At 61.2% G+C, this 57,671-nt stretch carries 49 protein-coding genes and 1 tRNA gene (1 of these 50 cut by a window edge); 21 read left to right on the top strand and 29 right to left on the bottom strand.

Features of this window, described 5'->3' with window-relative positions:
* A protein-coding gene (locus tag OXI69_17315) for a hypothetical protein (GenBank protein MDE2667904.1) crosses the window boundary here: on the bottom strand, positions 1-132 show its 5' portion. 60 nt of this gene lie to the left of the window's left edge; the window shows 132 of its 192 coding nt (coding positions 1-132); it begins with the start codon at positions 130-132; the stop codon falls past the left edge of the window.
* A 32-nt stretch (positions 133-164) separates the two neighbouring features.
* On the opposite strand from OXI69_17315, the gene OXI69_17310 reads away from it, so the two are divergent.
* A complete protein-coding gene (locus tag OXI69_17310) occupies positions 165-743 on the top strand; it encodes a CoA pyrophosphatase (GenBank protein MDE2667903.1) in 579 nt (192 codons plus the stop codon).
* Between the two features lie 20 nt (positions 744-763).
* Here the strand turns inward: OXI69_17310 and OXI69_17305 are convergent, their stop codons facing one another.
* The 10 genes from OXI69_17305 to OXI69_17260 all read right to left on the bottom strand — a co-directional run bounded on the left by OXI69_17305 (position 764) and on the right by OXI69_17260 (position 12,668).
* A complete protein-coding gene (locus OXI69_17305) occupies positions 764-1,762 on the bottom strand; it encodes an NAD(P)-dependent glycerol-3-phosphate dehydrogenase (protein ID MDE2667902.1) in 999 nt (332 codons plus the stop codon).
* 93 nt (positions 1,763-1,855) lie between these two features.
* Positions 1,856-3,091, bottom strand: coding sequence for a competence/damage-inducible protein A (locus OXI69_17300; protein ID MDE2667901.1), 1,236 nt, complete (start codon positions 3,089-3,091; stop codon positions 1,856-1,858).
* A 65-nt stretch (positions 3,092-3,156) separates the two neighbouring features.
* Positions 3,157-4,164: a gluconolaconase gene (locus OXI69_17295; protein ID MDE2667900.1), complete on the bottom strand. Its 1,008-nt coding sequence runs from the start codon at positions 4,162-4,164 to the stop codon at positions 3,157-3,159.
* A gap of 17 nt (positions 4,165-4,181) precedes the next feature.
* The gene (locus OXI69_17290) at positions 4,182-4,700 is read right to left on the bottom strand and encodes a phosphatidylglycerophosphatase A (protein MDE2667899.1); all 519 of its coding nucleotides are present in this window, start codon (positions 4,698-4,700) and stop codon (positions 4,182-4,184) included.
* Complete coding sequence (gene yacG / locus OXI69_17285) at positions 4,701-4,880, bottom strand: DNA gyrase inhibitor YacG (GenBank protein MDE2667898.1); 180 nt, start codon at positions 4,878-4,880, stop codon at positions 4,701-4,703.
* A 65-nt stretch (positions 4,881-4,945) separates the two neighbouring features.
* Positions 4,946-6,268 (bottom strand): 30S ribosomal protein S12 methylthiotransferase RimO, encoded by a 1,323-nt coding sequence (rimO, locus tag OXI69_17280; GenBank protein ID MDE2667897.1) that lies wholly within the window; start codon positions 6,266-6,268, stop codon positions 4,946-4,948.
* A 197-nt stretch (positions 6,269-6,465) separates the two neighbouring features.
* Positions 6,466-7,584, bottom strand: coding sequence for an ATP-NAD kinase family protein (locus OXI69_17275; GenBank protein MDE2667896.1), 1,119 nt, complete (start codon positions 7,582-7,584; stop codon positions 6,466-6,468).
* Between the two features lie 677 nt (positions 7,585-8,261).
* Entirely contained in the window at positions 8,262-9,839 is a 1,578-nt protein-coding gene (gene gcvPB, locus OXI69_17270; protein ID MDE2667895.1) for an aminomethyl-transferring glycine dehydrogenase subunit GcvPB, read from the bottom strand.
* A gap of 34 nt (positions 9,840-9,873) precedes the next feature.
* Positions 9,874-11,283, bottom strand: coding sequence for an aminomethyl-transferring glycine dehydrogenase subunit GcvPA (gene gcvPA / locus OXI69_17265; protein ID MDE2667894.1), 1,410 nt, complete (start codon positions 11,281-11,283; stop codon positions 9,874-9,876).
* A gap of 53 nt (positions 11,284-11,336) precedes the next feature.
* Positions 11,337-12,668 (bottom strand): ArgE/DapE family deacylase, encoded by a 1,332-nt coding sequence (locus OXI69_17260; GenBank protein MDE2667893.1) that lies wholly within the window; start codon positions 12,666-12,668, stop codon positions 11,337-11,339.
* A 481-nt stretch (positions 12,669-13,149) separates the two neighbouring features.
* On the opposite strand from OXI69_17260, the gene OXI69_17255 reads away from it, so the two are divergent.
* Positions 13,150-14,226: a glycosyltransferase family 9 protein gene (locus OXI69_17255; protein MDE2667892.1), complete on the top strand. Its 1,077-nt coding sequence runs from the start codon at positions 13,150-13,152 to the stop codon at positions 14,224-14,226.
* 375 nt (positions 14,227-14,601) lie between these two features.
* On the opposite strand, the gene menC is transcribed toward OXI69_17255, so the two are convergent.
* Positions 14,602-15,711, bottom strand: coding sequence for an o-succinylbenzoate synthase (gene menC / locus OXI69_17250; GenBank protein MDE2667891.1), 1,110 nt, complete (start codon positions 15,709-15,711; stop codon positions 14,602-14,604).
* A complete protein-coding gene (locus OXI69_17245) occupies positions 15,708-16,844 on the bottom strand; it encodes a M20 family metallopeptidase (protein ID MDE2667890.1) in 1,137 nt (378 codons plus the stop codon). Before OXI69_17245 ends, menC begins: the two co-directional genes overlap by 4 nt.
* A gap of 389 nt (positions 16,845-17,233) precedes the next feature.
* On the opposite strand from OXI69_17245, the gene OXI69_17240 reads away from it, so the two are divergent.
* The 8 genes from OXI69_17240 to OXI69_17205 all read left to right on the top strand — a co-directional run bounded on the left by OXI69_17240 (position 17,234) and on the right by OXI69_17205 (position 31,475).
* On the top strand, positions 17,234-18,628 hold the full coding sequence (locus OXI69_17240) for a DUF839 domain-containing protein (GenBank protein ID MDE2667889.1): 1,395 nt from the start codon (positions 17,234-17,236) through the stop codon (positions 18,626-18,628).
* Between the two features lie 790 nt (positions 18,629-19,418).
* Positions 19,419-22,253: a serine hydrolase gene (locus OXI69_17235; protein MDE2667888.1), complete on the top strand. Its 2,835-nt coding sequence runs from the start codon at positions 19,419-19,421 to the stop codon at positions 22,251-22,253.
* Entirely contained in the window at positions 22,250-23,419 is a 1,170-nt protein-coding gene (gene nagA / locus OXI69_17230) for an N-acetylglucosamine-6-phosphate deacetylase (protein MDE2667887.1), read from the top strand. Before OXI69_17235 ends, nagA begins: the two co-directional genes overlap by 4 nt.
* On the top strand, positions 23,412-24,680 hold the full coding sequence (murA, locus tag OXI69_17225) for a UDP-N-acetylglucosamine 1-carboxyvinyltransferase (protein ID MDE2667886.1): 1,269 nt from the start codon (positions 23,412-23,414) through the stop codon (positions 24,678-24,680). Before nagA ends, murA begins: the two co-directional genes overlap by 8 nt.
* 85 nt (positions 24,681-24,765) lie before the next feature.
* Positions 24,766-25,260: a hypothetical protein gene (locus tag OXI69_17220; protein ID MDE2667885.1), complete on the top strand. Its 495-nt coding sequence runs from the start codon at positions 24,766-24,768 to the stop codon at positions 25,258-25,260.
* A gap of 700 nt (positions 25,261-25,960) precedes the next feature.
* Positions 25,961-28,300, top strand: a complete 2,340-nt coding sequence (locus OXI69_17215; GenBank protein ID MDE2667884.1) for a TonB-dependent receptor — start codon at positions 25,961-25,963, stop codon at positions 28,298-28,300.
* Between the two features lie 106 nt (positions 28,301-28,406).
* The gene (locus OXI69_17210; GenBank protein ID MDE2667883.1) at positions 28,407-30,728 is read left to right on the top strand and encodes a TonB-dependent receptor; all 2,322 of its coding nucleotides are present in this window, start codon (positions 28,407-28,409) and stop codon (positions 30,726-30,728) included.
* Positions 30,729-30,842: 114 nt separating this feature from the next.
* Complete coding sequence (locus OXI69_17205; protein MDE2667882.1) at positions 30,843-31,475, top strand: hypothetical protein; 633 nt, start codon at positions 30,843-30,845, stop codon at positions 31,473-31,475.
* A 108-nt stretch (positions 31,476-31,583) separates the two neighbouring features.
* Here OXI69_17205 and OXI69_17200 read toward each other — a convergent pair whose 3' ends face one another.
* Positions 31,584-32,936, bottom strand: coding sequence for an SAF domain-containing protein (locus tag OXI69_17200; protein ID MDE2667881.1), 1,353 nt, complete (start codon positions 32,934-32,936; stop codon positions 31,584-31,586).
* A gap of 332 nt (positions 32,937-33,268) precedes the next feature.
* Positions 33,269-34,336: a sialidase family protein gene (locus tag OXI69_17195; GenBank protein ID MDE2667880.1), complete on the bottom strand. Its 1,068-nt coding sequence runs from the start codon at positions 34,334-34,336 to the stop codon at positions 33,269-33,271.
* Between the two features lie 315 nt (positions 34,337-34,651).
* On the opposite strand from OXI69_17195, the gene OXI69_17190 reads away from it, so the two are divergent.
* Positions 34,652-37,492 (top strand): PSD1 and planctomycete cytochrome C domain-containing protein, encoded by a 2,841-nt coding sequence (locus tag OXI69_17190; protein MDE2667879.1) that lies wholly within the window; start codon positions 34,652-34,654, stop codon positions 37,490-37,492.
* A 14-nt stretch (positions 37,493-37,506) separates the two neighbouring features.
* Positions 37,507-38,940 (top strand): DUF1501 domain-containing protein, encoded by a 1,434-nt coding sequence (locus tag OXI69_17185; GenBank protein MDE2667878.1) that lies wholly within the window; start codon positions 37,507-37,509, stop codon positions 38,938-38,940.
* A 20-nt stretch (positions 38,941-38,960) separates the two neighbouring features.
* Here the strand turns inward: OXI69_17185 and OXI69_17180 are convergent, their stop codons facing one another.
* The 8 genes from OXI69_17180 to OXI69_17145 all read right to left on the bottom strand — a co-directional run bounded on the left by OXI69_17180 (position 38,961) and on the right by OXI69_17145 (position 44,868).
* On the bottom strand, positions 38,961-39,506 hold the full coding sequence (locus tag OXI69_17180) for a hypothetical protein (GenBank protein ID MDE2667877.1): 546 nt from the start codon (positions 39,504-39,506) through the stop codon (positions 38,961-38,963).
* Positions 39,507-39,522: 16 nt separating this feature from the next.
* Entirely contained in the window at positions 39,523-40,047 is a 525-nt protein-coding gene (locus OXI69_17175) for a hypothetical protein (GenBank protein MDE2667876.1), read from the bottom strand.
* Between the two features lie 145 nt (positions 40,048-40,192).
* Positions 40,193-40,774 (bottom strand): hypothetical protein, encoded by a 582-nt coding sequence (locus OXI69_17170; protein ID MDE2667875.1) that lies wholly within the window; start codon positions 40,772-40,774, stop codon positions 40,193-40,195.
* Between the two features lie 508 nt (positions 40,775-41,282).
* Positions 41,283-41,759, bottom strand: coding sequence for a PH domain-containing protein (locus tag OXI69_17165; protein ID MDE2667874.1), 477 nt, complete (start codon positions 41,757-41,759; stop codon positions 41,283-41,285).
* 12 nt (positions 41,760-41,771) lie between these two features.
* Positions 41,772-41,860 (bottom strand) — tRNA-Leu (locus tag OXI69_17160).
* A gap of 413 nt (positions 41,861-42,273) precedes the next feature.
* Complete coding sequence (locus tag OXI69_17155; GenBank protein ID MDE2667873.1) at positions 42,274-43,272, bottom strand: DUF4157 domain-containing protein; 999 nt, start codon at positions 43,270-43,272, stop codon at positions 42,274-42,276.
* A gap of 23 nt (positions 43,273-43,295) precedes the next feature.
* Positions 43,296-44,291, bottom strand: coding sequence for a ketoacyl-ACP synthase III (locus tag OXI69_17150; protein ID MDE2667872.1), 996 nt, complete (start codon positions 44,289-44,291; stop codon positions 43,296-43,298).
* A 79-nt stretch (positions 44,292-44,370) separates the two neighbouring features.
* Positions 44,371-44,868, bottom strand: coding sequence for a DinB family protein (locus OXI69_17145; GenBank protein ID MDE2667871.1), 498 nt, complete (start codon positions 44,866-44,868; stop codon positions 44,371-44,373).
* 161 nt (positions 44,869-45,029) lie between these two features.
* On the opposite strand from OXI69_17145, the gene OXI69_17140 reads away from it, so the two are divergent.
* The 3 genes from OXI69_17140 to OXI69_17130 all read left to right on the top strand — a co-directional run bounded on the left by OXI69_17140 (position 45,030) and on the right by OXI69_17130 (position 47,066).
* Entirely contained in the window at positions 45,030-45,197 is a 168-nt protein-coding gene (locus OXI69_17140; protein ID MDE2667870.1) for a hypothetical protein, read from the top strand.
* Positions 45,198-45,300: 103 nt separating this feature from the next.
* A complete protein-coding gene (locus OXI69_17135; protein ID MDE2667869.1) occupies positions 45,301-46,017 on the top strand; it encodes a tetratricopeptide repeat protein in 717 nt (238 codons plus the stop codon).
* Positions 46,017-47,066, top strand: coding sequence for a deoxyguanosinetriphosphate triphosphohydrolase (locus tag OXI69_17130; protein ID MDE2667868.1), 1,050 nt, complete (start codon positions 46,017-46,019; stop codon positions 47,064-47,066). Before OXI69_17135 ends, OXI69_17130 begins: the two co-directional genes overlap by 1 nt.
* Positions 47,067-47,159: 93 nt before the next feature.
* On the opposite strand, the gene OXI69_17125 is transcribed toward OXI69_17130, so the two are convergent.
* The 6 genes from OXI69_17125 to nrdR all read right to left on the bottom strand — a co-directional run bounded on the left by OXI69_17125 (position 47,160) and on the right by nrdR (position 52,474).
* On the bottom strand, positions 47,160-47,780 hold the full coding sequence (locus OXI69_17125) for a hypothetical protein (GenBank protein ID MDE2667867.1): 621 nt from the start codon (positions 47,778-47,780) through the stop codon (positions 47,160-47,162).
* A 23-nt stretch (positions 47,781-47,803) separates the two neighbouring features.
* On the bottom strand, positions 47,804-48,592 hold the full coding sequence (gene lepB, locus OXI69_17120; GenBank protein MDE2667866.1) for a signal peptidase I: 789 nt from the start codon (positions 48,590-48,592) through the stop codon (positions 47,804-47,806).
* Positions 48,589-49,299 (bottom strand): ribonuclease III, encoded by a 711-nt coding sequence (gene rnc, locus OXI69_17115; GenBank protein ID MDE2667865.1) that lies wholly within the window; start codon positions 49,297-49,299, stop codon positions 48,589-48,591. Before rnc ends, lepB begins: the two co-directional genes overlap by 4 nt.
* Positions 49,300-49,317: 18 nt before the next feature.
* Positions 49,318-50,757, bottom strand: a complete 1,440-nt coding sequence (locus tag OXI69_17110) for a hypothetical protein (GenBank protein MDE2667864.1) — start codon at positions 50,755-50,757, stop codon at positions 49,318-49,320.
* A gap of 75 nt (positions 50,758-50,832) precedes the next feature.
* On the bottom strand, positions 50,833-51,873 hold the full coding sequence (thiL, locus tag OXI69_17105; GenBank protein MDE2667863.1) for a thiamine-phosphate kinase: 1,041 nt from the start codon (positions 51,871-51,873) through the stop codon (positions 50,833-50,835).
* 136 nt (positions 51,874-52,009) lie between these two features.
* Positions 52,010-52,474, bottom strand: coding sequence for a transcriptional regulator NrdR (gene nrdR / locus OXI69_17100; GenBank protein ID MDE2667862.1), 465 nt, complete (start codon positions 52,472-52,474; stop codon positions 52,010-52,012).
* 446 nt (positions 52,475-52,920) lie between these two features.
* Between nrdR and OXI69_17095 the strand changes: the two genes are divergently transcribed.
* The 6 genes from OXI69_17095 to OXI69_17070 all read left to right on the top strand — a co-directional run bounded on the left by OXI69_17095 (position 52,921) and on the right by OXI69_17070 (position 57,533).
* Positions 52,921-53,505, top strand: a complete 585-nt coding sequence (locus OXI69_17095; protein MDE2667861.1) for a sigma-70 family RNA polymerase sigma factor — start codon at positions 52,921-52,923, stop codon at positions 53,503-53,505.
* Positions 53,506-53,576: 71 nt separating this feature from the next.
* Positions 53,577-54,266: a zf-HC2 domain-containing protein gene (locus tag OXI69_17090; GenBank protein MDE2667860.1), complete on the top strand. Its 690-nt coding sequence runs from the start codon at positions 53,577-53,579 to the stop codon at positions 54,264-54,266.
* A gap of 33 nt (positions 54,267-54,299) precedes the next feature.
* The gene (locus tag OXI69_17085; GenBank protein MDE2667859.1) at positions 54,300-55,166 is read left to right on the top strand and encodes a DUF4097 family beta strand repeat-containing protein; all 867 of its coding nucleotides are present in this window, start codon (positions 54,300-54,302) and stop codon (positions 55,164-55,166) included.
* A 72-nt stretch (positions 55,167-55,238) separates the two neighbouring features.
* The gene (locus OXI69_17080) at positions 55,239-55,781 is read left to right on the top strand and encodes a shikimate kinase (protein MDE2667858.1); all 543 of its coding nucleotides are present in this window, start codon (positions 55,239-55,241) and stop codon (positions 55,779-55,781) included.
* On the top strand, positions 55,771-56,607 hold the full coding sequence (locus OXI69_17075) for a hypothetical protein (protein MDE2667857.1): 837 nt from the start codon (positions 55,771-55,773) through the stop codon (positions 56,605-56,607). The genes OXI69_17080 and OXI69_17075 overlap by 11 nt, the downstream gene beginning before the upstream one ends.
* 113 nt (positions 56,608-56,720) lie before the next feature.
* Positions 56,721-57,533 carry a M28 family peptidase gene (locus tag OXI69_17070; protein ID MDE2667856.1) on the top strand — a complete coding sequence of 271 codons (813 nt, stop codon included), beginning with the start codon at positions 56,721-56,723 and terminating at the stop codon, positions 57,531-57,533.
* Positions 57,534-57,671: the final 138 nt, after the last annotated feature.

The following is a 57,671-nucleotide window of genomic DNA, read 5'->3' as shown; positions in this document are numbered from 1 at the left end:
CAGGCCGCGCTTGTAGCCGGAATCTTTAAGGTCGGCCCGATTTCTGCCGCCCCCCGGCATCCTCACCGTCCCGCCCCCCGGCATCCTCAAGTTGACCGGCTTGCGGCCATTCATTAAGATGCTGGCCCGCATATCAGTTTCTCTCCGGCAACGTTTTTCAGCATATGGCGCGAACAGCGGTCCAAATTGCCTCTCAACTGGCTGCCAGGGTGCCTCACAAGCTTAGCGGGCGCCATTCCGGGCGAGCGGCAGTGCTGATACCGATCCTGAAACAGGAAGACACCTTGCATTTCCTGCTTACACAGCGGACTGAAACGGTGGAAACCCACAAGGGGCAGATCTCCTTTCCTGGAGGAATGCGGGACTCGGAGGAGGAGCCCCTGGTTCAGACGGCGCTGAGAGAAACACGAGAGGAAATCGGGTTGCCGGAGTCGCAAATTCGGATCCTGGGACAGTTCGACGACTACCTGTCCTCCACCGACCTGATTGTCACTCCATTTGCCGGCTGGGTCTCGCCACCGCTGGAGCTGAACCCCAACCCGGAAGAGGTCGAAGAAATCCTGGAGGTCCCCTGGAGCCTCTTTCGCGATCCCGGCTTGTGCAGAACCGAGACCCTTCGGCGACTGGGCCGGGACATCCTGGTCTACCACTACGATTTTCAAGGTCGAGACGTCTGGGGGCTGACGGCCCGGATCATCCGCGACTTCCTGCATCTCATCGATGAGTCCCCGTCTCGAAGTTGAGGCTGCAGTTCCGGCCGGCCTCATTCCTCCTTCAGCCGTCTTCCCATCAAGTCTCTCACGGCCTCCCCCGGATTCTTTCGGTGGTGAAGCATCAGGTTCACCTGCTCGGTTATGGGCATTTCCAATCCGTAACGGGCTGCCAGCTCCAAGGTGGCCCCGGTCGCTGGAATTCCTTCCGCCACCGTCCTCATTCCCGCCGTGATATCGGCCAACTCGTGTCCCTTTCCCAATTGGAAGCCGACGCGGCGATTGCGACTGAGCTCGCCATGGCAGGTCAGTACCAGGTCCCCCAGGCCGGCAAGTCCGGCCATGGTCTCACTTCGACCGCCGCAGGCCACAACCAACCGCGTCATTTCCACCAAACCGCGTGTCACCACCGCCGCGACCGCATTGCAACCCAATCCCATACCGGCACATACTCCTGCGGCGATGGCGATCACGTTCTTGACCGCCCCACCCAGCTCGACGCCGATGATATCGGTATTGGTGTAGAAACGAAGCGAGGGACCGGAGAATTCGGTTTGCACGACCCGGTTGACGGTTGGATCGGGTCCCGCCACCACGATGGCCGTCGGATCGCCCCGAGCTACCTCCCTGGCGAAGGTGGGACCGGAGATCGCCGCCATTCGCGGCCGAAAACGGGTTGAGACAACAGCCTCCATCACCTCCGACATGCGCTGCAGGCTGGTGCTTTCAAGCCCCTTGGTGGCGCTCACCAGGATCACCTCGGGACGCAGGTATGGAAGCATCTCCTGGTAGATCCGGCGGCAACAGTTGGCCGGGAGGGCCGTCACCACGATTTCGGCCCCTTCCAGGCCAAAGTCGAGAGAATCGGTGGCGACCACCGGGTCCGGGATCGAAAAACCGCTGAGGTAGAGAGGGTTGCACCGCCTCTCGTTGATGGCGGACACCAACTCCGACTCATAGACCCAGAGTCGAATCCGGTGTCCCATTCCGGATAGAGCAATGGAAAGAGCCGTCCCCCAACCTCCTCCGCCTATGATCGCCACCCGTTTCATGGTTCTGGCCTCTGCTTGCCGTTCAACACTGCAGACCACGCTCGGGCAGCACTTCCCGGTTGCCGGACTATACCGCCCCGGAGTTCGTGGCGGTCACAGCAACCTGCGCCGCACCATGTCCAGAGCCGTCTGGGAGGCCCAGAAACGGATCCTCTCTCGATCACCGCTGAATCGAAACTCCCGATGCTCAACCTGGTTTCCCATGGCCAGGGCCAGATGGACCAGTCCTACCGGTTTTTCCTCGCTGCCGCCGGAAGGGCCGGCCACACCCGTCACTCCAATACCGATGCTGGCTCCCATCCGTTCACGAATGCCCTCTGCCAAACTCTTGGCCACCTCTGCGCTGACGGCGCCGCTCATCTCCAACAGCAGTGGCGGCATGCCGGTAAACTCCACTTTGGATTGGTTGCTGTAACAGGTGACCCCGCCCATAAAATACCTGGAGCTGCCGGGAACCCGTGTGATTCTCTCGGCAATCAGCCCACCGGTGCAGCTCTCAGCCACGGCCAGCGTCTCCTCCTTCCTGAGAAGGCACTCACCCACGACCTGTTCCAGGCCCTGGTCGCCCGTGGAAAAGATGACGTCTCCCAACGTTACCTGGATCGGATCGGCCACTTTGTCTACCAGGGCCTCGGCTTCCTGCAGCGACTTTGCGCGGCCGGTCAGGTGAATCTGTATTTCTCCCTTGCCGGACAAAATGGTGGTCACCGGATTCTTGTAGGCCGTATAGATCGGAGCGATCTGTTCGTCGAGTTGGGACTCCGTCATTCCGGTCGATCTCAACACCCGCGTAAACAGATGAAATCCTTTCGACCGCTGGCTGAGCAACGGCAGGCAGGACTCTTCAAAGATCGCCTTCATTTCCGAAGGCACTCCCGGGAGCAGAACGATGACCACCTCCCCTTTTTCCAGCCAGAGGCCCGGAGCCGTCCCCAGCCGGTTATCGAGGATCCGAGCCCCCACGGGAACCAAGGCCTGGCGGGCATTGTTGCCCGGCATCTCCAGCCCCCTGCCCCGGAAGCGATCCCGGATGGTCTGAAGAATGTCATGCTGCAGCACCATCTGCCTTCGCAGCACGCGAGCGAACACCTTCCTGGTAATGTCGTCTTCCGTCGGTCCCAGTCCACCGGTCGCAATCACCAGCGGAGACCGCTCCACCGCCGACCTCACCACCTGCTCCAAGCGGGTTTCCTGGTCTCCGGCAACCACCTTGAGATCCACTTCAATGCCGATGGAGTTGAGTTGTCGGGTCAGGTAGAGGGAATTGGAGTCCACCCGGTGTGGAGTCAGCAGCTCCGACCCAATAGCGATGATTTCGGCGGTTTCCATAGGACGGGGGAGGGATCGGGCGGCCAAGAGGGGAGCAGGGGGTTGCCGAATACACCTCGCCCGTGTCAGGGCAGAGGCTTACCCTCGACTCCGACGTGAATTCGATAGATGGAACTGGTGGTGGCAAGATACATGTCCTGCCCATATCCGAATGTCAAGCCGATGAGGTTGGAGCCGCTGATGGCCAGCCTGGCCTCTGCATCGGGATTGATCCTCACCACACCCCGCCGGCCTGCCATCGAGGCCGCCACGTAGAGGTTGCCCTCCGCGTCAAAGGCCATTCCCTGAGGCCTGCCCAATCCGGTAAAGAACACCTCAACCTCGCCGCTGGAGGTGACCTTGTAGACATGGTCGCAGGTAGAAGCGGTCGGTCCCGTCACAAAGAGGCTGCCGGCGTGATCGAAGGCGAGGTGATAGGCCGACACACTGGGCTCGAGAGTTGCAAAAACGAAGATCTCACGCTTTCTGTCGATCTTGAAGATGGTGCCGCTGCGGTCGCCGACGTAAAGGTTGTCTTCGCGATCAAAGACGATATCGGTGGCTACCCCCATTCCCTTGGCATAGATCGAGGTCTCTCCCTGACTGGAAACTCTGAAGATATTCCCGTCATGGCGGCTGGAAACAAACAGCTCGTCCCTGCTGTTGAGAGCCAGGCCGGTCGGATTGACGATCTCGGCGCCCAGGGGTTCGACAACCCCGGTCCGGCTGATCCTGAAGATGGAGTTGGGAACCTTCTCACCCTTGCGACCGCTCAGGGTGGAAAAGAGGTTGCCACCCGAATCCAGGACCGGATTGGCCACCGGGTGCAAATTGTCAGTCACCGGATCGGCCACTTCACAGGCGACGTGATTGCTTTCCTGTCCGTCAATGGCAATCCACAATTCCCCGCTGCGGGCATCCGATGGGACCTGCGCCACAATCAGATCGGAGGCTGCCGAAACCAGGTGGCCGGACGACCGCTGGATCCTCACATCGGGCCGCAAGTAGGACTTCAATTCCAAGCCACTGCAGCGAACAAATATTTCCCCTCCGGGAAGGGCTGCTGCAGGTAGCAGATCCAGAATTCTAATCATGGGTCAGATCGAAAGGATTATGCCAGCGAGAGCCAATAGCGATCAATCAGCACCAGCAACAAGGAGGCGTAAAAACCGGCGGCCAAATCGTCGAGGACGATTCCGAATCCCAGGGGAACTCTCTCCAGGGACCTTATCGGGAAGGGCTTGGCGATGTCGAAGAAGCGAAAGAACAAAAAACCGAGTAATAGCAGGGTGAGCCGGGGGTTCCTGAAGATCAGGCCGAACGTCAATAACTGACCCACGATCTCATCGATGACGACTTGAGGTGGATCCCGCTTGCCCAGGACTGCTTCCGCCCGGGAACCCGCCCAGATGCCTACGGCGCCAATAACCGCCACCACCAGCCAATTGACGAAGACCCGTTGTCCCCCCAGGAGCTGCCAACGGGAGAGGAGCAGGATCAGTAGAATGCCGACAAAGGAACCGACCGTGCCCGGTGCTATCGGACAATAGCCGACACCGAATCCGGTGGCAATGACCAGCGCCAATCGGTCCTTGATGCCTGATGGTCTGGTGACTGTCGGAGCCCCCATTTATTCTTCGGCCGGTGCTTCTTCAGCTTCGTCGATTTCGGGCGTATTCTCCACCGGAACCGTGTAGCGGTTCGTTGCCCAGTTTCCCAAGTCACGCGTTTGGCAACGCTCACTGCAAAAGGGTCGGTAGGCGTTCCCTTTCCACCGAACCGGCCTCTTGCACATGGGGCACTTCGTCATCGCGCACACCTCCCGAGGCAAAAGGGAGCACCCGCCCGTGCCCGACACTGGCAATGCACCACGAGTTATACCAATCGGCCCACCAGATCATAGTTCATGGCCTGGGTAATTTCAACGTTGCCAAACTCTCCCGAATCGGGCGGTGCAGCCTCCAGGTCATTGATCAAAACCACGCCATCGATTCTGGGGGCTTGAGACTCCAGCCGGCCTTGCCAGAGGAGGTCGCTCTCGGCCGACTTCCCTTCGACGAGCACGGGTTGACGCTTCCCCACCATGCTCCGGTTCTTCCGCCGGGAGATCTTGGCCTGGATTCCCATCAACCGCCTGCGGCGTTTTTCGATCAGTGCCGGCGGCACCTTTCCATCCAGGTGATAGCTGCCGGCCTCTTCCTCGTCCGAATAGGTGAAAGCACCCAGTCGATCGAACTGGATCGTCTCCACGAAGCGGCACAACTCGGCAAATTCCTCTTCGGTCTCACCGGGGTAACCCACGATCATGGAGGTCCGCAAGGTAATTCCCGGAACCCTTTCCCGAACCCGATCCAGGAGCCGGGACAGGCTGGAACTGTTGCCCCCCCGCTTCATCGATCTCAAAACCCTCTCGCTGGCGTGCTGGAGCGGCATGTCCAGGTACCGGCAGATCTTTTCCTCCTCCCGCATGGCCGCCAGCACATCCTCTCCGAGCTGCGAGGGGAACGCGTAAAGGAAGCGAATCCAGTGGATCCCTTCCACCTTGGTCAGTTCCCTCAGCAGCCGGGACAGCCCCTGCTTCATACCCAGGTCGATCCCGTAATGGGTAGTCTCCTGAGAGATCAGCACGATCTCCTTGACCCCGCCGTCAGCCAGAAATCGGGCTTCCTTCAGGATGGAAGCCATCGGGCGGCTGCGATGGGCTCCGCGAATTCTGGGGATGACGCAAAAGGAACAGGGGCGATCACAACCCTCGGCGACTTTGATGTAGGCCGTATAGCCGGGAGTCGTCAGCAGCCGGGGCGTGTTTTCGTCGTACAGGTAGTACCGGTTATCGATTGTGGGCGGGATTCGTCCTTCGCAGAGGTCGATAATGGACTCCAACTGGGTCGTTCCCAGAACTGCGTCCACCTCGGGAATCTCCGTTTGGATCTCCTCCCTGTAGCGTTCCACCAGGCAGCCGGTAACCACCAGGCGCGAACACTGGCCGCTGTTCTTGAATTCCGCCATCTCCAGGATGGTGTCCACGCTCTCCTGCTTGGCCTTGTCGATGAAGCCGCAAGTGTTGACTACGATCACGTCCGCCCGTTCGGCCTGGGCCGTGATCTCGTACCCTCTTCGGCGCAGCAGCCCCAGCATGATCTCGCTGTCGACCAGGTTTTTTTCGCAGCCCAGGCTAACCAGGCCTATCTTCTTCATCGTAGAACTCTGGGAACGAGTTTGGCGGGAATGACCCGGCCGAGACTGCCGGGAGCCGACAGATTCCGTGAGGCGGCCCGGGGACCCTGCATGGGCCGCGGTGATCCCGAAGCCGCCTGCCATTCTAGCACTTACCGCCAAATCGGCAAGGGGCCTCCGCCCACCGACTCTCCATGGGCCGGTGGGTTATCGACGGACTATCCATGGCCTACCTTGTAGATGACGTAGTCCTCATATCCCGTGGTGACGCGGAGGTAACCGCTCAACTCCCGATTCAGAGCTTCGTCACCGGTGTCAACCAATAGCGGTCTCCCCCCCAGGGAAGCCAGCTTCTCCTTGGTAGCAACCACCAACAGGCCTTGCCTGCCCACCTGCCTGAGCAGGGTCGGACCGATTTGCTGATTTCCCCGCCCCAGAATATAGCCTTGCCCTCCTATGACGGTAATCACGATTCTGACCCGACGCCCCGCGGTCAGCTCCAGCAGCCGCCGCTCGGAGACATCCCGGGCCACCAGGCGGCGGTTGCAGACGACGTCCACCCCCAGCAGCGTGCCGGGCAGGCCCAGTCTCTCCGTTATGGCTCGAGTGGTCGTCCCGGGTCCGATCACAAAAACCTCCGATTCCTGCATGCAACCGACGACCTCCTCCGCCATCCCGGCCAGCTCCTGAGCCTCCGACACCGCTCCTCCCGCCTTCATCCTTTGGACATAGCGGTCTTCCACGGGGACCCGCAGATAGCCGTAGAGCCTGGCTTCGACAACGCCATGACGATAGGACTCCTCGTCAATGTCCATGACCTCACCCTCTCGAACACGCCTCAACCCGCCCTCCAGAAACCGGCGGGCCACTTCCCCGGCGTCCCTGGGTGTGACGGCGTAGACCGCCGAATGGATCTTGACTCCGGCTGGAATTCCCAGGGCCACCAGGCGGCTGCCAACGGCCCTGCAGACATTCCGGGCGGTGCCGTCCCCACCCGCGAACAGCAGCAGGTCCACCTCTCTGTCCAACAACTGCCCGGCGGCCCGTTCCGTGTCTTCCCAGGTGGTTTCCCGTCCCTGTGTGGAACTCAGGATCAGGGGATCGAGTCCGGCACGACGACAGATGTCCTCTCCCATTTCCCCCGGACAGGTGATCCATTGCAGCGCATCCCTCGATTCGGAAAGGGCGGCCAGCGCCTGGCCGCCCCGCTGTGGAGATTCAGGAGTCGCGCCCAGCTCTCGGGCCAGGCGCAGGACTTCAGGGCCATCGCTGCCCTTGAGCCCCACCTTGCCTCCCATCCCGGCGACGGGATTGACAATCAGGCCCACGCTCTTCATCGGCGATCACCGCACATGGCTCTTACCACCTCTAAAAAACTCATACAACCTATCTATAAATCAACGTCCTAAATGCTGAATAGTAATGGTTTACATATAAGTTCCGTCCCTGCCCTGCCGGTCAGCTCACACGAGGAAGCGACTGCCGATGGTGTTGGAGACGCACCACGAATTGAAACACAATCTGATGGACCACCTTAACTGCGACGACGTCACGGAATGAAGCCCACCCGGGAGCGCGGGCGTCCCGCCCGCACAAGTCCTGGCACAGCCTCGACTTCCGGCTCCACTCGGGTCGACCGGCAACGGCGCCGGGACTCTGCTTCGGCCCAGCCCATGCCGTTCCCGCCGGCAGGGTAGACGGGTGCCCCTTGCAGAGAAACTGAGTGGCAGGCAACGGGAGTGCATGCGGGCGGGACGCCCGCGCTCCCGGGTGGGCCTCCTCCCATCACTCCTGCTCCTCGAGGGGGCACGCGCTGGCTTGCCGGGCCGCAGCCCTGCCCATGCGGCAGAGACATCTCGCTTCGTGGTCCTTGGTAGCTCCTCGCGGATCCCTTTTTTTGGTCCAGGTCAGTTATCTGCTGTGCCGACCTGGTTTGCGCCTGGAACGCACAGGCTCGGGTGCCCCTGATCGCATTGAGAATTGCGAGGGGTTTGCAAACATCCTGAACCGCCGATTACACCTGGGGGTCGGCGGTAGCGGTGCGCTTTTTCCTCTGGTACTGGCGCCAGGTGACGGCGATTCTCTCGGGTTCGTCGATGCCGGGCGAGGGAACTTTGTGGACTACGGAGTTGTGGGGAGCGTTCTTGACGAATTGGGGATCCTGGTAGGCCTCCCGGGAAATCTGCCGCAGTACGGCGATGTACTCGTCGAGATCGTCCTTGGAATAGGACTCGCAGGGTTCCAGGGTAAACGGCTCCGGCACGATCCAGGGAGGATGGCTCATCCAGTAGTGCTGCAGACCGAAGTCGGCCATTCTTCGCATCACGTCTTCGGTGCCGACGCCGGTGTCCTGCTTCAGCTTGTCCCAGGAGTAGCGAACCTGCTCCAGCCGGCGTTTTCCCTGAGCATACTGAATGACCACCCCCGGAATTTCACTCAGCTTCTTGAGCAGGTAGTTGTTGTTGAGCACCGAGCACTCGGCGACTTCCCGCAACCCGTCGGCGCCGTGCTGCATGATCCAGGCGTAGGCCCGCAGAATCGTGGGCGCGTTTCCGAAAAAGCAGCGCACCCTGCCGATACTGTCGGGCCGATCGTATTCCAGATGGTATCCGGTTCCGTCGAATGTCACCCGGGGGACCGGCAGAAACCGACCCAATTCCCCGACCACTCCGACGGCCCCGGTGGAATGTCCCATGCAGGCGTGGGGAGAGGAAAAGGTCTTGTGGATATTGAAGTGGCAGAGATCGAACCCGGCTTCCCTGGCTCGGGTAATGCCCAGGATTCCGTTGGCGTTGGCCTGGTCGTAGGCGCAGAGGGCTCCCACCCGGTGGGCCGCCTTGACGTATTCATCGATCCTGGGGTTGTAAATTCCGGTGTCCTCCGGGTTGGTAACGAAAATCCCGGCCGTACGCTCGGACAGAGCCGCCTTCATGGCTTCCAGGTCGGGATATCCGCGTTGGTCGGGCATGAGGGTGATCACCTTGTATCCGGCGGTGGCCGGACTGGCGGCGTCGCAGGGGTGAGAGAACAACGTGGTAATAATCTCCGATCTCTTCTCATCCCCCCTGGCCTCGTGCCAGGCCCGAACCATGCAGGCATTGGCGTAGACACCCTGGGCGCCGCCGCCCGGTTGGAAACTGAAATGGTCCAGACCCGATATCTCCTTGAGGAACTCTTCCAACCGGAAGTAAACCTCCAGAATGCCCTGCATGGTGTCCTCGTCCTGAAGGGGATGAATATCCCTGAGGCCCGGGTTCCCCACCAGTTGTTCGTGAACCTTGGGGCTGTACTTCATGGTACAGGTCCCCTCGCTGGCATCGACGGTCATGTCCGCGCCCATGGTCTCCTGGGAAAGTCGCAGGAAGTGTCGCAGGGTGCGAACCTGGCTGACTTCGGGCAGTGCGGCCGGCTTTTCTCTCCTGAGGTTTGCCGGGATCCTGGAAACCCCGTCTCCGATCTCGGCCTCTATTTCCCGTTCAACCCTGGGGACGAGGATTCCGCGCTCGCCCGGGACGCTCATCTCGCAGATGATCTCCTCATCCCACCTCGCCTGATGGAACTTGCGCAACAGCGTCGATTGGTTCCTGCCCATTGAATCGTCTCCCGGGACAACCGGTCGGTGATGCTCAGCCTTGCCCTGCAACAGCCTCCAGGGCCGTGACCAGCCGGTCGATGTCCTCCTTGGTCATGATTTCGGTGACGCAGTAGAGAGCGCTTTGCCCCAATTCCGGGAATTCCCCGGAGAGGTCCCTGCCGCCAAGGATCCGGTGCTCCAGCAGGGACTTGTTGACCTGCTCCACGCTTTGCCCGGTGTCTCCAAAACTCACGACGAATTCCTTGAAGAAGGGTGTGGGAAAGAGCACCTTGACGCCTTGGATCCCCGCGATGCGCTTGGCGGCATACTGGGCCCTCTGCATGATGACCTGACCCAGCTCCTGCATCCCCCTGGGACCCAACAGAGCCAGATAGACTCCCGCCGTGATGGCCCACAACCCGGTGGTGGTGCCGGTATACTCCTTGCCCTTTTCGCGGGAACCGTAGGAGGTCCTCTCGAATAGCACCTCGCCAAAGCCATACTCCCCTTCGCGAACGGTTTCGGTAAGACCGAACATCAGGTCCTTGAATTCGGCGACATATCTCATGTCGTCATGGGTGGCGATGAAGCCTCCCTGCCCACCGCCGCAGAGCAGATGCATGCCCAGGGGATGAAAATCTCCGCAGGCGAAGGTGGCGCCGTAGTTTGCGGGAGGGGCCATCACGCCCAGGGAGATGGGATCGGTGTAGACCACCAATTCGGCGCCGTGGGCTTTGACCATGCGGCCGATCTCCTCGGCCCGGGTCTCGATCACACCCAGGTATCCGGGATTTTCGATCGCCACCGCCGCCGTGTGGTCCGACAGCTTGGATCTCAGGTCGCGGATATCCACCAGGCCGGTCGCCGGGTCCAACTGGATGAGACTCACTTCGAGCGCGGAGTCCCCGCCCCCCTTGAGATAGTTCCTGATGATGGACAGGGTCTCTTCGCCCATGGATCTGGGCAGCAGGACCCGAGGGCGCCCGGTGATGCGGGAGGCCATGCGCAGAGAGGTGGCGGCTGCCTGAGGTCCGTCATAGAGGGGACAGCTCAGGACATCCATCTCCAGCAGGTCTCCCATCAGGCTGGCGTACTCGAAGAACGCCTGCCACTTGCCGTGATCGGCATAGGACTCCCCCACGTAAGCCGTGAGGAACTCGGCGCGGTTGTTGATCTCATCGCACACCGCCGGAACGTAGTGCTGAGCACAGCCGGCTCCCAGGAAACTGAGGTACTCCGAACAGTTCCGGTTTTTCCGCAGCAACTGCTCCACGTGCCTCTTGATGGAAGCTTCGTCCAGTATGGGTTCAGGCAGGTTCAGGGGGCCCTTGAACCGCAAATGGCTCGGGATCTCGGCGTACAGCTCCTCGATACTGCCGGCGCCGATCTCCTCCAGCATCCGCGCCTTGATCTCAGGGACCGAGTTGGGAATATAGGGGTAAACAACGGGGTCGTTGCTCATTGGCGCTCCCTTGGACCGGGCTGACCGCAAGATTCCGGACAGCGCCGGCAGTTCTACGCACTCACTTCACACCAATCCATGGCCAGCAAGGCATAGGCCTTGGTGGCCACCATGAGCTCGTCGATCTCGACATACTCGTCGGCAGCGTGTGCGACCAGGATGCTGCCGGGCCCGTAGACAATGCTTGGAATCTCCTGCCGGTTGAGAAAGGCGGCGTCGCACACCGCGTAGAAACCGGCGAACCGGGCCGGCACGTCGAATCGTGATCCCTGCGCGGCTTCCCCGTGGGCAGCGGCCATGGCCTGGCAGATCGCATGGTCGGGATCCACCGAATAGGCCGGCCAGTTGACCTTCCATTCCACTTTGGGCGGATGGAGCCGGAGCCATTCGTCCAACTGGCAGGCATGGCTGAGATATTCCTCGAACTCCTGCCGGACCGCCTCGGGAGAATCCTCGGGGTGATACCACAGGCAATACTCGATCGTGCAGAAATCCGATATGAAGAAGGGTACCTGAACGCCGTGAGGGGCACCCGTGATGACGCCCGGCAGCATGGTGAAGTGGCCGGGCTTGAAGAGTGGATGTTTCTTGGTCAGTCCCCACTCGTCCTCCAGCTTGCGGATCATGTTGACCAGGTAAACGCCCTTGTCGATGGCATTGACAGCCACCTCGGCTCCCAGGCCGCCGGCCCGAAAGGTCTCTCCGCGGGTGGAGGCATGGCTGGCCTTCCCCTCGACGGTCACACTGACCCACCACAAGCCGGGTGAGACCGGCACCACTGCCAGGGGGTACGGTGGCGCCGAGGGTTCCGAGACCACGGCGGCGTCGGCCCGATAGCCCCGCTTGGGCAGATCGCCGGCTCCGATGGTGGCGCTGTCCATATTCTCCTCGCCCGCAGTGGCGGAGAGAGTCAGTTCCCCCTTGAGCTCGAGCCCCGCCGACTGGATCGCCTTGATCGCCATCATCTGAGAGACCAGAGGACCCTTCATGTCGCAGGATCCCCGGCCGTAGATCCGCCCTCCCTCGACCTTGCCGCTCAGGGGATCTCCGGACTTCCAGGTCTCGGGCAGGCCGGTGGGAACCGTATCGATATGTCCATTGAAGAGCAGCGACTTGCCCCCGCCGGTTCCCTTCCAGACACCGGCCAGATTGGCCCGTTTCGGCTCGACCTCCCAAAGGTCGACTTCCACTCCGAGCTGTTGGTAGTGTCCGGCCAGGTACTGGTTGGCTTGGGTTTCGCCCCCGACTTCGGCCTCGTAATCGGTCCCGGGGTAACCCGGATTGATGCTGCGAATCTGAACCAGCTCACTGACGGCTGTCACGATTTCCTCCTGCATGCCGTCAATGACGTCCAGAACCATGCGCTTTTCGGCCTTGGTTGCCACTCCGTCCTCCTGTTTCAGGGAATCCCGATGGGTCCGGTTAGTCTACCACCGTTTTCAGTGGATAGTGGAGAGTGGATAGTGGTTAGCCCCACCCGGGAACGCGGGCGTCCCGCCCGCACAAGTCTTGGCACAGCCTCGCCCATCCCATCCTCCCGGCTCAACCGGCAACGGCGTCAGGGCTCTGCTTCGGCCGAGCCCCTGCCGTTCCCGCCGGCAGGGTGGCAGCGTGCGGCATCGCAGGGAAACTGAGCGGCACGCAACGGGAGTGCATGCGGGCGGGACGCCCGCGCTCCCGGGTGGGCCGTCTCCCATCACTCTTGCTTCTCAATGGCGCGCACGCCGGCTCGCTGGGGCACAGCCCTGCCGATGAGGCAGAATCGTCACGTTTGGCGGCCCTTCGTGGATCACTCTTTTTTCGCTTGTTTCAGGTATGATGCTTAACGTGTTGACCCAATAGCTCTTCACCCTCCACTCTGTGGAAATGACGCCTCCAGCAGGACTATTAACCAGCCTTTCACCGGGTTCGAGGATTCTGTTCATCCGGCTTCGCTCCCTGGGCGACACCGTTCTGTCCACCCCTCTCTATGCCGCCCTCAAGGCCTGGAGGCCGGACCTGCGTCTCTCGGCGCTGGTGGAAGAACCCTTCGATGAAGCTCTGTATCGTAATCCCGATCTGGAATCGGTCTTCCCTCTGCAGGTCCACCGGACCAAGCAGCGGTCCACCGCCAGGGCTCGCTGGCAGACGCTGCGGCAGATCCGCCGAATGCGCTTCGACTGCTGCATCAACCTGCACGGAGGCACCACCAGCGCCTGGCTCACAGGCCTGAGCGGGGCCCGCTTTCGCATCGGCCTGCAGGGCTATCGCAATTCCTTCTGCTACAACGTTCGCACGGAGTTGCCGTCGCCGCCCCCCGGGGTCCGTTGGCACTCGGCCAGATTTCAATTGGAATGGCTCTATCGACTGGGCCTGCAGAAAGGTCCCGATCCTCCGGCTCGCCTCGTCCCGGACCCGGGCCTCCGGTCCGTGCTGGAGGCCCGTCTTAGGGATGCCGGTCTCGAGCCCTCTCGACCAGTGTGCGTGATTCAGCCCAGCTCCCGCTTCCATACCAAGGAGTGGACGGATTCCGGTTTTGCCGAGATCTCAGACTTCCTGCAGGAGCACGGATATGCCACGTTGCTGGTCGGCACCCGGGAGGAGAAACCCAAGATCAGGAGGGTGGCCGGCCTCTGCCGGAACCGGCCTGCTTCGATATGGGGCCTTACGATCTCCGAATTGACCGGAGTCTTGGGTCAGGCCAGTCTGTTTGTGGGAAACGACAGCGGGCCCACTCACATGGCGGCGGCCCTGGGAGTCCCCGTGCTGGTGCTCTTCGGGTCCTCCGATTCACACCTGTGGCGCCCCTGGCAAGCCGTCCATGAAATCGTGCAGAATCCCTTCGACTGCAATCCCTGCCCCGGCTACCGCTGTCATGTATTCGGAAAACCCCAGTGTATTCTGAGCATTACCCCCCAACAGGTGAAGGAAGCCTTGCAGCGATTGCTGAAGCGGGTGCATTGAACCAGTCGAAATCAAGAGGCCGGTTCACCTGCAGTGGAACCCAGCGCACATTGCTGGAAACTACGCGCTGCCGCCCGGCAGAGTTCAATTAAAAAACCCTGTCCCCAGGCAGTGTTGTAGTTAGGTGGAGAGCGGTGTAACCGCGGTTGGCGTAGGTAGACCGAGGAAACGCTTGAAAGAGGCCTTCCTTATAGAGCAGCGTAGCTGCGACTCAGGGTAGCCCCGGGCGGGAGCCCGGGGTCGTATCGACTCGGCGCCACCTTAGCCGCGTAGGCGGCGAATTAAAAGCACCCTTCCCCAAACCACTTCCCTTTCCAATGAGAGTAGTTAGCAAGATCCGATGGGACCCGGCCGGGCAAGCCTACCAACCAGACTTCAGGGCCGCAGCGACCGGGTTCTCACCGTCACCTGATCGATGCGCTCCAGGTGGGGCCGGAAGCCGATACCCGCATCCGGCAGCACGTGGATCCTGCCCTGCGGGTCTACCTCCACTTCCGGCTCAATCAGGTCCTTCCGAAAGTAGCGCTTGCTGGCGGAAACATCTCCCGGCAACCTGAAATTCGCCAGGGTGGAGAGGGCCACGTTGTGGGCTCGGCCGATTCCCGTTTCCAGCATTCCCCCGCACCAGACGGGAATGCGGCGATCCTGGCAAACGTCGTGAACCCGGAGGGCTTCGGTGTAGCCGCCGACTCTTCCCAGCTTGATGTTGACGATCCGGCAGGCCCCGGCGTCGATGGCCTTGCGGGCGTCCTCGCCGTCCAGGATGGATTCGTCCAGACAGATGGGCGTGCGCAGGACCTTCTGGAGTTGGACGTGGTCCAGGATGTCGTTCCAGGCAAGGGGCTGCTCGATCATCAACAGGTCGAAATCATCCAGGGCCTTCAGGCGATCCAGATCGGCCAGGCTGTAGGCGGAGTTGGCATCGCACATCAGCAGGATCTCGGGGAAGCGCCTTCGGACTTCCCTCACCACGGCCACGTCCCACCCGGGCTTGATCTTCATCTTGATTCGCTGGTAGCCCGCCAGCAGCTCCTTTTCGATCTTGTCGAGCAGTTTGGCAGGGCTCTCCTGGATGCCGATGGAGACTCCGCAATCCAGGGTCTTGTGCTGTCCCCCAAGCAGTTGGTGCAGGGGCTTACCCTGCAGGCGGGCATAAAGATCCCAGATGGCCGTCTCCACCGCGGCTTTGGCCATATTGTGGCCTCGGATGGGTCTGAGCAGCGGGGCCACCTCCCGCGGATGGGAGATCTTCGCGGCAAAGACCCTGGGGACCACGAAATCCTGGAGCACGTGCCAGGCGGTAGCAGTGGATTCGTGATTGTAGAACGGGCCCTCGGGAGCGGTGGATTCTCCGTAGCCGACCAGGCCTTCCCCAAAGACTCGAACCAGAATCACCCGCCGCAGGGTGGTCCGGCCGAAGCTGGTCTCGAAAAAGGAGATCAGCGGCATCTGCACTTCACGGAGCTCAATCTGTTCGATCTTCATAGATTCAAGGCCAGTTGGGTCAGCAACGCGGCTCGAGGAGCCAGGCTTTCCACCAGCACATGTTCGTGCAAGGCGTGAGGACCGGCGCCGTCGGGTCCCAGGCCATCCAGGGTCGGGACGCCCAGGGCCGCGGTGAAGCAACCGTCGCTGCCTCCACCGGTCGAACCCTCTTGCAGGTCGATGCCCAGCTCGGCAGCCAACTGACGTGCCTCCCGGTACAGTTGAACCATCTGATCGTTGCGCTCCAGGGGTGGCCGATTCATGTTTCCCCTCACGCTAAGCCGACTACCCTCGACCCGGGGCTGGAGCCCGTGGATGCAGGCCGTGATTCGCTCTCCCTCGGCCATGGTGGCTACCCGCACGTCCACCTCCAACTCGGCCTGGTCGGCGATCACGTTGGAGCGGGAACCCCCACGGAACACGCCCGGATTGACCGTGGTCCCCAATTCCAGGTCGTTCAACTTGTAGAGCTCCAGCACCTGGTAGGCCAGCTCCTGGATGGCGCTCACCCCCTTCTGGTAGTCCACCCCGGAGTGGGCGGCCACGCCGCCGGCTGAAATCACAAAGGTGCCAACCCCTTTGCGGGCGGTCTTGACGGCGCCTCCCGGCAGGCAGGGCTCCAATACCAGAACGGCCTGGCAACCCCAGGCCTCCTTTTCGATCAAGGATCGAGCCGTCCGTGTGCCGACTTCCTCGTCGGAGTCGAGCAGGATGGTCAAGGGCCGCTTCAACTTCCCCTGGCCGCTCGACAGATAGTGAGCCAGCGACAGCATCAGGGTGGTGCCGCCGCGCATGTCAAAGGAGGCGGGCCCGAAGATCTTTCCGTCTTCCAGCCTGGCCGGACGGCGCTTGGCCTCTCCCATACCCCAAACCGTGTCCAGGTGTCCCAGCAACAGCAGGGGCTTTCCTTGGGCATCGGGACCCGAAAATCTGGCCAGCAGGTGGTCTCCCGCCTCCGGGTTGGGGACCAGTTCCACCGCGGCGCCGTAGCTGCCGAACCGATCTCCCATGTGGCGGGCCAGCCGATCCAGAGCCGGCTTGTTGTCCGAGGGTGAATCGGTGTTGATCAGGTCCATCAGCCACTGGACCATCTGCGGCTCCAGATCGCGAAAGTAGGAGAGAAGCGTGCTCATGGATAGAAATCCGGGGCTCGCGGGTTCCGACCCGCTTCATGGCTCGTCGGGACATGCGCGTCCCGCGGAGGGTTGGGGAGGCCTCAATAGATGCGGGTCAAAGGACTTGCAATCAGACCGGTTCCATCCCATGCCGCCCGACCGGAATTTGCCGCCCGGGACCCGATGGAGCCGGCGTCCCCGAAAATGCCGACCCAAAATACCACAGTTGCCGAGTGTCCCTTCACCATAAATTTACACCGATGACACAGCGGTTCTTGCTAAGATAAAGGTCCACCGCAGAATTGACTTACATTTACATCCATGAGGGTAGCGCCCAATCGCCCTGGGTCTTGAACCGGCGAGTCCCATCGACCTTCGCCGAGCCGCCCCCAGAAAGGCAGACCGAAATGAATTCCTCACGACGATCGTTTCTGAAAGCGTCCGGGGCCTGCACCATGGGCTTTCTGGGGCTTCGTTCTCTTACCGGCAAGGGGTTTTCGAAGCCCCTTCCCAAACCCACGGCTCCCGCGGGTTATGGAGATCTGCAGCCCGACCCGGAGGGAGTGATCGAACTCCCCGCGGGCTTCACCTATCGGATCCTTTCCGAGGTGGGAGAGTTGATGGACGACGGCTACAGAGTGCCGGGTCTGCATGACGGGATGGCTGCCTTTCCGGGTCCGTCAGGGAGCACGATTCTGGTCCGGAATCACGAGCTGGGCATCGATCATCAGACCATCGGAGCCTTTGGCCCCATCAACCAGTTGCTCAAGGCCGCAGACCGGCAGAAACTGTACGACGCCGGTCAAGGGAGGAGGCCCTGCCTGGGAGGAACCACCACCGTGGTCTACAACACTCGCCAGATGCGCCTGGAAAAGCACTTCCTGAGCCTGGGCGGAACGGTTCGCAACTGCGCGGGGGGGCCGACTCCCTGGGGAAGCTGGATCACCTGCGAGGAGACGATTCAGAGGGAGGAAGGACTCTACGCCAGGGACCACGGCTACAACTTCGAAGTGCCGGCCACCAGCGAAGTCGGGTTGACTCCCGCAGTTCCCCTGAAAGCCATGGGACGCTTCGTGCATGAAGCCGTCGCCGTCGATCCCAATTCCGGGATCGTCTATGAAACCGAGGACCGGGGTGACGGGCTCCTGTACCGCTTCATCCCGAACAAACCCGGTGAACTGACAGCCGGCGGACGTCTACAGGTATTGAAAGTGAAGGGGAAACCCGGTCTCGACACCCGCAACTGGAACGCGCGCAAGGTGCTGCCGGGTCATGTGTTCGAGGTGGAGTGGGCTGAAATCGATGACGTGGAGTCCCCCAACGACGATCTGCGCTATCGGGGTTTCGAAGACCTGGGCGCGGCCCGCTTCGCCCGGGGCGAAGGCATGTGGTGGGACAAGGGATGGATCTATTTCGTCTGCACCAACGGCGGTCTGAACCAGAAGGGGCAGGTGTGGCGATACGCCCCCAGTTCCGAGGAAGGAAAACCCGGCGAGAAAAACAGCCCCGGCAAGCTGGAACTCTTCATTGAGCCCAACGACGGCAATTTGGTCGAGAACGCCGACAACCTCACGGTTGCGCCCTGGGGGGACCTGGTTTTGTGCGAGGATGGATCGGGCGAGCAATTCCTGGTCGGGGTGACGCCGAGGGGCGATCTCTACAAGCTCGGCCGCAACGTATTCAACAACTCCGAGTTTGCCGGTTCGACCTTTTCACCCGACGGAACCACCCTCTTCGCCAACATCCAGAATCCGGGCATCACCCTGGCCATCACGGGTCCCTGGCAAGGAAAGAAGAGTTAGCAGAAATCCCGCTGAAGCACCCCCTCCCCGCGCGCTGAGAGGGGGATAGCGGACAGGCAAGCGTGTCTCCCTCTCCACCCCTGCCCGTCCACACCTTCGAGCGCCTGGAGAGGCATTGCCTGACCCAGCAAGCTGACAGGCTTTCCACCTCTCCCGGCCTCCCAATTCCGGTCCCTCCATGCCGGCACTTGGGCACCTGCAACCCTGAGCATTGCCCAAATGCCACCTTTGCACTAGAATTCCGGCCAACGAGCTCGGCTCCGCAGCTTATCGCGATCAACCGCTCCGGCCATCAAAGGGCAGCTTCGGTGGCACCCTTTGTCCCACAGCCACTCTCTCTTGGACTACGTTCCAGGGTGAACAGCTCCTGGGAGGCTCCCTCGTTCAAGCGGCTGTGGGATAGGAAGAATAACATGTATTTACCGCATGTCAAGAGGTTTAATACCGCATTTACAAAATAAATCCGCTCGTCGAGCGAAAAGTTCTGCGCCTGAACGTCACTTCGTTGAAAACAAACACATTAGATTTTCCTGCCCAGCCTTTTGCAAAATTTCGGGGAGTAGGGGAGGTTGTTGAATTACTGGAAAGACTTCGATCGGCAGTTCGTGAATTGCCCTTTTTAAAATCGTCTCCTACGAGTTCTTCAAAAGTTTTTCCAGTAATTCAACAACCTCCCCAGCGCTGCACGACGGGATGAGTCCGCAAGCCTCTCCGGCTTCTGATCCGCTTCAGGCCGAATTTTGACGGTGAGGAAGGCTCTCCTGCCCAATCAGTCGTAAAGACTTCGTCCATGTCCTCACCTGTCACACCTAATGGAATTGATAAGAAATGGGTTAGTGACACACTGAACCGACTCGGCCTGGACGCCAAGATCGGCCAACTGATCATGCCGGCCATCCGCGGAACTCACCTCAACGAAGCCGGCGACGAATACAAACGGCTGCAGCGCCAGGCCCGACAAGGCCGGGTAGGCGGTTTCATTCTCTTCGAGGGAGACATCTACGAGTCAGCCGTCCTCATCAACCGACTGCAGTCCCAGGCACCCATTCCCCTGCTGATCGGATCCGACTTCGAACGGGGGGCCGCCTTCCGCATTCGCAACACCCTTCCCCTGCCCTGGAACATGGCCGTGGGAGCCACCCGATCGGAGCAATGGGCCTACCGGCAGGGACGCATCACCGCCCGGGAAGCTCGAGCCCTGGGGGTCAACTGGATTTTTGCCCCGGTGGTGGATGTCAACAACAATCCTGCCAATCCGGTCATCAACATCCGTGCCTATGGAGAGGACCCGCAAATGGTGGGTCGGCTGGGCGCGGCGTTCGTGGCCGGAGCCCAGCGGGCCGGCGTTCTGGCGACGGCCAAACACTTTCCCGGCCATGGCGACACCGAGGTGGATTCCCATCTGTCCCTACCGGTGATTACCGCTCAACGTCCGCGGCTGGAGCGCATCGAGTGGGCGCCCTTTCGGGAGGCGATAGGGGCCGGCGTGATGACGGTCATGACGGCTCACATCGCCGTCCCGGCCCTGGAGTCGGACCTTCGCCGTCCGGCCACGCTTTCAGCGGCGATACTGGAACAGGTCTTGAGGAACGAGTTGGGATTTCAGGGTCTGGTGGTTTCCGACTCCATGAAGATGAAGGGACTGACTCGAGGCTACTGGAGCGGCGAAGCGGCCGTTCAGGCCCTGGAGGCCGGTGTGGATGTCCTGCTGGATCCACCCGACGCCCAGGTCGTCTTCGGCGCGTTGCTGGAGGCAGTAAAGACGGGTCGCCTATCCGAGGCTCGGGTCGACCGCTCGGTTGAGCGCATCCTGCAAGCCAAGGCCTGGCTGGGGCTGAGCCGGCGGAAGCGAACCGACCTGCGGCAGCTCGCTCGAAGAATCAATGCTCCCGCCCTGCGGCAGCAAGTCCAGGACCTGGCCGATGCCTCGGTCACCCTGGTGAAGGACGATCCTTCTCAAGTGCCGCTGGATGTCCGGGGGATCCGCTCGGGACACCTGATCGTCGTTTCCACCAGGCCATCCCCGGGCGCTGCCGCCGATCTGGAGGGTTGCCTCAGGACGCGACTCGATTCGCTGGAAGTGGATCGTCTCTCCTCCGATGCGGCTCGCTCGCTGCTGGACCAGGTCAGGAACAGGGCCGGCAAAGCGGATCTCTGCATGGTGGCCCTGCATGTTCCGCTGGTGACCGGGACCGGCCGGCTGGGGTTGTCGCCGCTCCTGGCGGATTGGTTGGGGGGGCTGGTCCGGGTCAAGCCCTCCACGCTCCTGATTTCCCTGGGCGACCCTTACCTGATTCGGCAACTCTCCTTTTTCCCCACCTATCTCTGCACCTTCAGCCACGTTTCCACTTCTCAGAGGGCGGCAGTCAAGGCTCTCTTCGGAGAGATTCGCCTGGCCGGCCGGCTGCCCGTGTCGATTCCGGGCACAGCCGAACGGGACACCGGCCTCCAGCGCGACGCCTTACCGATGGTCCTGGAAAAGGCCCGTGCGGATGCGTCCAACCCGCCCCAAAGGGGTATCCGGACCTTGCGAACCGAACTGCAGCGGCTTGTCCGGCGCTTCATCGACCTTCAAGCCTTTCCTGGAGCTTCATTGGCCGTAGGCTACCGCGAAAAGCTGCTGGTTTGCCGAGGTTACGGCAGGCTGGACTACACTTCCACCAGTCCTGCGGCAAACTCGAACTCCGTCTATGACCTGGCGTCGCTGACCAAGGTGGTTTGCACCACCACCCTGGTCATGCAGGCCATTGAACGCGGGATCATCGACCTGGACGACCGGCTCGAACGCTTCTTTCCGGAGTTTCGGGCCGGCAACAAACGGCAGGTCGCCCTCAAGCATCTGCTGTCGCACTCCTCCGGGCTACCGGCCCATGTGCCTCTCTACAAACATGCCGGCGGCAAGGAAGATATCCTGCGACGGATCCTGGAAACTCCTCTGGAGTACCCAACCGGCAGCCGGAGCCTCTACAGCGACCTGGGCTTCATTCTGCTGGGGGCGGTGGTGGAAAGAGCTTGTGGAGACAGCCTCGACAAGCTGGCCCAGGATCAGATCTTTCGTCCCCTGGGCATGCGCCGGACCTGTTTTCTCCCCCCTTCCGACTGGAGGCCTCGCGTTGCCCCTACGGAAATGGACCCGTGGAGAAAGCGCTTGCTGAGGGGCGAGGTTCATGATGAAAACGCCTGTGCCATGGGAGGAGTGGCTGCCCACGCCGGTCTTTTCGGCACGGCGGGGGACCTGGCAGTGTTTTGCCAGTCTCTGCTCAACGGCGGCGTCTACAACCATCGCCGCATCCTGAAGCGGAACACCCTGGAAATCTTCACACAACCTCAAGCCGACCCGCGCGACAGCAGCCGTGCCCTGGGTTGGGATACCCCTTCCCCCAACAGTTCCGCCGGCGACAAGCTGTCGCGGCAGTCTTATGGCCATACGGGATTTACCGGAACCTCGTTGTGGATCGACCCCCGGCGCCGGCTCTTCATCGTTTTCCTGACCAACCGGGTGCATCCCACCCGGAACAACACCGCCATCCAGTCGGCCCGCCGTGAAGTTGCCGACACCGTGGCCGAGGCGGTGGACCAATGGGAGATAATGCAGGCGGAAGACGCAGGGAGGGACGGGACATGAAGCGACTGGCAGTGACCGCCGGCAGGGTCATGACTCCCGACCGGGTGATTCTGGACGGAGTGGTTCTGGTCGAAGGCTCCAGGATCCTGGAAGTCGGAAGCCGGGCGGCGGTGCGGTTTTCCGGGGACGAATTCGAGGTCATGAACCACCCCCGACAACTGCTGGCTCCGGGTTTCATCGATGTCCACATCCACGGTGCTCTGGGGCGGGATGTGATGGAGGGCACCGGCGAGGCTCTGGAGGTGATTTCCGGCTTCCTGGCCGCCCACGGCACCACCTCCTTTCTGGCCACGACCATGACGGCCTCACCCATCGCGACCCTGCGAGCCGTGGAAGCCCTGGGACGCCAGGTGAATCAACCCCTGCCGGGCGCCCGCATGCTGGGACTCCACCTGGAAGGCCCCTTCATCAACCCTGAAAAGCGGGGTGCCCATCCCGCCGAGCACATTCGTCGCCCATCGGCCCTCATCTTCGAGCAGTTGCTGGCCCGCTCCGGCCGTCAGGTCAAGCTGATGACGCTGGCTCCGGAAGTCGAGGGGAGCCTGGAACTGATCGAGTTTGCCCGTTCCAGAGGAGTCGTCGTCTCTCTGGGCCATTCCAACGCCACCCTGGAAGAAACCCTGGCGGCCATCGATCTGGGGGCCGCCAATGCCACCCATCTCTTCAATGCCATGAGGAGCTTCAGCCATCGCGATCCGGGAATACTCGGCGCCGTCCTGACCGCCCCGCAAGTCTGGGCAGAGCTGATTGCCGATGGGGTACATGTTTCGCCGACTGCCGTCGAACTTTGCCTTCAGTGCAAGGGAGCCGGGAAAATTCTCTTGATCAGCGACGCCGTCAGCCCCACCGGCATGCCCGAGGGACAGTATCGCCTGGCCGATGGTGAAATTACCCTTTCGGACGGTGTGTGTCGAACGCCGGACGGCACGCTGGCGGGCAGCATTCTGACCCAGGATCAAGCCCTGCGGAACCTGGTCCGGTGGAGCCGCCTGCCGGTGCAAACCGTGCTCGGCATGCTGACCCGCAATCCGGCCCAATCCCTGGGAATCGCCGACAGCAAGGGAAGCCTGGCCGCAGGCAAAGACGCCGACATGGTGCTTCTGGACGAGAGTCTCGGGGTTCATACCACCATCGTCCAAGGGGAGGTGAGCCACACCGTTGGATAGGATCCTGATCAAAGGGGGCACCGCGCTGCGGGGCAGGGTCACCGTCAGCGGAGCCAAGAACGCGGCCCTGCCGGCCATGGCGGCGACCCTGCTGACAGGGGAGCCCGTCAAGCTGCGCAATTTACCCAGGGTTCGAGACATTCAAACCACCGGCCGCCTGCTTCAGGAAATGGGCTGCCGGGTCTGTTTGAACAGCCCGCGGAAGGGCCACGGCTGTGAGCTGGTCACCGGCAATTCCATCTCTTGCGTCGCCCCCTACGAGATGGTCAAGACCATGCGTTCTTCGGTCCTGGTTCTGGGACCTCTGCTGGCCCGATTCGGGCGGGCCCGGGTGTCCCTGCCCGGAGGTTGCGCCATCGGGGCCCGCCCCATCGACCTCCACATCAAGGGGTTGAAGAAACTCGGCGCCAGCCTGAAGATCGAGCACGGCTACGTCGAGGCCAAGGCGCCCCGCCTGACCGGAGAAACGGTGGTCTTCGACCGGATCACCGTCACCGGGACCGAAAACCTGATGATGGCTGCCTGCCTGGCCAAAGGCGAGACCATCCTGCACAACGCCGCCCGCGAACCCGAGGTGACCGATCTGGCCGACCTGTTGCGCTCCATGGGGGCCCGGATCGAGGGTGACGGCAGCAGCACCATTCGAATTCAGGGCAGGTCCGAGCTGGGCGGAGCCGACCACACCATCATTCCCGACCGCATCGAGGCGGGGACCTTCATGGTGGCCGGCGCCATTACCGGAGGCTCCGTGGAACTGGTCCATTGTCGTCCCGAGCACCTGACGGCCGTAATCGAGAAACTGGAAGAAGCCGGAATGGCCATCGAACCCAGCGGCCCCGACGCCTGCCGGGTGACGGCCCCCAGCCGGCTTCAGGCCAGGGATGTCACGACCATGGAGTATCCGGGCTTCGCGACCGACATGCAGGCGCAGTACATGGCGCTGATGACACAGGCTTACGGGTCTTCCATCATCACCGAGACCATATTCGAGAGTCGCTTCCTGCATGCCAGCGAGTTGGTTCGGATGGGGGCCGGCATCAGGATCGAAGGCAACCGGGCCGTGATCTCGGGACGCCGGGATCTGACCGGGGCCAAGGTGCTGGCCTCCGATCTGAGAGCCAGCGCCTCCCTGATCCTGGCAGGCCTGGTTGCCAGCGGAGAGACACTGGTTCAACGGGTGTACCACCTGGATCGCGGCTACGAATCCATTGAGAAGAAGCTGAAGGCACTGGGAGCAAGGATTGAGCGCATCGCCGATTGATTGCCAATCGGCCCTTACGGATTGGATAACTGCGGTATAATCCGAGGGTTTCTTCGGTAACTTGACTGAAAAGGGGCTAGCTACCATGCCAGATCGCGGAGATGGGATATTGTCGGCGTTGTCGGACTTCGTCAAGGAATGCCAGTGCCCGGCCTGCGGTTCGGCGATGAAGGTGGCACCCGTCTGGGATTTCGTTCTGGGCAAGGGACGGTCAGCCTGCGGGCACTGCTGGAAAACCTACGGTCTCAAGGAAGGCGCTCAACTCGACGGCTACAGCGTCAAGGTCGAGGATCTCGAACCCATCTCCGAGGAAACGGACGCCAACAGCTCCAGCGGTTATGTCTGGAATGCCGTCAAGCTGGAGAGCAGCCGGGTGGCGGCCGTGGATTTCTTCGTGAGCGTTGCCTTCACCGCCTTTTTCGACGGCCTGGAGCGGAACTACCCGGTCCTCAGCCAACAGGATTTCGACGTCACCTGGCGCTACCTCTCCCAGGCGGGAGCCTTCGCCGTCGACAGTCTCGACACCCGCATCATTGCCGACGCCTTCGAAAAGGTGGAACGCTACAAGCCCACGAGCTGATGTGCCGGTGGCTTCCACCCTTTCGCAGACACCACCGAGAGGCATCCGAGCGCTTTTCCATTCGAACCCAGTTCCCTGCCCTGGACATGAGTAGACCCGTTTGGGAAAAAGTGGCGGTTTTTGTGGCCCTGGTGTCGTTGGGTCCAGGCACGTTACCCGTTTATTGGCTCTTGCAGCCGGTAACGGGGCCCGGCACCGCCTCGGCCTCGCACCCCAGCCAGTGCGCCATCGGACAAAAACGCTGCTGCTGCCCCGAGAAATCCCGCCAGGCCCGGCCGGTCAGGACGAATCGGTGCCACCTTCCTTCCCTCCCCAACATGGAGTTTCCGGGAAAGTCGTGCGCCTGGTCGGCAGGATGTCAACGACCGGAGGCCGGCTTCCTGACGGTACGTGAACAGAGCGGCTGGCCGGCCCAGGAGAAGGCTGTTTTCTCCGTTCTCACCAGGGCCGCCGGCAACCGCATCCCTCTGCAGAAACCTCGACTTCCTCGGGGACACCATCCCTCCCCGTTTCACCCGCCGCGATTTTCCTGACCTACCCCCATCTTCGGCCCGGTTTCTGCGCCTGAAGAGGTCCCAGTGCGTCCGCATTCGGCTTCGGACGGCGAAGGACGCTGCCTCGCGCTGTCAGGCGCACGCAGACACCGGATCGTCCCATACCAGACCTTCCAGCACTTGCTTGGTCCACCGCGGAGGATCAGATGAAGACCAGTACACCCTGGCTGTCCCTGCTGGGTATCCTTACGCTGTTGTGTGGGAACCTCTTTTCGCAGGAGGAATCGATCACCGTTCGGGTGCGGGACCCCTCCGGCCTGCCCATCTCCGGGGCCACCGTCTCGCTGGCATTGCCCTCAGGCCATCAGACAGCCACCGGGCACACCCCGGCCGCCGGAAACGTGAACTTCAATGTCCCCAGCGGGTCTTATCTCCTATCGGTTGCGGCTCCAGGCTTCGCTCCGCACCGGAGAGAACTGGCGCTCCCGGCGGGCGAGGCTGCCGAGCTGACGGTTGAGTTGCAGCTGAGTTCGGTGGCCACTGAAATCGAGGTGGCGGCCACTGCGCCGGCTCAAATCGCCATCGAGGAAGTCCCGGCCGGCCGACTGCAGTCAGGCCCGCCTCGGGATCTGGCCGAACGACTCAAGGAAGTGCCCGGCGTCCTGGCCATTCGACGGGGCGGAACCAACCTGGAACCGGTGGTCCAGGGATTGCGGGAATACCAGGTGGCCATGGTGGTTGACGGATCCCGGGCCTTCGCCGCGGGACCTGCCAGGATGGATTCCGAGATCAGCCATGTCGATCCGGACCAGGTCAGCAGCCTGGAGGTGATCAAGGGCCCTTACGCTCTGAGCGAGTGCGCCGGCGGCCTGGCCGCCGTCCTGGTGAAGACCGATCCCGTGCCCGTGCACGACAAGATGGCTTTCGGCGGTTCCGTCTCCTCCGGGTATTCCTTGAACGGCGCCAACCGCTGGGGCCATACCCGATTCTTCGCCGCCGGGCGGAGAGCCGGCATCAGCGTGAGAGCCTCCGGTGGCAAGGGGGACGACTACCGCGCCGGAGCCCGAGGAGTCGCCGCCCCAACCATTCCGGGCCGGTTCGGAGAATACCAGTTAGGCGGAAAACTGCGGTTGAACCTGACCTCCAACCAGGAACTCACCCTCGACTCGGGCCTCGACACCCAACAGGACCTGGACTACCCCGGCCGGCTGCTCGACGCCAACCACTTCATCACTCGGTCCTGGAACGGCGCCTACTACCTGAAGGAACCCGCCGCCGCCGTTCAGAGCGTTGCCTTCAGGCTCTACCTGAGCAAAAAGAGCCACCGCATGAACAACGACGGCAAGCCTACAGCCATGGACAGCCCCGGGAGAGTGCCTCCCTTCGGGCTGGCGGTCTCGCTGCCAACGGAATCGGACACCCTGGGAGGGGCGGGACGGATCAGCTTCCAGCCCCGTTCCGGATGGGCCATTCAAACCGGCTTCGACTTCTACGACCTGGCCCAGCAGGCGACCCGATTCATCTCCCGGCGCAGCAACGACCGGCTCCTGTTTCGGGACAGTGTCTGGCCGGACGCGCGTATCCGCGATCAGGGGTTCTACCTCACCTCCGCCAAGATTGGCGAGAACTGGGGCATGGCGGCAGCCCTTCGATTCGATGCCGTCCAGGCCGAGGCCGCCCAGCCGTCGGATTTTTTCAGGGCCAACACCTCGGGGGCCATGCACCGGAAGGAGTTCAACACCAGTTGGAGCCTCACCGCCCGGAGAAATCTGACAAATGCGGCGACGGTATCGGGAGGATTGGGCCGGGTGGTACGCACGGCCAATGTGCTGGAGCGCTACTCCGACCGCTTCCCCAGCACCAAGTTTCAGGTGGCGGCCGAATTCATGGGGGCCCCCGGCATCGGACCGGAAACCAGCACCCAGGCGGATCTGGGACTGGAGCTCCGTTGGGCGGGAATGCGCCTGCGAGGAGGTGGATTCTATCGTCGAATCCAGGATTTCATCACGGTGGCTCCGGCTCTCGGCATCCGCAAGCGACTGCCCCTGAGCCCGCCGCAGGTCTTTCGCTATCTCAATGGTGACCATGCCGACTTCAGGGGCTTGGACGTGTCCTTTCGCGCCCCCCTAACGGACGGATTGGAGTTCGGAATTCAAGGCGCTTACACCCTGGCCGACGACATCGAGCAATCCCTGGCAGCCATTGGCGTCAATGAGCCCGTCCTCGGCATTCCGCCCTTTGAAGTTCGTTCCCGGCTGCGTTACACGGGCCGCTCGGCTCCCTTCTTTGGAGAATTCGAAATGCGCAACGTCGGACCTCAGGACCGGGTGGCGGCCTCCCGGCTGGAGACGCCCTCCCCCGGATTCACCACCCTCAGCCTGCGAGGGGGGATGCAGCTCCCCAAGCGCCTCTCCCTGGAAGCGGGGGTAGAGAACCTCGGCGACAAGTTCTACTTCGAACACCTGAATTCCCTGAATCCCTTCACCCGTGAAAGAGTTCCGGAGATGGGACGCAATATCTTTGTGGGTGTGACCAAAAAATGGTAAGTGTCCGGGCAGGGGTTCCGGTTGGCGGTTCCCGCGTTACCGAGAGGTCGCCATGGTTCGGCCGAGAATAATTTCCCCTATAGCAATGATGGTATTGGTTGTCCTCATGCTGGGCCCGTCCCTGGCCGCCCAGATCCGGGTCGGCACCGTACGGGGAACGGTTCTCGACCCGACCGGAGCAACCGTCTCCGGGGCCCTGCTCCGGCTCAGCAACCGCACCACCGGGTTTCAACGCCAGACCTCCACTGGTCCCGGGGGCGCCTTTCACTTCAACAACCTCCCCTTCGACCCCTACCTGCTGCGAGTCGAGGCCGCCGGATTTCAGCCCTGGAACGGCCCGGTGCGTGTCCGTTCCAATCTCACCGTCCAGGTTGAGGTTACGCTCAGCCTGACCACACCCACCGAGACTATCCGGGTGGAGGCGCTGGTGGAATCCGACACGCAGGGCCTGGAAACCGACCTGGACCAGTCCTTCATCGAGCGGCAACCGGGAGCCCAGCCCTCAGCGGGACTGCAGGAGGTCATCGCCACGGTTGCCGGGTGGATCAGTGAAGACAACGGCCTGCTGCACGTGAGGGGGGTGGACGACGGATTCCTGTTTCTGATCGACGGGATCCCGTTGACCGACCGCACCGACCGCCTGTTTGCCGGCTCGCCCCAGACGGAGATGATCCAGTCCCTGCAGGTCATCAACGGCCATTTGCCGGTGGAGTACGGAAATGCCTCCGGGGCGGTAGTCCACCTCACCCCCAAGTCGGGGATCGACCGGCCCCTGGGCGGTTCGGTCACTCTGGCCGGCGGCAACTTTCAGAGCGGCCAGGCCGGCTACACCCTGGCCGGAGGTCTCGGCAGCCAACTGGGCTTTTTCCTGGCTCACTCCGTGGCCGGGTCCGGTCGGCGCTACCTCGATCCGGTGGACCCCGGCAACTTCAACAACCGGGGATGGGCTCAGCGATTCGACTCCCGCATCGACTGGCATCCCTCGGCCCGCGACATCCTGGTCGCAAACCTGTCGGGCCACGGAAGCCGCTTCAGGGTCACCAACACCCAGGCACAGGAGCAGGCCGGACAGCGCCAGCGCCAGCAACTGGACGACAACCACCAGTCGTTTGTCTGGCAACGAAACTGGTCGCCTTATACAACCACCAACCTGGGGGGGTATCGCCGTTACTTCCGGTCCGAGCTGATCCCGAGCGCCAACGACCTGCCGGTCTCGGCCTCCCAGCTTCGCCGCCACCTGCGCTCGGGTATTCTGGTGAATCTGACTCACTGGGTCGGGGGGCACACCCTCAAGGCGGGGGCCGACGCCCAACGGGTCACCCCACGCGAGTTCTTCTCCTTTTTCGTGACCGACGAGGAATTCGGCGAAGAAGTGGACTTGAGCGATCTGGCGCTCGAGTTCGATCGCGAGAATCCCTTTCTCTTCCAGGAAGAGGCGGTGCGGGGACAGGGGTCCGTTTTTCTGCAAGACACCTTTTCGCTGGGAGGGAACCTGACCATCAACGCGGGCGTCCGCCTCGACCACACCGCCGTCATGGTTTCCGCCACCCAGGTCAGCCCGCGTGCCGGCGCCGCCTTTCTGGTGCCCTACAGCCAAACCGTCCTGCGGGCTTCCTACAACCGGCTGTTCATGCCGCCTCAGATCGAGAATCTGCTGCTCTCCTCCTCCGAGCAGGCCCGGCGACTCTCTCCCTTCGCAACGCCGGAAGGCATGGGCGGCGCGCGGGTGGCGCCGGAGAGGCAGCACGCGTTCGAGGCAGGATTCGGCCAGCCCTTCGGCGACTGGTTTCAACTCAATGCCGCCTACTGGTGGAGACTGGTGAGAAACTATGCCGATCCCAACGTGTTTCTGGGAACAACCGTCATCTTTCCCAACTCGGTGGCCAAGGGGAAGGCCCAGGGACTGGAGGCCCGCATCGATTTTCCGGAGCGAAGGGGTTGGTCCGGATACCTGAGCTATTCCAACGCGCGTGTCTTTCAGGTGGGACCGATCAACGGAGGACTGTTCCTGGAGGAAGAAGTGATCGAGATCGGGCCCGGGACCAAGTTCAATCCCGACCACGATCAAAGAAATACCGGCGGGTTCGGGATGATCTACGAGCATCCCTCCGGATTCTGGGTCGGGCTGTCAGGACGTTACGAAAGCGGGCCGCCCCTGGAAGTGGAACTGGACGAGTTGGACGAGCTGATGGAGCGGCCGGGGGCCGAGCTGGTCGACTTCGACCGCGCGCGCGTCAAGCCCAGGGCCCTGTTCGACTTCTCACTGGGGAAAGATTTCTTCTCAGACCGGCGCATCACCCTCCGGACCCAGTTCGATGTCCGCAACCTGGGCAACCGGCGCTTCGCCTACAATTTCGGCAACCCCTTCAGCGGGACCCACTTCGGCCACCCTCGCATGTGGAGCGGCCGCATTCGGCTTGGCTTCTGAGCCGCCCACCTGAAGTCAAGGGCTGGTTTTCCGGCGGGTCATTCGGTAAGCTGTAGGCTTTGACGGCGCCAGCAGAGGGCGCTACGGTTCCCATCTCAGCCCCCCCGGAATCCAGTGAAAGACAAGAAAGCCCACGCCCTGATTCTCCCTGCCCTGGCCGTGATGCTGTTCGGCCTGCTGACCGTCTCCTGCGCGCCGGCTCCCGAGCCGGAGCCTGATCCCGAACCGCCCAAGCCTCCCTCGCCGGTCGCGGCCCATACGGCCTTCCACCGGCTCTACGTTCAAGCCCGGCACTGGTCCGCCGATTCGCTGCCGCTGCGCCTGTCGAGCTTCGATCTCAAGGAGGTCCCCGGCAAGGCCGGAAGGTACGCCGTATGGCAGGCCACCTTCGTGTCCCCCCAAAAGCGAAAGTCCGTCACCTACACCTACTCGGTGGTCAAATCCGGCACCAGCATCCGCAAGGGGGTCCGAGCCGGCATACCGGAAGCCTGGTCGGGAAGAGGACAGGCCCGACCCTTCATCATTCAGCTCTTCAAGATCGACTCGACCAAGGCCTACGACAAGGCGGCGGAAAAGAGCGCGGCCTTTCTCAAGAAAAACCCCGATCTCCCCATCCACTTCCTGCTGGAATCCACTCCCCGATACACCCACCCCGTCTGGCGCGTAATCTGGGGCGAAACCCGCGGCTCCGCCAAACGCACGGTGTTTGTAGACGCGGCCACCGGCCTCCACCTGAATACGCTGTAGGCGCCTGGAGCTTGAGGGACACGGCCGGGTGGCGAAGAAACTCATTTCTCCATTATTCCCCGGCGTGTCTTCGTGGTTTTTCGTGGGTATCTTCTTGTCTTTTGGAGTTCAGTCCGCCGCGGGAAACGTCCTTTCCATTTCCCTGCGGATGAGGACGGCGGGATTGGCCGGGTCGTAGCGCACGTCGGACCAGCCGATGGGGCTGCCGGCGGGAATGTCGTTGAGGAGGGTCACTTTGTGGGCCAGGCCGATGGGAAGGCCTCCAAATGGTGCGGCCGCGGCCGAGGGTTGCAGCCTGCCGTAAACGGTATAGCCACCCTCTCCGTCGAGTACCTCGCCGGCCGAGAGATCCCGCTTGGCAGTGGCCACCACATCCCCGACAAGTGCGCTAGGGCATCCGGTTGCTTCTCCGGCCAGTCCAGCCTTGAGCACACTGACCGAAAGCTCCATTCCCACCAGGTGAACCGGCCGGTAGAGGGCCGCGTATCTGCTGCTGGCATCGGTCTGTAGACCATATTCGGTAAAGCATTCCTTGACATAGTCGTTGGGCGCCTCAAAGGTGACGTAGACACCCCAGCGCAGGTCTCCGGACACGGGACGGCCATCTCTTTCCAGGCTGGAGACGATCTCGACGGTTCCCGCGCGAGACAGACACCCCCCGCTGGAGCGCGGGCGGCAAACCTCCGCAAGCCGATCCTGCCCGCAAGGGGGGAAATTCAGGCCTTCCGCCTGGGGGCGAAGCCCGGTGGCGTTGGCCACGGCAGCCATTTCGATCGCCGACTTGGTGCCATCCAGAAAGGAGTTGAACATTCTCGGATTGAGCTCGCCACCCGCCACCTTGTCCTGGCTGAATCCATAGTGTTCCCATACGGTGTCCGGGGTGGAGGCGTGAAATTGTGGCAGATACTTGGTCCCCTTGCCCGCGCACACCACCTCGAAGCCGCTGCACCGGGCCCAATCCACCAATTCGCAGATCAGCGCCGGCTGGTCGCCGTAAGCCAGGCTGTAGACGACGCCGGCCCGCCGAGCCCGTTGGGCCAATAGGGGGCCGGCCACCACGTCGGCTTCCACGTTGACCATGACCAGGTGCTTGCCGTGCTCGATGGCTCCAAGGGCGTGCCGGATTCCCGCGACCGGATCGCCCGTGCTTTCCACGATGACATCCACGCCCTCAGCCGACAACAGCACCTCGGAGTCTTCCGAAAGCCAGGTCGTCCCCGCTTTCATCGCCTCCTGCAGGTTTCTGGCCCCCAATTGCTCGGCAGGCCAACCGGCCCGCCGAAGGGCCTGACTCGCCTTGTCCCTCGCGAGATCCACCACTCCCGCCAAGTGCAGCCCGTTCAGGCGGCGGGCCTGGCTGAAGAACATGGTGGCGAACTTCCCCGCCCCGATCACTCCGACCCGGAGCGGTGTGCCCGCCTCGGCCCGTGCAGCCAATTCCTGCAACAAGGAACGTCTCATTCGGATCTCTTGAGTCGATACGACATTGACGAGTGAGTCAGGTATCGTGAATCGGTACGGTTCCGTCAGCCGACAGGGTGGCTCGCAGCGAAGTTCAGAGGCGGCTAAAAAAAGAGCATGCGGGCGGGACGCCCGCGCTCCCGGGTGGTCCCGTCAATCCACGTAAGGCAAATTGCGATTGTTGGATCTGAGGCGCATTCAGTCCGTGTAACTCCCCAATCGACATTCAGCGATCAACAATTCATCCATCATTACTTCGTGGCCCTTCGCCGTTCTTCGTGGTCCTTCGTGGATATCTCTTTTGCCTTCGGCCCGAAATCGCAATGCCCGGCTCAATCCCAGCCGACCCGGACCCGGGTCCAGCGAATGCCGAACTTTTCCTGTTCCATGCACCAATGGACGCAGAGCAGGGTCTCCCGGTCCAGCGCGATGGCCGAGGGCAAGCCGAAGGCGAAGGTCTCCAGCTCGTTGATTCCGTCGGCTTCCTGCGGGGCTTCCCGGGAAGCCTGCGCGTCCCAGAGAGTTTCTTCACAGTCCAGCGTCCAGGAGTCGTCGGTGAAACGCACCAGGCAGGCGATAACGCCCTGCTTTCCGTATCGCCGGTTGTAGAGAACCAGCAAGCGGTCTTCGCCCAGCCAGATGGGGGTCATGGTCTGCCCCCGGATCCCCGTGGACCGCAACGGCCCCCAGGTTTCCCCGCCGTCGTCGGATATGACGAAATGGTCCTCGAAGTCGGAGTAGTCGCCCATGCGCAGCGTCCAGGACACCGCCATCACCCGGTCCCCGTCGAGCCGGGTCAGCTTCTGCTCGAAAAATCCCTTGACTCCTTCCGGATCCTTCATCGCCACCGAGGTGCGGGGCCAGGTCTTTCCCTCATCCTCGGAGATGAACATCACCAGCCGTTCTCCGAGCCGCTCCTGCTCAGTGAGGGTCGCAGCCGGCGCCAGCCAGTTGCCGTTCCTGGTGACGATGATGGGGCTGGCAATTTCAAAAGGGCCGGGAATGGAGGCCGGCAGCAGTTGGGGGTCGGTCCAGGTCTTGCCCTGGTCTCGTGAGAGACAAAGGATGGGGTCTTTTCGGGTGGCGCTTCCGAACTGCTTCTTCTCTTCCGGCGGATAGGCCCGCGTGCCATAGGCGATCACCATGCCCTGCGGAGTACGGCTCAAGCGCAGCGAATTGGTGGTGCGTGGATTGTCGCCGGGCTCCAGGATCGTCCCCTGCAGGCTCCAGGACCTGCCGTTGTCGGTGGAGCGAGCCAGGTCGGTTCCTCCGGTGACGCTCGGCCCTCCGCCGACCGTAAAGCCGGCCAGGATATCCCCGTTGTCCAGTCGGACCAGGGTGGGAAATGATGAATCCCGGTTGTCGATGATGCCGGAGTCTAGGATCTCGATACTTGGCATAACCACAGCCTCCTTTGGGGGTGGTTTATTGGAACATGGACGCCCTTGAGTGGGCGAAACCGGCCACGGAAGATGGCAGCCGCACTTTCAGCGGAAAGACTCACGAGCCGGCCGGATCGGAGAGGGGTGGATTCTTCCGCCGGAACAGCCCGCCGGCGCGAGCAAATAATGCTATCATAAGCCTTTAGCCGCACCAATCGCCCTCAGGGGATGCATTCCTGCCTCATGATTACCATCCAACGCCTTGGATTATTGCAGGCCCTGGGCACAGGGTTGAATCGCACGTTGCCGAGGCCTTGTCCGGGGAATGGGTTGATGGAACCCAAGCGGCCGGTTTGCGAACGGGTGAGTCGCCTGGGCCTGATGCTTGCGTTTCTGGCCCTGGGCGCCGCCGCCCCCGGCGCCGGTGCCGTAGCCGACTCGGAAGACTTCTTTGAGCTCCGCATACGCCCTCTGCTGGTGGAGAAGTGCTATAGCTGCCACAGCGAAACGGCCAGCAGCGGACTCAAGGTGAACTCCCGGCAGGCTCTGATCCAGGGGGGAACCCTGGGGCCCGCCGTCGTCCCCGGAAAACCGGCGGAGAGCCTCCTGATCCAGGCCGTGGATCATACCCACTCCCGCCTGCAAATGCCGCTGGGAGAGAAACTCCCTCAGCAGCAGATCGCCGACCTCATTCGCTGGGTCGAGATGGGTGCGCCCTGGCCCCGGACCCCGGTCGAGGTTCCGCCCGTTTCCGATGACCGGGAGTTCGAAATCACGGAAAAGGACCGGCAATACTGGGCTTTTCTTCCGGTTCGCTCCCCTGCCCTGCCCGCGGTCCAGGACATGCGCTGGGCCCGCACGGCCATCGATCGCTTCGTCCTGGCCGGCCTGGAAGACGCGGGCCTCAAACCGTCTCCTGAGGCCGGCCGTCGAGAGCTGATCCGGCGGCTGAGCTACAACCTTATCGGCTTGCCTCCCACCCCGGCGGAGGTGGATGCCTTCTTGCAGGATCGGTCCCCGCAGGCCTGGTCCAGGCTGGTGGATCGCTTGCTGGAATCCCCCCACTACGGGGAACGATGGGGGCGCTACTGGCTGGACGTGGCACGCTATGCAGAGGATGACCTCTACGGCCCCGCGGGAAATTCTCGATATCCCAACGCCTGGCGCTACCGCGACTGGGTGATCCAGGCCTTCAACCGGGACATGCCCTACGACCTTTTCGTCAAGGCTCAGATCGCCGGAGACCTGATGCAGCGGGAGGACAGGGACGGGCTGCTGGCCGGGACAGGATTCCTCAGCCTGGGAGTCTGGTATTACGGCGCCGTGCAGGCTCCCCAGGCCCGGGCCGACGAACGCTTCGACCGCATCGACGCCATCTCGCGTGGATTCCTGGGTCTGACGGTGGGCTGCGCCCGCTGCCACGACCACAAGTACGACCCCATCGCCTTCAAGGATTACTGGGCATTGGACGGGATCATGGCCAGCACGGTCTACCGGGAGTATCCGCTGGCGCCCGAGGAGACCGTCGAGGCTTACCGGGAGCACGACAAGAAGGTGAAGGCGCTGGAGGACTCGATCAAGAAATTTCTCGATGAGCAGTCCATCCAGCTCAGCGAAATGCTGGCCTGGAAGACCTCGCGATATCTGCTGGCGACCTGGAAATCGCTGCAGGATCCGGACCTCTCCCGCGCCGAATTGGCCCAAGCCAAGAAAATCGACCCCGAGTTGCTGGAAGCCTGGTTCGCTTACCTGACCTCCGAGGAAAGGCAGCACCCCTACCTGCAGGCCTGGGACGACCTGAGGGCCCGCGGTGGAACCCCGGCGGAAGCCACGAGGATCGCCGAGGACTTTCAGGCGCTGGCCCTGGCCGTCTTCGCCGAGAAGAAGGAAGCCGATGAGAAGAATCACATCATCCTGGAGTCCAACAAGCCGAAAGTGGACCCCGAGACGGCCGTCTACCTTCCCAACGGGTTTATGGTCGAAGATTTCTGCCACATCTGCGAGCTGACGCTCGAACCCATCGTCCGTGAAAGGTACATTCTCTGGCTGGATTTGTTCGGGGCGACCGACCTGACCAACAGCTTCATGAAGGAGGAGTACGGCCTGTTCCGACTGCAGGACAAAAAACTGGAAAGTTACCTGAAGGGCGAATGGAAGACCTATCTGACGACATTGCGCTCCAGGCTGGAGGGGTTGAAGAGCGGCAGCCCCTCTGCCTATGCCTATATCCACGGGATGGCCGACTCTGCCCGTCCCGGTGATTCCCGCATCCACGTCCGGGGCAATCCCTACGACCTGGGCGATACCACCCCGCGCCGCTTCCTGACCGTGCTCGGCGACGGAAGGCCTCAACCTCTTGACCAGGGAAGCGGTCGCCTGCAACTGGCCGAGGCCATAGCCGCCCATCCCCTGTCGGCTCGGGTCATGGTCAATCGCCTCTGGCAGAACCACTTCGGACAGGGCATCGTCCGAACCCCCGGCAATTTCGGCCGGCTGGGCACGCCACCCACTCATCCGGAGCTGCTGGAATACCTGACCCACCGTTTCATCCAGGGCAACTACTCGGTCAAGGCCCTGCACCGCGAGATTCTACTGTCGGCCACCTACCGGCAAAGCAGCCTCCACCGGGAGGCGGCGGCTGTCAAGGACCCTGAAAACCGGCTGCTGTGGCGAGCCAACCGGCGGCGGCTGGACGCCGAGGCTCTACGGGATTCCATCCTGGCAATCGCGGGAACACTGAGTCCCGACATCGGTGGAGCTTCGGTGGATCTGTCCAAGGATGCGCGACGCCGGAGCGTCTACGGGCAAGTGAATCGTTCCAAGCTGGACAGCATGCTGGCCCTTTTCGACTTTCCCGACCCCGGCTTGAGCAGCCAGCAGCGGGCCGTCACCAACGTGCCCTCGCAGAAGCTCTTCTTCCTCAACAGCAAGCTGGTCTGGGAGCAGGCCGGAATTCTGGCGGATCGAGTCCACGGGAAGGGAAACCGGCTGGACGGCCGCACGGTCGACCGGTTCTACCGACTGATCTTCGGCCGCCAAGCCACCCAGGAGGAACGCCAACTGGCTCTGAACTTCATGGATTCGGTCGAGGTCCGGAACCATTCACCCACCGACCCGTTGAGGCAATATCTGCAGACCCTGTTGAGCTCGAACGAGTTTTTGTTCGTGGACTGATTGAGGGAAACTCCATGACTATCCCCAAGACCTCCCAACTCGCGGTGAGTCGGCGCGATCTGCTCCGAATGATGGGCGGCGGCTTCGGCCTCTACGGCTATGCCAGTCTGCTCGGAAACTCCCGGCTGCACGCCTCTGTGCCGAGCGTTTCCGCCGATCCCCTGGCGGTCAAGGCAACCCACTTTCCCGCCAGAGCCAAGCGGGTCATCTTTCTCTTCATGAACGGAGGACTCTCGCAGGTCGACACCTTCGACCCCAAGCCTCAGTTGACCAGACATCACGGCCAGCCCATGCCGGGGGGGTACGTCAAGACCGAGCGCAAGACCGGCAACCTGATGCGCTCGCCCTTCCGGTTCAAGAGATACGGGCAGAGCGGGATTGAAGTCAGCGAGCTTTTCTCCGAAACGGCCAGGCACATCGACGACATCAGTGTGATCCGGTCCATGCACACCGAGGTTCCCAACCATCCTCCCGGAATGTTCCTGATGAACTGCGGCCACCTGCAACCGGGACGGCCCTCCCTGGGTTCCTGGATCACCTACGGACTGGGCACCGAAAACCGCAATCTTCCGGGCTTCATGGTGCTCTGCCCCTCCGGAGGTCCTCCCACCGGGGGCGTTCCCCTCTGGAACTCGGCCTTCCTGCCGGCGGTCTACCAGGGAACCCGCATCCCCAACGATCAAACGACCCCGGACAAGCTCATCCATGACATACGAAACTCCCACCTGACCCGGATGGAGCAGCGCCGCCAACTGGACCTGCTGCACCGGCTCAACCATTTTCACCGGCGGCAGCGCCCGGCCGATCCCCAGTTGGAGGGCAGCATCCACTCCATGGAAATCGCCTACCGCATGCAGGTGGAGGCCCCGGAGGTCTTCGACCTCTCCAAGGAGAATCCGGCCACGCTGGAGCGCTACGGGCAGAGCGATTTCGCCCAGGGCTGCCTCATGGCCCTGCGGCTGGTGGAAAGAGGTGTTCGGGTGGTCCAGGTCTATTTCGGCACCGGCCAGCCCTGGGACAGCCACTACGACATCATGGCCCATCAACGGCTGGCCCGGGAGGCCGATCCGGCCATGGCGAACCTGCTGCAGGATCTGAAGGACCGGGGCCTGTTCGAAGACACGCTGGTGATCTGCGGCAGCGAATTCGGCCGCACCCCGGTGGTGGAGACCAGCGGAGGCAGCGTGGTCCAGAACGGCCGCGACCACAACCATTGGGGCTTCTCGGTCTGGCTGGCGGGCGCGGGCGTGCGCGGCGGAACGACCTATGGGAGCACCGACGACTTCGGCTTCAAGGCCGTGGAGAACAAGGTCCACGTCCACGACCTGCACGCCACCGTCCTGCACCTGCTCGGCCTCGACCACGAAAAGCTGACCTACCGCTACAGCGGCCGAGACTTCCGTCTGACCGACGTCCACGGCCGGGTGATCCAGGAAGTGCTGACCTGAAGTGCCCGCGCCGTGCCGCCTCAGAAGGCGAACCCCACAGACACCGTCGATCGCAGCACCGGGACCAGGCCGATGCGGACTTCCGGGGCCAGGAACAGGCGCCTGGTCAGGAACAGGCGGGCGCCCAGGCCGGCCGTATAGTGAATGCGTCCCTGCGTTTCCCAATGGCGCTTGGGAAGTGAGGGATCGAAATGGGCCCTGGGGTCAGCCAGCCACGACCGGTACTGGGTGTATCCGACGCCGATGACCATGAAGGGTTTGAAACGCGAATTCGACAAGAACTCGTACTCCACCATGGGGTGGAAGAGCCTGGCGCGTTGCTTGTACAAGTCGTATTTGCCGAACAGATTGGCATGCAGAACCTCGAGGCCGACCCGAAGCCTCGGACCGACCGCGGCAGTCACCGATCCGCCTCCGGCCCAGGCTTCCGGCGGCGTGTCGTCCAAGCGGTACATGTAGCCCCAGTGAGCCCGCAGGTCGACTCGGTTCGGCTGTGCAGAGACAGGCTGGACGAGCAGGACAAGAGTTGCGACCATTCCCACGAGTAGCAGCTTTGATAGACGCATGACACCTCCAGGAAATCTAACGACGGGGCGCAAACCCCAGATTGACGGAGAAGCGAAAGCTCGGCGAATGCCCGATGCGGAATTGGGGAGAAATATAGAAGCGATCATTGCCCCAGATCTTGAGTCCCATGCCCCATCCCAACCCGCCCGGTCCCTTCCAAAAACGCCTTTTCGTACGATGGAAGTAGATCCCCCCTCCCATGATCATGTCGAGCGACCAACGCCTTGACGGCCTGGTGAGATCCTTGACCACGTTCAGGATCAGCATGTCGTCCCGGTGGTATCTCTCGCTCATGACGGTCATGAACGAGTATTCCGGCTCGAGGGCCCAGCCGCGCTTTCCAAAGTAGTGGCGGTAGGAAGCTCCGGCCGAGAGATGCTCGGAGGCCTTAGGGAAGGCGGCGCGTCCCAGGTGAAAGCGGAGTTCCGCCGGGCGAGACTGTGCCTCCAGGTGCAGGTTCGCAAGAACCACCAGAAAGAGAACTCCTGCGGCTTTGGCCAGCTTCAACCGGCTCCCATTGCCTGTTTTGGTGTTGGTCATGGTATCCCCCCTCCCCGATGGATCAGACTGGATGGCCTTTCGGGAAAACCCTCTCCGCATCCGGCCAACAAGGCCTCTGCTACCCGGTAAAACGACCGGCCAGCTCCCACGGCAGCCATCTGCCAGGTCTGTTCAGCAGCTCGCATCAATAGCCTGTGCGGTTGGGCGCTGATTGGGAACCACTCTCTTGACGCTTCCGGTGGTTGCGAGGCACGTTGTAGATACCCCCCATCCTGGGCGCCACCAGAAATGCGAAGGCCGTGGGCGCAGCGATGAACAGGGCAGCCACAAGCAACGTGCCCTTGGGAGTGAGATCTGAGCCCGGACGCAACACCATGGGCACTGTATAGGCGCTGCTGCCGCCCGCGGCGATCCATCCCTGGTAGCGCTTCCTGAAGGGCCGCCGGACCAGCACCCTGCGCACATCCTGCTTGCGGAGCGTGCGGGTTTTACCGCGCGGCAGCAGCAAGGTGACGGAATCGCTCCGAGCCGAGTGGAAGACGCCCTTGATCTTCCTCTTCCCTCGCGGGGCCCGGTCCTTGTAGAGCAGCACGGTGGTGCGTGTCCCGGGTGTGACGATCTGCACCCTGGTCCAGTCCCGCTTCACCCGGAATCCGGCAGCCGCCTCAGGGGCGTTGCTCGTCATCAACAGGACCAGCACCAGCGACACCCCTACCGCTCTGGCCATCTTCGAATGCGTTCCACCAATGACATTGGCATGGGTCATGACATCCTCCTTTCCCACTTGCTGGACAGGTCGTTTCAGGAATTGCCCGGCTCCGTCGATCCTGCAGGTGCCTGGAATCAACTCCGTCGGAATAAGGTCAAGTGAATCCGTAGCGGAGTTTCAGTCGAACTACACTTCCCTGATGCACGTGCCATGCCAAGTTGGAAGACCGACGAAAAATCCTGTAAATCTCTGATAATAGATGGCTTAAAACAATGACCTTCCAACAGGCAGCTCGGAGGTGCCTGTCAGGGATTTCCGACAGTGACAGCGCCGTTATCCAGTCACCGGTTGAATAATGCGGAAGGAATGGAGGTCGGCAGTGGGGACGGCATCCTTGCCAGGCTGCCTACAGCACTGCCACAAGCTCGGTGGCGTTGCTGCCAAGCACGACCGACCTGGAGTCATTGGTAGCGAACTAGCCGTTGATAAACAGCTTGGAGGGCACCCGGGGGCGGGGACGAGTCGACTCGGACACCACGAATCGGAGTGAATTTGTGGTGAGGCCTTAGTGTCGGCCTTCCCCGCTCCGAAGCAAGGTATCGCCTCGGACCTCGAGTTTCGGATCGGCCTGGCTGAGGTCCTGCAGAAACTTCATTTTGTCTTCGGGTGAGACGAGGGTTGCGCAGGCGGGTTCTGCCGACTCCCAATCGATCCTCAGCCTGTCCAGAGACCAGGCCGGGGCGCTATTCCAATCACTGGAGGGAGATACTCGCCGAATGGATGAGATGGGTATTTTCTTCCGCGTAAGACCCGAGCGAATGGTGAGGGTGGTGTGTTTGATTTCGTAGTAGAGCGGGTAGAGCAGGCCAAAAAAGATCCCAATTATTAAAAATGATCCTATGAATACGTTGAGCAGACTGGGACTCCAATCCTTTTCGATCCACAGGTAGATACCCAGCAAGAATGGAAATAGAAGACCGACTGCCACTACTGCGACCAGCCACCCATCCTTTTTGGAGTAGTGCTTGGAGTAGTAGGTCACGGGCGGGAGACCTGGTGCCGGAGGGGGGACTTGAACCCCCACGTGGGGTAACCCACGCTAGATTTTGAGTCTAGTGCGTCTGCCAATTCCGCCACTCCGGCAGAGTGGGGTGAGGTTAGCCCGCATTTCTCACCAGGCCGCTGGAGGCATTACAAGAAGTAGATTATCTTCAGCACCTTGATTGGCTCAATGTCAAGGGCTTGCGCATCACAGACGGCGCTGGGCATGCCCTGGCTTGTCCTTTTCCCTTCAGCGCGCACAGGCTCCCTCGACCGTAGAAACCGCTACGCTCTTCGGTCGCGAGCACGCGCTGAAGGGAAAATTCCTGCGCCATGATCATGCCCCCTGGTGAGAAATGCGGGCTAGGTGAAGCAGCCCCCGTAAATGGCCCCGGTTCGGAACGGATTCAGCGATCCTCATCCCGGGACGGCGTGGAGATTAGCATGCCGCCACCGATTTGTAAACGCGGTCCCGACACGCGGTCGCCACCATGAAGACAGGAAGATGGCGGCCGTTACTGCCCATCCGGGCCGGCCGAGTCGCCCCCGGCTCTCAGAACGGACCGGATGCCTTCAGCCACCTCGGGCGACGGGAACCCGGTCTCTCCCGTCACGATCAAGGCGAAGTTGACCGCCAGGATTTCTTCGGGATGGATGATGTAGGAGCTGTTCCTGCCGATCTGCTCGAAGAACCCCGACACTTCCTTGACCTCGACCAGCTTGGGCTTTGAGCCGGCCGGAGCGGAAGCAGTGGCGGCCTCGTCTTCCACGGCTTTCAGCAGAAGGCGAAACTGCAGATACCTGAAGAAGCTGCCTCCCTGAAGGGGGTCGTAGCGCTCGCTCCTGGAGTAGAGTACCGGGACTGCCCAGAACTGCCGCCCCTCATGCTGCACGCGGATGCGATGGGCGTTGACGGGAGCATCAGGGTTGGTGATCCTGCGCCGGGCGAGGGGCTTCGGCAACTCGACCTCGGGACAGCGTTCGAATCCGATCACCCGGTACAACCGATCCCTGATGTCCCGGTCGTGGCGGGACAGGACGTGGAACAGCTCATGGGCAACCAGTTGGGCGAGCTCTTCCGGAGACTGGTCGAGCCTGGTACGGGGCAGCACGACGGCCTGACCCCGGGTATAGGCTGCTCCTCCTTCCTCCTCTCCAGTGGTATGGACGAAATGAACGGTCTCCGGCCAATTCAGGGAATATTCACCCAGCGCGGGGCGAATACGATCGAAGGCCTGCTCGACTCTTTGCCTGTCCGCGCTGTCCCATTCGACGACCTTGCCGGCGACAAAGTTCAGAAACTCGGTCTCGGACACTTCCCGGTCGGTCTTCAGCCGAGCGGCCCGATCGAACGGGCTCAGGCGTCGGATAAAGCCATCCCGGGTCCGTAGGATTTCTCGGCCTTCTTCCAGTGACGCGAAAAGGAGGCTGATGGAAGGCGCCGGCTCTGTCTGCGCCAGGGCAATGGTTGCCCCCAGGCAGACCAGGCCGACCATGCAGAAGCGATGGGCCATTTCTTACCCGACTTCCTGATATTCTACCAACGCAGGATGGAGGCGCCCCAGGTAAATCCGGAGCCGAAAGCGGCCAGCACAACCACGTCTCCGGGCTGGACCCTGCCCGCTCGGACGGCTTCGTCCAGCGCGATGGGAATGGATGCCGCCGTGGTGTTGCCGTACCGTTGAATGTTGCTGAACACTCGTTCCGGCGGGATTTTCAGGGAGCGCACCACCGCTTCCGAAATTCGCAAATTGGCCTGATGCAGGACCAGGAGGCCGACATCCTCAATTTCCAGGTGGTTATCGGCCAGGGCTTCCCGGACGCTTTCCTGAAGGCGGTCGACCGCATGTTTGAAGACGTAGCGGCCGTCCATGTGCGGAAAGTGGCGGCCCTCTCTCAGCATCTCCTCCGTCAACCGAGGGTGTTCCAGCGAGGTCGGCGCCTCCAACCACAGTTTCCGGGCATATTTCCCCTGGGCGTGCAGTGGGCTGGAAAGGATTCGCCGGTTTCCGTTCTCCGAGCGGCCCACCACGACGGCCCCGGCGCCGTCACCGAAGATGACTCCAACATCCCGGCCGTGGGTATTCATCTCGAGTCCGGAAGAATGGACCTCGGCGCCGACCACCAGGATGTGGCGATAGGTGCCGGTCCTGACGAACTGGTCGGCGATGGAGAGACTGTAGACGAAACCCGTGCACTGATTGCGGACATCCAGGGCTCCCACCGTGTCAAGGCCCAGCTTTTCCTGCAGCAGGCAGCCGCAACCCGGAAAGTTGTACTCGGGACTCAAGGTGGCGAAGATGATGAAGTCGATCTGGTCGGGCGTCAGCCCGGCAGACTGCAGGGCCCGGTGGGCGGCCTGCAAACCCAGGTCGGTGGGACCGACTCCCGGCTCCACGAAACGCCGTTCGCGGATTCCCGTCCGCTGCCGGATCCATTCGTCCGAGGTGTCCATCACCTCTTCCAGATCGGCGTTGGTGACAATCTTTTCGGGCAGGTAGCTTCCGGTACCCAGGATTCTGGCGTTAAACATGGCGTTGGGCTTGCTCACACCTGCGAAGATCGGCCCGAGAACCGGTTTCTACGTCAACGACTCTTCAGGCTTGCCGGAGTTACCTCGGCTGCTCTCGGTAATAGAGCATCAGATCCGTCCCCTGCGGAGTGGCGCCGACCTGCCGGAGCATGGCGGCAATCTGTCCACGGTGATAGCTGGAGTGGTTGACGACGTGCAGCATGGCCCGCCAGAGCCGACTCGAATACCTGCTCCCCTGGGGGGTGGTCAAGGCGATGGATTGCTGCAAACCGGCGACGTCCAGTTCATCGACGAAGGCGGCAAGGGCGCGATCGACTTCTACCCAGCGACGGTTGGCTTCTTCGGGACTCGCAAAGGCTTCGGAGGGCAGGGGCCGGCTGGCCGACTGGCCCTTCCAACGTCTCAACCAGTTCCACTGGGCCGACACCAGATGAGCCACGGTCCCCTGCAGGGAACCGAAACTGGCGCCCAGGTCGCGTTTGAAGACTTCCGGATCCAAGTCCCGAATGGAATTCCTCACCCGCCCGTTGGCCCACCCGTTGTAGGCGTACAACTCCGTCAGATCCTCTATTCCCATGGTCGCAGCCTCCCTTCACTCTCGCTGCCGGATTGGCTCCCCCATTTAATGACGTTTTGTCGATGTTGTAAACCCAAAGCGGCCTGCCGGGACACCGCCACAGGACGGTGGGCAGGAATGGAGCAACACTTGGCCTCGCCTCCGCCCGGACCGGAGCATTTTTGAAGGAAAAACGACCGATCACTGGAAAAGAAGAACCGAGCCTTTTGCACAATTCGGCAGCGGAGCGTTTGCCGGGAATGGCCACAAAAGGCACAAAAACACCAATGGTGCCTTTTGTGCTTTTTGTGGTTACACAGCATTTTTCACCAGGTCACACCCGAAATTGACAGTGCTGGAGGACGCTGCTAGCATTGGTTGCTTCCGGCGGTTCTCCGCACCTGGGGCGACAATTCCGCCGCTACTGAAATTCAACAACTCTGGGAGAATCTCTTGGCCCGACTGACCCGGCATGAAATCCTGAAGGAAGACCGCTTCATGATGTTGGTGGATGAGACCCGCCACTTCTTCGCCAACAATCGTTCCGAAATCCTGCGCGGTCTGTCGGCCGTCGGAGTCGTAGCCGCTCTGGTGGCAGGCTACTACTACTATTCGGCCAAGCAGGAGGAGCATTCCAAAGAGGAGTTGGCCCGAGCCCTGGCGACCTACCATGCAACCGTGGGCAAGACCGAGTCGTCCGCATTGAGGGCTCCGGTTTTCTTTGAGACCGCCACACAGAAATATGAACAGGCCCTGTCGGAGCTTCAGGAAGTCATCTCCCGGCACGACTCCAGGGCGGCCGGCAAGATCGCCACGTATTACTCGGGCCTTTGTCTCCACCGCCTCGACAGGAGCTCGGAGGCCGTGTCTCTGCTTGAACCTCTGAGCCGGGAGCAGTCGGACTTCGGCGCATTGGCGCTGGCAGCCCTGGGAAGCATTTACGAGGACACCGCAGACCTGGCCAAGGCAACCGAGGTCTATCAGCAGTTGGTTGAACGCAATGCCTTGACAACGCCCGGAGAGACCCTGGCAATGCAGGCGGCCCTCCTTTACGAGCGACAGAACCAGAAGGAGCAGGCCGCCGAAATGTACCAAAAGGTCATCGACGAATTCCCCACTTCACCTGCCTCTACCGAAGCCGAGCAGCGGTTAAGGAAAATTGATCCCTGATGGTTGAGACCCTTCGTCAACGGGCGGAGGAGCACGAGGCCCAAACCCTGGCCCCTCAAGCAACCCTCAGCATCCGGACTCGAGGCCGCCGGAAGCAAGAGTCTGCCTGCGCCATCCGAACCGCCTTTCAGCGCGACCGCGACCGCATCCTCCATTCCAAGGCATTTCGCCGCTTGAAACACAAGACCCAGGTGTTCCTTTCGCCCGAGGGTGACCACTACAGGACCCGCCTCACCCATACACTCGAAGTCGCCCAAATCGCCAGAACCGTCAGCCGGGCTCTGCGACTGAACGAGGACCTCACCGAGGCGATAGCGCTGGGGCATGACCTGGGTCATACTCCCTTCGGGCATGCCGGTGAAGCCATATTGGATGAACTTGCTCCCGGCGGCTTTCGCCACTACCGCCAGAGCCTGAGGGTTGTCGACAGGTTGGAGCAGGAGGGACGGGGGTTGAACCTTTGCTGGGAAGTGAGGGACGGAATCCTCAAGCACTCCAAGGGCGCGGGCGCGGTATTCACCAGCCAGGACAAGGGACGCCCCTCAACCCTGGAGGGTCAGGTCGTCAGAGTTTCCGACGTGATCGCCTACGTGAACCACGACCTGGATGATGCTCTGCGGTCGGGGCTGATTCGAGAGTCCGACATCCCCAGGGAGTTGACGACTGCCTTGGGCAAAAGCCACTCGCTGCGAATCGACACCCTGGTCCGGGACGTGATCGGCTCCAGCCTGGCAACCAATCTTCAAATTATTTGCATGAGCCCCCCGGTCCTGCAGGCGATGATGGAAATGAGGCACTTTCTCTATCGGACAGTCTACGCGCGCAGCATTCCCAAGGAAGAATTACTCAAGGCCAAGAAGCTCCTGAGCGATATCTACCACCATCTGTTGGCCCGTCCCGACTGCATTCCCAACAGTTTCCGGCGTCCTGAAGAGGGAGTCGAACTGGCCACGGTCGATTTTGTGGCGGGGATGACCGATCGCTTTGCTCTGAAACTTTATGACAGCCTGTTCCTGCCAAGAGGTTGGAGCGCTCGGCCGACCCATTGATCGAGCAGCGATTGGCAGTCACTGGCGGAGTGAGTGTCCATTGCCGGGAGACAATCTCCCGGAAGGGATTGTCCTGCACGATCCGGGCGGCCATCAGGCGCCATAGCGGACGAAGACCTTGCCCGGCATCAACTCGATGCTTTGTATATTGAAGGGGAGATCGAAATCGGTGTTGGGCCCTGCTCGGGGATACTTGGGAAGCACATAGTGATCCAGCAGCAAATCGATCAAGACCCTGGGGATCTCCTGGTCATCGATCCGGATTCCCAGAACATCGTATCGGCCCAGCCCGTTCTCACCTGTCAGCTTGCCGGACACCTCCACCCAGTGTTCTCCCTGAAGCAGTGCCCACACCAATGACTTGCGGGCGGCGGCGGAGTCGGCCTGCATTTCATCGAAGTCCACCAGGGCCCGGGCGGATAGCTGGTTCGGCTGAAAGCGGAAATGGATCCGTCTCACTCCCTTGGGGTAATGCCGTGAAATCTCGTGTTGAAGGAAGGCATCGATCTCGGCCTCGGTGAACTCGGCCTGCCCTGCGGTGGAACCCGCCGGCGGAAGGGCGATGGCCGCCAGCTTTTTGGCAAATGCCTGGGCCGCGGTCCGATTGGCCGCCGGGGCTGGTCCGGATGCTTCCGAGGGTGCGCGTAGGAACCGCCAGGCGCCCGCCCCCAACAGAAGGAGACCCAACAAATAAAGAGCCGTTCTTCTCCCCATGCGGTTCCTGCTGCTCCCCGTTCTCATCCCACCAGCTTGAATGTCCGATCCCAACGGGTCTTGCGAAAAAAGTTCAACAGGACATCCGCGAACCGACCGGTTCGGTCCGAAAGCGAATCCTGCAGGTGTTGCCTGGGCCCCGTCTCGAACGACCAATAGATGATGAATGCTCTGCCCACGATGTTTTTTCGAGGAACGAATCCCCAATATCGACTGTCGGCACTATTGTCCCGGTTGTCACCCATGGCAAAGTACCGTCCGGGCGGGACCACGACGTCCTGGCCATCGGTAAATTCCTTGAAATACCGGTAGGCCAGGTGAATATCGCGGGCCTGATTGTAGTCGGCGAAGCGATTGATCTGGTCCTCGCTAAGCGGAAAGGTGTCCCTGATTTCCACGTTGTTGCGTCCCGGACGCTTATGGAACACATAGGGCTCGGCCACGTGCTCGCCGTTCCGGTACAACCGCTGGTTTTCCATACGGATGCGATCTCCCGGCAGCCCGATGGCCCGCTTGACGTAATGCTTGGAGGGATCTTCCGGGTAGCGGAATACAATGACATCGCCGTGCTTCACCTGCTGGAACGGAAGTAGCAGCTTCAGCCATCCCCCCGGATGGCCATAGACGAACTTGTTGACCAGAAGGTGGTCCCCAACCAGCAGATTGTCCTCCATGGAGGGCGTGGGAATCTTGAATGCCTGGACCACGAACGTCGTTCCGAACAGCGCCAGAACGATGGTCACCACGAAACTTTCGAAGTATTCGCGCAGGGTCGATTGCCTGGGTGGGCGATCGGCGTTATTTGAAATCACGTTTTCCACGATAGCTGTCGCTCTACTCTCTCCAGGGCCTGGCGGGCCGCGTCCTGCTCGGCGCTTTTCTTGGTCCTGCCTTGACCTTGAGCCGTCGGCTCACCCCCGATGGTCAATCGTACGGAAAACTGTCGTCGATGACTGGGACCGGACTCTTCGATGATCGAGTATTCGGGCGGCGCCTCACGGAGCGAGTGCAACCTCTCCTGCAGCCTGGACTTGTAATCGCAGGAAACGAAGCGCCCCGATCGGATGTCCCCCAAATCCTCTTCCAACTGCTTCAGTACAAACCGGCGGGCTGCGTCCATCCCGCCATCCAGATACACCGCCGCCACCAAGGCCTCGGTCGCGTCCACCAGCACAGCCTGTTTCTTGCGGGCGCCGCCTTTCTCTGCGCCCTTTCCCAATCTCAGGAATCGGCCCAGCTCGAGGCCGGAGGCCATGCGAAACAGACTGCTGGAACTGACCAGTTGGGCTCTGAGCTTGGAAAGTCGACCCTCGGAGAAATCGGGGTGATTCACGAGCAGATATTCGCCAACCACGAAGCCTATGATCGTATCTCCCAGGAACTCCAACTGCTCGTTGTCTCCCTGCTCGACCCGGCATTCATTGGCATAGGAGCTGTGTGTCAAGGCTCTGACCAACAGGGACCGATCCTTGAACAGGTACTCGATTCGCTCCTCCAGGTTTTCGAGCCCGTGTTCCATGGCCGGAATTACTCTACCTCACTTTGGTTGGAAGGGTTCCAGCAATCCGCTCCGAGCAACGGCTTGGGCGCCCCGTGTATTGTCGCCCAGGGCAACGGCAGCCCGGTACTGCAATATTGCCTCCTCCCGGTCGTCGTCCAGATCGAAAAGTCGTCCCAGATAGATATAGGCCCATACCTTGACCGAGTCCGGACAGGAATCCGAGGCCACCGTTCTGCCGAAAAAATCCCTGGCCTCATTCTTGTCACCGCGGCTGACGGCCACGATGCCCAATCCGTACAAAGCCTCGCCGTTACGGGAGTCGTGCCGGTCCAACACCAAATTGAAGAGCTCCGCGGCTCGTTCCAAGTCGTCGCTTCCCAGGCTGGCCTTGGCCTGGCGAATCAGGCGCTCCACTTCCGTCAGCCGACTCAACGGCGCCGTCTCCGCGGGCGTTGAACGGACAGCTTCTTGCCGGGCTGTCCAGACCGCAGCAACGTCCAGCCCCGAGAGTAGCGTTCGGTAATACAGTTGAAATCCTTCGAACTCCTCCTCAAACCGTTGCAGGGCAGCGAAAAAATGGGGGCACAGCAGGGCTCCCGAGCGAACAGCCTCATTCAGGGACGCTTTGGCCTCCTCCTCCGCCAAGCGATCGAGCCGCATCTCCACTGCCTTGATGAGGCTTTCGGTAACCATCTCCTGCACCCCTTGTCCGGCGCTCTCCGGATGCTCGCTCCCGTCCAGCATCATCTCGGTCAGAACCTTTCTCTGCTCAACCGGCAGCGGATACCTGGCGGCAAAGGGATCCAGCAGGAAGTGCAGAAACTGATGGCGGATTTCCGAAATCTTGGGGGACTTGGATGGACTGAAGAGAAAATAGTAGCTGCTTTGATAGGTTCGTGCATTGAAAGTATTGGGGGGAACCAGGTAATCCGGCACCAGCACCAATTGCCGCCCTCGATAGACGCCCGACCGCATCCTGAGATATCCCTCCGTGGTCATGATCATTCGATTGATCAATGGGCGGTAATCCAGGACGGCGCGATCATGAAGATGCCTGTAGCGGCTCCAGACCGATTCAACTCTTGCCTTGGCGTAGAACTCCCCCAGCAGACTCGTCAGTTCGACTACGGAACCGGCGTCGGGAGGCATCCGACCCGGCCCCAGAAGCGGCTTGAAGTCGGGAGGGCCATCGATGACGAACGCCAGCGAAATATATTTGGTCAGTTCCCTTCGTGGATCGTCTCCTCCGCGATGGGACTCGTAGAAATTCTTCAACCGTGCCTTCAGTCCGGTGGGAAGATCGCGAAAATCCCGGGCGATCGGGAGGCCTGCCGGATGAAGCAGGAGCGAGCCCTCATCGAATCCGGCGGCCCGCAGTGCGCCCAGAACGGTAAACACCCGAATATCGGGCTGAATCAGAATCGAAGGTATTTGGGCCTGGCCCCGGCCACCTGATGCCAGCAACAGGATCAGCACTCCGCAGACGCGAACTCCGTCCCTGAGCATCGACGATGGAAGAATTGTGGACCGGTTGCCGAACACAGTAAGGATCTATTTTTGAAAATGGTCGAATCCGCCGGACGCAAGAGGTCTCAAGCATCCCCGTTCTCGAAGCCAACACGCCCCGGGCTCATCGGTAATACGGCCGATTTCGTGAATCCCAAGGCCGTCCAACCGGCCGGGAATCTGATGCCGACTCCCGTGTGGCACCGTGAACAGGAGCTCGTAATCCTCGCCACCATTCAACCCATAGTCTAGCAGGGGCCGTTCCACCCAGGAACCGACTTTTGGGCTGATTCCAGGCAGGGGTATGCGGTCCGCTTCAATCACGGCGCCCACCCGACTCGCTTGGCAAAGATGGTGAAGGTCGGTAGAGAGCCCATCACTCAAGTCGATAAGAGCGGAAGCAAAGCCGTTGGCTGCCAGCCAGCAACCCATGCGATTTCTGGGTATCGGCCGCAGATGTCTTCCCGCCAGGTGCGGATAGTAACGGGCCCGCCGGGGAGCCCGCCGAAGCAACTCCAGTCCTATCGCCGACGCCCCAAGTTCCCCGGTGACAAAAAGGCTGTCTCCAGGACGAGCATTCTTTCGAGTGCGAACCTGCTCCGATTTCACTTCTCCCAAAATGGTCACGTCCAAAAACAAGGTTTTCGGAGACGCACACAGGTCGCCTCCCAGAAGCGCGGCCCCGCTGAGTTCAGCCAGCTTCAACATGCCCCCATAAATCCGGGTCACAAAGCTTGGTGGCTTTTCTTCCGGAAACGCCAATGAAGTGGTGAATCCCAACGGCTTGCCTCCCATGGCGGCGATGTCGCTGAGATTAACGGCCAGGGCTTTCCAACCCAGATCTTCCGGTCGAAAGTAGTCCAGATCGAAGTGAATGCCCTCTACAAGGGCATCGGTCGAAATCAGCAGCGTATGCCCCGAGGACGGGACCAGGGCGGCAGCGTCGTCGCCAAACGAGATGGAAACGTTTTCGGATGGTGAGAGAACTTGGCGGGCGAGGCGGTGTATGCGTTCGATCAGCCTGGTTTCACCCTGAACGGAGGACCGGACCGCCATGATCCCTACGTCCTCCGGAACTGCCGGCATTCCCTGGAGTTCCTTGGCATGGGGGAACTCTCGATGTGGGCGCCCCCCCGTGGGAGTCTTCGGGCATTGCGAAACACGGTGGCCATTGTGGAGGGATCCATCGCCTTGAGTGCAGGCACGACGCTGCCGCACCCGGTCAGCCTGTTCTCTCAACTCTGAGCAGTTCTCGAAGCTCTGCCATGAACTCCTTGATGTCCTTGAAATCCAGGTACACCGAGGCATATCTCACATAGGCCACCTTGTCGAGTTGACGCAATCTCTCCATCAGCATTTCGCCTATCTGAGCGGTTTGTCTCTCGCGGTTGCCGGACTCGTGAACAAAGGATTCGACTTCATTCACGATGGATTCCAGTTGGTTCATGCTCACCGGACGCTTCTCGCAGGCCTTCAATAGACCCACCATCAGCTTCTGCGGATCAAACCTCTCCCGAGACCCATCCTTCTTGACCAGCAAATAGGGAATCTCGTCGATCCTTTCGTAGGTGGTGAATCTGCGCCCGCACTCCGCGCACTGGCGGCGGCGGCGGATAGCCTCACCTTCCCTGCTCTCTCGGGAATCGACGACCTTGTCTTCAAGGTGACTACAATAGGGACACTTCATATCGTTGGGTCGGGAAAAACCAGCCAATCACGGTCAACAAGGGGAGTCACGACCCCGGGTTCCGAGAAAAGTCGCGACTAACCCTACACAGAAAGCCCTCCCCAGTCAAGAAACTGACCGGCTTAACCGTTGATGTGTCGACGCTTAACCGATCATGCTCCCCACAAACGGAAATTGGCTGCGCCGCCGATCCCGCTCCGGCCACAGGATGCGGACTCGACTGCCCGGAACTGCCGTTCAGGCCCTCTTTCCACAGGTGGACAAGCTCCTTTCAGAGGTTGACACCTTCCCAACCATCCGCTATTTTCGACCCTCAGGCGGACCGCATTGACTCTTGTGGATGTGATAAGTCATTTGCAGATAACAACTTTTGGCATCCGTTCGGATGCGTGTCCGGACCTGTTCGCCAACGGTGCGGCTGCCCCTGCGCCGGCAGGTTCTTACAGATGACCGAAGCTCAAGCCATCGCTGGATGCGTCGCCGGGGACCCACAGGCGTTCGAGGTGCTGTACAACATGCACAAGCGCCGGGTCTACTCGCTCTGCTTGAGAATGGTCCGCGATCCGGCAGAGGCGGAGGACCTGAGCCAGGAAGCCTTCATGCAGCTTTTCAGGAAGATCGGCACCTTCCGGGGAGACTCGGCGTTCTCGACCTGGATGCATCGCCTGACAGTCAATATCATTCTGATGCGCATCAGAAAGAAGGGGCTGGACCAGGTCTCGCTGGATCAGGACCGCGACGACGGGCAGGATCTCCCTCCCAAGGAATATGGAACCGAGGATATCGACCTGTTGGGCGTTGTGGACCGAATCACGCTGGAAAAGGCGATAGCAGCACTGCCCAAAGGGTATCGGACCGTCTTCGTCCTGCACGACATTGAAGGATATGAACACAACGAAATTGCCCGGATGATGGGTTATTCGGTCGGAAATTCCAAGTCCCAGCTCTTCAAGGCACGCCTCAAGCTCAGGTCCCTGTTGCTGGACAAGAAGCCGAATTTGGAAAAAAGAGGACTCAAGGCATCACCATAGCGATTTTATGTATCTAACCTACCAACGGTAGGAATCTTTACGTTCACCCGGGTTGGTTGAGGATAGCCCTTATGATCAAATGTACGGACATGCTAGAAGAGGTCTCGTCGTGGGTGGATGGAGAACTGGATCCCTCGCGGGCTGAGGCAGTTGAGAAACATCTCAAGTCCTGCCCCCTCTGCGCTGCTTTCCATAAGGACCTCCATTCCATCCGCGCAGGCGTGGAAGGGTTGGAGCCCCTGGATCCGCCCGAGCATCTCTGGACCAACCTCCGATTCCAGCTCGAAGCCGAAGGGCTCATTCGCTCCAAGCCCAAAGAATCCTTCTGGGCCGCGCTTCTGCCCAAGCGCTTGCCTGACTTGAAACCCGCCTGGAGCGGTGCTATATTGGCTTTGTTTCTCGGGGTCGGGTCGCTGCTGGTATTCGATTTGACCACCCGCTCGCCGGTGGTTCCGGTTCCCGCGGTCTCGACTTCCCACCAGGAGGCCGTTCTCGAGGAACTCCGCAAGGCGGAGGCGAATTACCGCGCCGCCATCGAGGCGCTCAGCGCAAGCTCCCGCGAGAAGCTGGAGAGCCTGGATCCGGTCCTGGCACAGGTATTTCACGACAATCTGGCGACCATGGATTATTACCTGCACGAGTGCAAGGAGGCGGTGAAAAACAGCCCGGAAAATCCGCTGGCCCACCGGTACCTCTTGGCCGCTTATCAAAAGAAAGTCGAGTTGATGCAGACCATCGTGACCTCGGATTCATTGTTATAACTCCTGAACATGAGAGGTTTTGCAACCACGATCATGACCAATCGCCAAACTCTCCTGACCCTGCCAGTTGCTCTGATGCTGGCAATTCCCGCGACCTCAGCTCCGCACGACCATCGCGAGGAAAAGATCTTCAACGTCGGGGACTCGCCCACCATCATCCTTGTGAACTATTCCGGCTCGATCTCCGTGGAGGGCGGCAAGAACAAGGTGGTGACGGTGATTGGGATGAGGCGTTCGGAGAACGTCGAAATCGATACCGAAGTCGGACCTAACCGGGTGCGGATCACCAGTCACGTGCTGGACGAGCTGGCCACCGCCGAGAATACGGTGGTGGACTATGAGCTCTACGTTCCGGAACAATCGAACCTGGAGATTCGATCCAACATGGGCGTCGTTACGGTACACAACATTCGAGGCCAGGTAAGCGTGGACGTGGTGGAGGCAGAGGTCAAGGTGGCCGGGGTCGAGGGTTACGTCAATGCCTCCTCGCTCGGACGGAAGGCCGTGCAGGTCACCCAATCCAAGGGAACCATTCACGCCACCACGGTGACTGGAGACATTGTGCTGGACCAGTTGGAAAGCGACAATGTCAAGGCCAACTCAACCCTTGGCAACATCACCTACAAAGGGGATTTCATGGGTGGAGGCTCCTACAATCTTTCCAGTACCGACGGTCAGATTTCGGTCATCTGCGATGAGGAAGCCTCGGTGGAGTGGGAAGCCCGGACGTTTAAGGGGAGCATCAAGACCAACCTTCCCATCAAGTCCAAGCAACACCGACGGCTGTGGCGTGACCGCCATTCGCTCTTGGGCACCCTGAACGAAGGTGCGGCAACCGTGCAGCTCTCCACCTTCAGTGGCCCGATCCAGATCAAACGCCAGTCTTCGGAAGAGTTCTAGCCCTGGTTTCTTCAAACCTGCCGAGCTTCAACTGAAGGTATGCCCAAGCCCACTTGGGCTATTTTTTTGCAGATGGAAAGAGACCGTGTCTTTCTGGTCGGCTTCATGGGCTCCGGGAAGTCGACTGTCGGACCGTTGCTGGCCAAGCGCCTTGGATGGCCCTTCCTGGATCTGGACTCCATGATCGAGGACTCCTTCGGTGGTCCCATCCACCGAATTTTTGCACAGCACGGCGAACCCTTCTTCCGCCAGATGGAAAGCGATGCCTTGAGGAATCTGGGGCGGTGGAAGAACTGCGTCGCAGCCCTGGGAGGCGGTGCATTTGTGGACCCGGGGAACCGTCTCCAAATCAGTAAGCTGGGACTATCGGTATTTCTCGACCTGGCCCTGGAGAGTGTGCTGGAGCGATGCCCCCCGGACGGCACCCGACCGCTCCTGAAGGATCCGGCTTCCCTCCAGGAGCTCTACTCCTCCCGATTGCCCCTGTACCGGTTGAGCGATTTTGAGGTCGACGCCTCCTTGCCCCCTGATACAATAGTGAGCGCCATCCTGGAAAAGACCCGTTTGCAGCCCTCACCGAGACACACTGCTACCCCTCCTGACCATGGGCGTTAGGCTAATCATCCTGCTGGCATTGCTGTTGTTTCCGCATCCATGCCGCCTGCTGGCGGCTGCGCCCACGCTGCAGGCCCAGCAGGAGTGCGAGGAGTTGGAGGAGGACGAGGAGCCTCCACCGATTACATATTCCGGACGCGAACTCGGCCGTTTCAGAATATTTTTCGCAGGAGAGGAAATCGGCCACGAAGATTTCGACATTTCGGGAAGCGCCAATCGAATTAAAGCCAGCAGCCGCACCCAACTCACCATCACCAGGGATGACCCTGTGGAACCTCCGGAATATCTGGACGAGGAAGACTATGAGGAATTTCCACCCCCCGACCGTCCGCCCGCTGAACCGGTGACCTTCCGCATCCAGTCCACCTTGCGTTTCAATGACCTGTTTGAACCGGAGGATTACGAAGTAGTGCAGGATGCGGGCCCCAATCGAATGAGTGCCAAGGTCAGGTTTCTGCCGGATCGAAGCCGGGTATCCTATATTTCGGATGAAGGTGTAGACCGGAAAAGAATCGAATTGAAAAAGGATGTGACCGTCCTGGACGACAATGTCTTTCACCACTATCTGATCCTCTCCAAGCGGTACGACCTCTGCCGGGGCGGCCTTCAGGAGTTCTCCGCATTCGTTCCGCAACAGTTCCTGGCTGGAGGAATCAGCGTTTCCGAAGTGGGCAAGGAGGAAGTCGAAATCGAGGATCAACCCCATTGGCTGCGCCGCTTCCTGGTCGACACGGGAGAATTCAAAGTCAATTTCTGGCTTGACAGTGACCTGAAGCTCAAGAAACTCACCATTCCGGATTCCGAAGTTGAGGTCTTCCGGGAATAGACTGCCTGTATTCCATGACCCACCGCCACCCATGCCCAGGGGTTCCCACAGGGCTTGTCAGTCTGCTCCTGGTTGGCATTGTCGCCGTCAATCTTTCGGGACAGAGTCGCCCCTTGAGCGGTGATCGGGCATTCACCCATGTGGAGCGCCTGGTCAGCTTCGGTCCCCGCCCTCCGGCTTCACCCGGCATAAAGAAAGCCCAACAGTACATTACGGACGTTTTGCGCCGACTCTCCCTGGAGGTCGAACACCAGAACTTCCTGGCTTCGACTCCCAATGGCAACCTGCCCATGAAAAATATCATGGGCCGCTCTCCGGTCGAAAAGGGGAAGGTAGTGATTCTGGCCAGCCATTACGACACCCACTTGATGACAAACGGCGTCTTTGTGGGGGCCAACGATGGAGGCTCCAGCGTAGGACTGTTGCTGGAACTGGCGAGGGTGCTCTCGCGCCGGAAACTGAGCTTCTCCTTGTGGTTTGTCTTTTTCGACGGAGAAGAAGCCCAGAGGGCTTGGTCGCGCACCGACAGTCTTTACGGGAGCCGCTATTTCGTGGAGCGTCTCAGAGCCCGAGGTCAGACCGGCAGAATCAAGGCCATGATTCTGATGGACATGGTGGGCGACAAGGACCTGGTGCTGGAGAACGACCTCAGCTCGACCCCATGGCTGATGGGCCTGGTGCGAGACTCCGCCACCGAGTTGGGCTATGGACAACACCTTTCCGGTAATCCGATGGCCGTGCAGGACGACCACATCCCATTTACCGAGGTGGGTATCCCGGCCGTGGATCTGATCGATTTCGAATTCGGACCGAACAACCGCTACTGGCACACGCCGCAGGACACACTGGACAAGGTCAGTCCCCGAAGCATGGAACGGGTGGGACAGATCGTGTTGAAAACTCTTGAAAAACTCTCGGCGCGGTGAGAGGAGGACAGTCCCCCTAACCGCGACGAAGGGAGGAATCATTCGAGAGTGAAACAGGAGCCTCTTACCAACCCCGGAGACTGGCCCCCCCACCGGTTCGACTGCGGGCGGAGCCCTTGTCTCACCGACTCCCCCTCC

The sequence above is a fragment of the Acidobacteriota bacterium genome, from assembly GCA_028875575.1.
GTDB lineage: Bacteria > Acidobacteriota > Terriglobia > Versatilivoradales > Versatilivoraceae > Versatilivorator.
The sequence above is the reverse complement of the archived record's forward strand: the minus strand, read 5'-3'. Positions and strand labels throughout refer to the sequence as shown.

Bases quoted from the DNA above. Each gene is read 5' to 3' on its own strand.
- OXI69_17290 (MDE2667899.1), bottom strand. From the start codon at position 4,700: ATGGGGGCTCCGACAGTCACCAGACCATCAGGCATCAAGGACCGATTG.
- OXI69_17190 (MDE2667879.1), top strand. From the start codon at position 34,652: ATGGAACCCAAGCGGCCGGTTTGCGAACGGGTGAGTCGCCTGGGCCTG.
- OXI69_17125 (MDE2667867.1), bottom strand. From the start codon at position 47,780: ATGGGGAGAAGAACGGCTCTTTATTTGTTGGGTCTCCTTCTGTTGGGG.
- OXI69_17240 (MDE2667889.1), top strand. From the start codon at position 17,234: ATGAATTCCTCACGACGATCGTTTCTGAAAGCGTCCGGGGCCTGCACC.
- OXI69_17210 (MDE2667883.1), top strand. From the start codon at position 28,407: ATGCTGGGCCCGTCCCTGGCCGCCCAGATCCGGGTCGGCACCGTACGG.
- OXI69_17300 (MDE2667901.1), bottom strand. From the start codon at position 3,091: ATGGAAACCGCCGAAATCATCGCTATTGGGTCGGAGCTGCTGACTCCA.
- OXI69_17145 (MDE2667871.1), bottom strand. From the start codon at position 44,868: ATGGGAATAGAGGATCTGACGGAGTTGTACGCCTACAACGGGTGGGCC.
- OXI69_17305 (MDE2667902.1), bottom strand. From the start codon at position 1,762: ATGAAACGGGTGGCGATCATAGGCGGAGGAGGTTGGGGGACGGCTCTT.
- OXI69_17215 (MDE2667884.1), top strand. From the start codon at position 25,961: ATGAAGACCAGTACACCCTGGCTGTCCCTGCTGGGTATCCTTACGCTG.
- OXI69_17220 (MDE2667885.1), top strand. From the start codon at position 24,766: ATGCCAGATCGCGGAGATGGGATATTGTCGGCGTTGTCGGACTTCGTC.
- OXI69_17275 (MDE2667896.1), bottom strand. From the start codon at position 7,584: ATGAAGAGCGTGGGCCTGATTGTCAATCCCGTCGCCGGGATGGGAGGC.
- OXI69_17075 (MDE2667857.1), top strand. From the start codon at position 55,771: ATGGGCGTTAGGCTAATCATCCTGCTGGCATTGCTGTTGTTTCCGCAT.
- OXI69_17150 (MDE2667872.1), bottom strand. From the start codon at position 44,291: ATGTTTAACGCCAGAATCCTGGGTACCGGAAGCTACCTGCCCGAAAAG.
- OXI69_17170 (MDE2667875.1), bottom strand. From the start codon at position 40,774: ATGACCCATGCCAATGTCATTGGTGGAACGCATTCGAAGATGGCCAGA.
- OXI69_17095 (MDE2667861.1), top strand. From the start codon at position 52,921: ATGACCGAAGCTCAAGCCATCGCTGGATGCGTCGCCGGGGACCCACAG.
- OXI69_17310 (MDE2667903.1), top strand. From the start codon at position 165: ATGGCGCGAACAGCGGTCCAAATTGCCTCTCAACTGGCTGCCAGGGTG.
- OXI69_17080 (MDE2667858.1), top strand. From the start codon at position 55,239: ATGGAAAGAGACCGTGTCTTTCTGGTCGGCTTCATGGGCTCCGGGAAG.
- rnc (MDE2667865.1), bottom strand. From the start codon at position 49,299: ATGGAACACGGGCTCGAAAACCTGGAGGAGCGAATCGAGTACCTGTTC.
- OXI69_17235 (MDE2667888.1), top strand. From the start codon at position 19,419: ATGTCCTCACCTGTCACACCTAATGGAATTGATAAGAAATGGGTTAGT.
- nagA (MDE2667887.1), top strand. From the start codon at position 22,250: ATGAAGCGACTGGCAGTGACCGCCGGCAGGGTCATGACTCCCGACCGG.
- OXI69_17195 (MDE2667880.1), bottom strand. From the start codon at position 34,336: ATGCCAAGTATCGAGATCCTAGACTCCGGCATCATCGACAACCGGGAT.
- OXI69_17185 (MDE2667878.1), top strand. From the start codon at position 37,507: ATGACTATCCCCAAGACCTCCCAACTCGCGGTGAGTCGGCGCGATCTG.
- OXI69_17180 (MDE2667877.1), bottom strand. From the start codon at position 39,506: ATGCGTCTATCAAAGCTGCTACTCGTGGGAATGGTCGCAACTCTTGTC.
- OXI69_17255 (MDE2667892.1), top strand. From the start codon at position 13,150: ATGACGCCTCCAGCAGGACTATTAACCAGCCTTTCACCGGGTTCGAGG.
- thiL (MDE2667863.1), bottom strand. From the start codon at position 51,873: ATGCCGGCAGTTCCGGAGGACGTAGGGATCATGGCGGTCCGGTCCTCC.
- OXI69_17155 (MDE2667873.1), bottom strand. From the start codon at position 43,272: ATGGCCCATCGCTTCTGCATGGTCGGCCTGGTCTGCCTGGGGGCAACC.
- nrdR (MDE2667862.1), bottom strand. From the start codon at position 52,474: ATGAAGTGTCCCTATTGTAGTCACCTTGAAGACAAGGTCGTCGATTCC.
- OXI69_17085 (MDE2667859.1), top strand. From the start codon at position 54,300: ATGACCAATCGCCAAACTCTCCTGACCCTGCCAGTTGCTCTGATGCTG.
- gcvPA (MDE2667894.1), bottom strand. From the start codon at position 11,283: ATGAGCAACGACCCCGTTGTTTACCCCTATATTCCCAACTCGGTCCCT.
- rimO (MDE2667897.1), bottom strand. From the start codon at position 6,268: ATGAAGAAGATAGGCCTGGTTAGCCTGGGCTGCGAAAAAAACCTGGTC.
- OXI69_17130 (MDE2667868.1), top strand. From the start codon at position 46,017: ATGGTTGAGACCCTTCGTCAACGGGCGGAGGAGCACGAGGCCCAAACC.
- OXI69_17090 (MDE2667860.1), top strand. From the start codon at position 53,577: ATGATCAAATGTACGGACATGCTAGAAGAGGTCTCGTCGTGGGTGGAT.
- OXI69_17245 (MDE2667890.1), bottom strand. From the start codon at position 16,844: ATGAGCACGCTTCTCTCCTACTTTCGCGATCTGGAGCCGCAGATGGTC.
- OXI69_17295 (MDE2667900.1), bottom strand. From the start codon at position 4,164: ATGATTAGAATTCTGGATCTGCTACCTGCAGCAGCCCTTCCCGGAGGG.
- OXI69_17175 (MDE2667876.1), bottom strand. From the start codon at position 40,047: ATGACCAACACCAAAACAGGCAATGGGAGCCGGTTGAAGCTGGCCAAA.
- yacG (MDE2667898.1), bottom strand. From the start codon at position 4,880: ATGACGAAGTGCCCCATGTGCAAGAGGCCGGTTCGGTGGAAAGGGAAC.
- menC (MDE2667891.1), bottom strand. From the start codon at position 15,711: ATGAAGATCGAACAGATTGAGCTCCGTGAAGTGCAGATGCCGCTGATC.
- gcvPB (MDE2667895.1), bottom strand. From the start codon at position 9,839: ATGGGCAGGAACCAATCGACGCTGTTGCGCAAGTTCCATCAGGCGAGG.
- OXI69_17200 (MDE2667881.1), bottom strand. From the start codon at position 32,936: ATGAGACGTTCCTTGTTGCAGGAATTGGCTGCACGGGCCGAGGCGGGC.